Source organism: Paenibacillus sp. SAFN-054 (genome assembly GCF_051966755.1).
GTDB lineage: Bacteria > Bacillota > Bacilli > Paenibacillales > Paenibacillaceae > Paenibacillus_AQ.
On sequence record NZ_JBQCKS010000002.1, the window covers coordinates 115,344 to 173,014 of the forward strand.

The 57,671-nt window shown below is 47.7% G+C and carries 51 protein-coding genes and 1 tRNA gene (2 of these 52 cut by a window edge); 7 read left to right on the forward strand and 45 right to left on the reverse strand.

Annotated elements, in window-relative coordinates; genetic code table 11:
• On the reverse strand, nucleotides 1-1,312 hold the 5' portion of the coding sequence (gene uxaC, locus ACTHPM_RS11975) for a glucuronate isomerase (protein ID WP_440396135.1). It extends 95 nt beyond the left edge of the window; 1,312 of the gene's 1,407 nt are visible here — the first part of the coding sequence; the start codon lies at nucleotides 1,310-1,312; its stop codon lies beyond the left edge, outside the window.
• A 212-nt stretch (nucleotides 1,313-1,524) separates the two neighbouring features.
• On the opposite strand from uxaC, the gene ACTHPM_RS11980 reads away from it, so the two are divergent.
• Together ACTHPM_RS11980 and ACTHPM_RS11985 are read left to right on the forward strand one after the other, a co-directional pair.
• Entirely contained in the window at nucleotides 1,525-2,694 is a 1,170-nt protein-coding gene (locus ACTHPM_RS11980; protein ID WP_440396134.1) for an ROK family protein, read from the forward strand.
• Nucleotides 2,695-2,788: 94 nt separating this feature from the next.
• Nucleotides 2,789-3,676: a fructose bisphosphate aldolase gene (locus ACTHPM_RS11985; protein WP_440396133.1), complete on the forward strand. Its 888-nt coding sequence runs from the start codon at nucleotides 2,789-2,791 to the stop codon at nucleotides 3,674-3,676.
• Between the two features lie 152 nt (nucleotides 3,677-3,828).
• On the opposite strand, the gene ACTHPM_RS11990 is transcribed toward ACTHPM_RS11985, so the two are convergent.
• The 5 genes from ACTHPM_RS11990 to zwf all read right to left on the reverse strand — a co-directional run bounded on the left by ACTHPM_RS11990 (nucleotide 3,829) and on the right by zwf (nucleotide 11,428).
• A complete protein-coding gene (locus ACTHPM_RS11990) occupies nucleotides 3,829-4,743 on the reverse strand; it encodes an NAD(P)-dependent alcohol dehydrogenase (protein ID WP_440396132.1) in 915 nt (304 codons plus the stop codon).
• A 111-nt stretch (nucleotides 4,744-4,854) separates the two neighbouring features.
• Nucleotides 4,855-7,533, reverse strand: coding sequence for a LuxR C-terminal-related transcriptional regulator (locus ACTHPM_RS11995; protein ID WP_440396131.1), 2,679 nt, complete (start codon nucleotides 7,531-7,533; stop codon nucleotides 4,855-4,857).
• 171 nt (nucleotides 7,534-7,704) lie between these two features.
• Nucleotides 7,705-9,123 (reverse strand): NADP-dependent phosphogluconate dehydrogenase, encoded by a 1,419-nt coding sequence (gene gndA, locus ACTHPM_RS12000; RefSeq protein WP_440396130.1) that lies wholly within the window; start codon nucleotides 9,121-9,123, stop codon nucleotides 7,705-7,707.
• A gap of 32 nt (nucleotides 9,124-9,155) precedes the next feature.
• Nucleotides 9,156-9,821 carry a fructose-6-phosphate aldolase gene (gene fsa, locus ACTHPM_RS12005; protein WP_440396129.1) on the reverse strand — a complete coding sequence of 222 codons (666 nt, stop codon included), beginning with the start codon at nucleotides 9,819-9,821 and terminating at the stop codon, nucleotides 9,156-9,158.
• A gap of 65 nt (nucleotides 9,822-9,886) precedes the next feature.
• Nucleotides 9,887-11,428, reverse strand: a complete 1,542-nt coding sequence (zwf, locus tag ACTHPM_RS12010; protein WP_440421556.1) for a glucose-6-phosphate dehydrogenase — start codon at nucleotides 11,426-11,428, stop codon at nucleotides 9,887-9,889.
• 149 nt (nucleotides 11,429-11,577) lie between these two features.
• Here zwf and ACTHPM_RS12015 point away from each other — a divergent pair, with 149 nt between their 5' ends.
• Nucleotides 11,578-12,456, forward strand: a complete 879-nt coding sequence (locus ACTHPM_RS12015; protein WP_440396263.1) for a LysR family transcriptional regulator — start codon at nucleotides 11,578-11,580, stop codon at nucleotides 12,454-12,456.
• A gap of 55 nt (nucleotides 12,457-12,511) precedes the next feature.
• Here ACTHPM_RS12015 and ACTHPM_RS12020 read toward each other — a convergent pair whose 3' ends face one another.
• Both ACTHPM_RS12020 and ACTHPM_RS12025 read right to left on the reverse strand, forming a co-directional pair.
• A complete protein-coding gene (locus ACTHPM_RS12020; RefSeq protein WP_440396127.1) occupies nucleotides 12,512-13,594 on the reverse strand; it encodes a glycoside hydrolase family 172 protein in 1,083 nt (360 codons plus the stop codon).
• 50 nt (nucleotides 13,595-13,644) lie between these two features.
• On the reverse strand, nucleotides 13,645-15,393 hold the full coding sequence (locus tag ACTHPM_RS12025; protein ID WP_440396126.1) for a glycoside hydrolase family 2 protein: 1,749 nt from the start codon (nucleotides 15,391-15,393) through the stop codon (nucleotides 13,645-13,647).
• A 209-nt stretch (nucleotides 15,394-15,602) separates the two neighbouring features.
• On the opposite strand from ACTHPM_RS12025, the gene ACTHPM_RS12030 reads away from it, so the two are divergent.
• Nucleotides 15,603-16,520: an ArsR/SmtB family transcription factor gene (locus ACTHPM_RS12030; RefSeq protein ID WP_440396125.1), complete on the forward strand. Its 918-nt coding sequence runs from the start codon at nucleotides 15,603-15,605 to the stop codon at nucleotides 16,518-16,520.
• Nucleotides 16,521-16,616: 96 nt separating this feature from the next.
• Here ACTHPM_RS12030 and ACTHPM_RS12035 read toward each other — a convergent pair whose 3' ends face one another.
• Nucleotides 16,617-17,819, reverse strand: a complete 1,203-nt coding sequence (locus ACTHPM_RS12035) for an acyltransferase (RefSeq protein ID WP_440396124.1) — start codon at nucleotides 17,817-17,819, stop codon at nucleotides 16,617-16,619.
• Between the two features lie 181 nt (nucleotides 17,820-18,000).
• On the opposite strand from ACTHPM_RS12035, the gene ACTHPM_RS12040 reads away from it, so the two are divergent.
• Nucleotides 18,001-19,386 (forward strand): NCS2 family permease, encoded by a 1,386-nt coding sequence (locus tag ACTHPM_RS12040; RefSeq protein ID WP_440396123.1) that lies wholly within the window; start codon nucleotides 18,001-18,003, stop codon nucleotides 19,384-19,386.
• A 73-nt stretch (nucleotides 19,387-19,459) separates the two neighbouring features.
• Here the strand turns inward: ACTHPM_RS12040 and ACTHPM_RS12045 are convergent, their stop codons facing one another.
• The 30 genes from ACTHPM_RS12045 to ACTHPM_RS12190 form a co-directional block, all read right to left on the reverse strand.
• Nucleotides 19,460-20,326, reverse strand: coding sequence for a lysostaphin resistance A-like protein (locus tag ACTHPM_RS12045; RefSeq protein WP_440396122.1), 867 nt, complete (start codon nucleotides 20,324-20,326; stop codon nucleotides 19,460-19,462).
• A gap of 250 nt (nucleotides 20,327-20,576) precedes the next feature.
• Nucleotides 20,577-20,972: a PH domain-containing protein gene (locus ACTHPM_RS12050; protein WP_440396121.1), complete on the reverse strand. Its 396-nt coding sequence runs from the start codon at nucleotides 20,970-20,972 to the stop codon at nucleotides 20,577-20,579.
• Nucleotides 20,973-21,015: 43 nt separating this feature from the next.
• Nucleotides 21,016-21,582, reverse strand: coding sequence for a GNAT family N-acetyltransferase (locus ACTHPM_RS12055; RefSeq protein WP_440421558.1), 567 nt, complete (start codon nucleotides 21,580-21,582; stop codon nucleotides 21,016-21,018).
• 450 nt (nucleotides 21,583-22,032) lie between these two features.
• Entirely contained in the window at nucleotides 22,033-24,987 is a 2,955-nt protein-coding gene (locus ACTHPM_RS12060; protein WP_440396262.1) for an ATP-binding protein, read from the reverse strand.
• A 408-nt stretch (nucleotides 24,988-25,395) separates the two neighbouring features.
• Nucleotides 25,396-26,229 carry a carbohydrate ABC transporter permease gene (locus tag ACTHPM_RS12065; protein WP_440396119.1) on the reverse strand — a complete coding sequence of 278 codons (834 nt, stop codon included), beginning with the start codon at nucleotides 26,227-26,229 and terminating at the stop codon, nucleotides 25,396-25,398.
• A gap of 27 nt (nucleotides 26,230-26,256) precedes the next feature.
• Nucleotides 26,257-27,135: a carbohydrate ABC transporter permease gene (locus ACTHPM_RS12070; protein ID WP_440396261.1), complete on the reverse strand. Its 879-nt coding sequence runs from the start codon at nucleotides 27,133-27,135 to the stop codon at nucleotides 26,257-26,259.
• Nucleotides 27,136-27,347: 212 nt separating this feature from the next.
• Complete coding sequence (locus tag ACTHPM_RS12075; RefSeq protein WP_440396118.1) at nucleotides 27,348-28,655, reverse strand: ABC transporter substrate-binding protein; 1,308 nt, start codon at nucleotides 28,653-28,655, stop codon at nucleotides 27,348-27,350.
• A 155-nt stretch (nucleotides 28,656-28,810) separates the two neighbouring features.
• Entirely contained in the window at nucleotides 28,811-29,629 is an 819-nt protein-coding gene (locus ACTHPM_RS12080) for a response regulator transcription factor (protein ID WP_440396117.1), read from the reverse strand.
• A complete protein-coding gene (locus tag ACTHPM_RS12085) occupies nucleotides 29,607-31,292 on the reverse strand; it encodes a sensor histidine kinase (protein WP_440396116.1) in 1,686 nt (561 codons plus the stop codon). Before ACTHPM_RS12085 ends, ACTHPM_RS12080 begins: the two co-directional genes overlap by 23 nt.
• Before the next feature lie 637 nt (nucleotides 31,293-31,929).
• Complete coding sequence (locus ACTHPM_RS12090; RefSeq protein ID WP_440396115.1) at nucleotides 31,930-32,475, reverse strand: GNAT family N-acetyltransferase; 546 nt, start codon at nucleotides 32,473-32,475, stop codon at nucleotides 31,930-31,932.
• Between the two features lie 32 nt (nucleotides 32,476-32,507).
• The gene (locus ACTHPM_RS12095) at nucleotides 32,508-32,951 is read right to left on the reverse strand and encodes a hypothetical protein (protein WP_440396114.1); all 444 of its coding nucleotides are present in this window, start codon (nucleotides 32,949-32,951) and stop codon (nucleotides 32,508-32,510) included.
• Nucleotides 32,952-33,015: 64 nt separating this feature from the next.
• A complete protein-coding gene (locus ACTHPM_RS12100) occupies nucleotides 33,016-33,630 on the reverse strand; it encodes a hypothetical protein (RefSeq protein WP_440421560.1) in 615 nt (204 codons plus the stop codon).
• A 141-nt stretch (nucleotides 33,631-33,771) separates the two neighbouring features.
• A complete protein-coding gene (locus ACTHPM_RS12105) occupies nucleotides 33,772-34,224 on the reverse strand; it encodes a VOC family protein (protein WP_440396112.1) in 453 nt (150 codons plus the stop codon).
• Between the two features lie 189 nt (nucleotides 34,225-34,413).
• Nucleotides 34,414-35,121 (reverse strand): HAD family hydrolase, encoded by a 708-nt coding sequence (locus ACTHPM_RS12110; protein ID WP_440396111.1) that lies wholly within the window; start codon nucleotides 35,119-35,121, stop codon nucleotides 34,414-34,416.
• Between the two features lie 33 nt (nucleotides 35,122-35,154).
• A complete protein-coding gene (locus tag ACTHPM_RS12115; RefSeq protein ID WP_440396110.1) occupies nucleotides 35,155-35,580 on the reverse strand; it encodes an NUDIX hydrolase in 426 nt (141 codons plus the stop codon).
• Between the two features lie 153 nt (nucleotides 35,581-35,733).
• A complete protein-coding gene (locus ACTHPM_RS12120; protein WP_440396109.1) occupies nucleotides 35,734-36,213 on the reverse strand; it encodes a hypothetical protein in 480 nt (159 codons plus the stop codon).
• A gap of 98 nt (nucleotides 36,214-36,311) precedes the next feature.
• Nucleotides 36,312-36,755, reverse strand: a complete 444-nt coding sequence (locus tag ACTHPM_RS12125) for a GNAT family N-acetyltransferase (RefSeq protein ID WP_440396108.1) — start codon at nucleotides 36,753-36,755, stop codon at nucleotides 36,312-36,314.
• A 91-nt stretch (nucleotides 36,756-36,846) separates the two neighbouring features.
• Nucleotides 36,847-37,353 (reverse strand): DinB family protein, encoded by a 507-nt coding sequence (locus ACTHPM_RS12130; RefSeq protein WP_440396107.1) that lies wholly within the window; start codon nucleotides 37,351-37,353, stop codon nucleotides 36,847-36,849.
• Nucleotides 37,354-37,525: 172 nt separating this feature from the next.
• Nucleotides 37,526-38,038, reverse strand: a complete 513-nt coding sequence (locus ACTHPM_RS12135) for an NUDIX hydrolase (protein WP_440421562.1) — start codon at nucleotides 38,036-38,038, stop codon at nucleotides 37,526-37,528.
• A 93-nt stretch (nucleotides 38,039-38,131) separates the two neighbouring features.
• Nucleotides 38,132-38,503 carry a VOC family protein gene (locus ACTHPM_RS12140; protein ID WP_440396105.1) on the reverse strand — a complete coding sequence of 124 codons (372 nt, stop codon included), beginning with the start codon at nucleotides 38,501-38,503 and terminating at the stop codon, nucleotides 38,132-38,134.
• 89 nt (nucleotides 38,504-38,592) lie between these two features.
• On the reverse strand, nucleotides 38,593-39,246 hold the full coding sequence (locus tag ACTHPM_RS12145; protein WP_440396104.1) for a lysozyme inhibitor LprI family protein: 654 nt from the start codon (nucleotides 39,244-39,246) through the stop codon (nucleotides 38,593-38,595).
• An 844-nt stretch (nucleotides 39,247-40,090) separates the two neighbouring features.
• Nucleotides 40,091-40,567 carry an NUDIX hydrolase gene (locus ACTHPM_RS12150; protein WP_440396103.1) on the reverse strand — a complete coding sequence of 159 codons (477 nt, stop codon included), beginning with the start codon at nucleotides 40,565-40,567 and terminating at the stop codon, nucleotides 40,091-40,093.
• 78 nt (nucleotides 40,568-40,645) lie between these two features.
• The gene (locus ACTHPM_RS12155; protein ID WP_440396102.1) at nucleotides 40,646-41,266 is read right to left on the reverse strand and encodes a class I SAM-dependent methyltransferase; all 621 of its coding nucleotides are present in this window, start codon (nucleotides 41,264-41,266) and stop codon (nucleotides 40,646-40,648) included.
• A 349-nt stretch (nucleotides 41,267-41,615) separates the two neighbouring features.
• Nucleotides 41,616-42,125: a hypothetical protein gene (locus ACTHPM_RS12160; RefSeq protein WP_440396101.1), complete on the reverse strand. Its 510-nt coding sequence runs from the start codon at nucleotides 42,123-42,125 to the stop codon at nucleotides 41,616-41,618.
• 268 nt (nucleotides 42,126-42,393) lie between these two features.
• Complete coding sequence (locus tag ACTHPM_RS12165) at nucleotides 42,394-42,564, reverse strand: YHYH domain-containing protein (protein ID WP_440396100.1); 171 nt, start codon at nucleotides 42,562-42,564, stop codon at nucleotides 42,394-42,396.
• A gap of 307 nt (nucleotides 42,565-42,871) precedes the next feature.
• A complete protein-coding gene (locus ACTHPM_RS12170; protein ID WP_440396099.1) occupies nucleotides 42,872-43,135 on the reverse strand; it encodes a hypothetical protein in 264 nt (87 codons plus the stop codon).
• Nucleotides 43,136-43,432: 297 nt separating this feature from the next.
• Nucleotides 43,433-44,083 (reverse strand): YdcF family protein, encoded by a 651-nt coding sequence (locus ACTHPM_RS12175; protein ID WP_440396098.1) that lies wholly within the window; start codon nucleotides 44,081-44,083, stop codon nucleotides 43,433-43,435.
• Nucleotides 44,084-44,526: 443 nt separating this feature from the next.
• Nucleotides 44,527-44,802 carry a DUF7674 family protein gene (locus tag ACTHPM_RS12180; protein ID WP_440396097.1) on the reverse strand — a complete coding sequence of 92 codons (276 nt, stop codon included), beginning with the start codon at nucleotides 44,800-44,802 and terminating at the stop codon, nucleotides 44,527-44,529.
• Between the two features lie 232 nt (nucleotides 44,803-45,034).
• Nucleotides 45,035-45,574: a hypothetical protein gene (locus ACTHPM_RS12185; protein ID WP_440396096.1), complete on the reverse strand. Its 540-nt coding sequence runs from the start codon at nucleotides 45,572-45,574 to the stop codon at nucleotides 45,035-45,037.
• Between the two features lie 460 nt (nucleotides 45,575-46,034).
• Nucleotides 46,035-46,388, reverse strand: a complete 354-nt coding sequence (locus ACTHPM_RS12190) for a winged helix-turn-helix transcriptional regulator (RefSeq protein WP_440396095.1) — start codon at nucleotides 46,386-46,388, stop codon at nucleotides 46,035-46,037.
• A 105-nt stretch (nucleotides 46,389-46,493) separates the two neighbouring features.
• Here ACTHPM_RS12190 and ACTHPM_RS12195 point away from each other — a divergent pair, with 105 nt between their 5' ends.
• On the forward strand, nucleotides 46,494-46,877 hold the full coding sequence (locus tag ACTHPM_RS12195; RefSeq protein WP_440396094.1) for a RidA family protein: 384 nt from the start codon (nucleotides 46,494-46,496) through the stop codon (nucleotides 46,875-46,877).
• A gap of 320 nt (nucleotides 46,878-47,197) precedes the next feature.
• Here the strand turns inward: ACTHPM_RS12195 and ACTHPM_RS12200 are convergent, their stop codons facing one another.
• From ACTHPM_RS12200 to ACTHPM_RS12210, 3 genes are all read right to left on the reverse strand, one after another.
• A complete protein-coding gene (locus ACTHPM_RS12200) occupies nucleotides 47,198-47,866 on the reverse strand; it encodes a hypothetical protein (protein ID WP_440396093.1) in 669 nt (222 codons plus the stop codon).
• A gap of 372 nt (nucleotides 47,867-48,238) precedes the next feature.
• Nucleotides 48,239-53,143 (reverse strand): alpha-N-acetylglucosaminidase TIM-barrel domain-containing protein, encoded by a 4,905-nt coding sequence (locus ACTHPM_RS12205; RefSeq protein ID WP_440396092.1) that lies wholly within the window; start codon nucleotides 53,141-53,143, stop codon nucleotides 48,239-48,241.
• Between the two features lie 491 nt (nucleotides 53,144-53,634).
• Nucleotides 53,635-53,988, reverse strand: coding sequence for a winged helix-turn-helix transcriptional regulator (locus ACTHPM_RS12210; RefSeq protein WP_440396091.1), 354 nt, complete (start codon nucleotides 53,986-53,988; stop codon nucleotides 53,635-53,637).
• Nucleotides 53,989-54,117: 129 nt separating this feature from the next.
• Here ACTHPM_RS12210 and ACTHPM_RS12215 point away from each other — a divergent pair, with 129 nt between their 5' ends.
• Nucleotides 54,118-54,903, forward strand: coding sequence for an SDR family NAD(P)-dependent oxidoreductase (locus ACTHPM_RS12215; protein ID WP_440396090.1), 786 nt, complete (start codon nucleotides 54,118-54,120; stop codon nucleotides 54,901-54,903).
• 237 nt (nucleotides 54,904-55,140) lie between these two features.
• Here ACTHPM_RS12215 and ACTHPM_RS12220 read toward each other — a convergent pair.
• From ACTHPM_RS12220 to ACTHPM_RS12230, 3 genes are all read right to left on the reverse strand, one after another.
• Nucleotides 55,141-55,213, reverse strand: a tRNA-Ala gene (locus ACTHPM_RS12220).
• A 281-nt stretch (nucleotides 55,214-55,494) separates the two neighbouring features.
• On the reverse strand, nucleotides 55,495-56,862 hold the full coding sequence (locus ACTHPM_RS12225) for an ABC transporter substrate-binding protein (RefSeq protein ID WP_440396089.1): 1,368 nt from the start codon (nucleotides 56,860-56,862) through the stop codon (nucleotides 55,495-55,497).
• Between the two features lie 103 nt (nucleotides 56,863-56,965).
• Nucleotides 56,966-57,671, reverse strand: the 3' portion of a protein-coding gene (locus ACTHPM_RS12230) for a carbohydrate ABC transporter permease (protein WP_440396088.1). 116 nt of this gene lie beyond the right edge of the window; only the last 706 of its 822 coding nucleotides appear in the window; its start codon lies off the right edge, out of view; the stop codon is at nucleotides 56,966-56,968.

Consider the following 57,671-nt stretch of genomic DNA (forward strand, 5'->3'; position numbering starts at 1 on the left):
GCTCCGCCCACTCGCCGAGCATATTGCATAAAATACGGCGGAAATATTCATGGCGGGCATACGAGAGGAAGCTGCGCGAGTCCGTCAGCATGCCGATGAAATGACTCAGCAGGCCCACGTTCGCCAGATCCTTCATCTGCTTCTCCATGCCGTCGATATGATCGTTATACCACCAGCCGGAACCGAACTGGATTTTACCGGGAATACCTTCCTCATAGAAATTTCCCATCATGCCTGCGAGGACGGCATTATCTTTCGGATTCAGGTTGAACAAGACCGTTCTTGGCAGTGCATCCTCCTGATCCAGCGCATCGAGAAAACGGGCAAGACCCGGCGCCAGGTTCGTTTCTCCGACGGAATCGAAGCCGGTGTCCGTGCCGATCCGGTTCTTCATCTTGGTATTGGCGTTGCGGAGCGCTCCCATATGCAGCTGCATAACCCAGCCTTTACCGGCGTACATCTTACCCAGCTCTTGAAGCAGGAATGAGCGGTAGACTGCGATTTCGTCGCTGCTCAGCTGCTGTCCCCCAAGGCGTATGTTGAAAATCTCGGCGACTTCTTCTTTCGTAGCAAGAGCGAACTCCAGCTGCGGAATATCATGGTCAGATGCCCGGCAGCCGTGCTCGGCAAAATAATCCACGCGGCTTTGCAGCGCCAGCAAAAACGCATCCAATGTATCGATGTTCTTCCCGGTGAGCTCTCCCAACTTCCCGATCCATTCGGCGTAGGTAGGCCGTTCAATGAAAAGGGCGCCGTCCGGGCGGAATGTCGGGGCGATGGTCGCTTTGAAGGATTCATCCTTGCCCAGCTTCTCATGGTATTCCAGCGTGGACAGCGGATCGTCCGTCGTGCCGATGAATTGGACCCGGGCTCTCTCGATCAGCGATCTGGGCAGAAATTCCGGCTCCTGCAGCTTCCGGTTGCATTCCTCCCAAATTTCGGACGCCGTGTCCGGGCTTAACAATTTCTCGATGCCGAATACGGTTTTCAGTTCCAGATGCGTCCAGTGGTACAGCGGATTGCCCAGCAGATGCGGCATCGTTTCCGCCCATGCATTGAACTTATCCCGGTCATCCGCATCGCCCGTAATATACTGCTCGCCGATGCCATGCATGCGCATCACGCGCCATTTATAGTGATCCCCGCCCAGCCATAGCTGCGTAATGTTCCGGTATGGCTGGTTTTCCCACACCTCTTTGGGATCCAGGTGGCAGTGAAAATCAAAGATCGGAAGCTCAGCAGCCGCGTTCTTATACAATTGGACTGCCGTATCGGTGTTCAGCAGAAAGCCTTCATCCATAAAGCGTTTCATCATCCATACTCTCCTCTCAAAAGAGCCGTTTTTGTTTTGTAACCCTTTACAATTTTTAATTTGTTTATTAAACTAACTAATTATAAGGGTAATTTACCAACTGCCATCACTTTTGTCAATCGGTAATATTCAGCGGGACATCTGCCCTTTTACCTGCGCTAAAATGATATAATATTCGAATACGAAATTCGTTCGCTATTAGGAGGATATGAATGATTACGGGGGATGCCTCATACATAAAAAAAATCAACCGGGCTTTAATAATCCGGGAAATTCTGAAGGAAGGAATGATCTCAAGAGCAGACCTCTCGAAGATTACGGCCCTGACGAAAGCGACCATTTCAGCCCAGGTGGCCGACTTGCTGGGGGAAGAGCTGATTGTCGAGACCCAGCTCGAGCACAGCGCCGTCGGCCGCAAGCCCATCATGCTCTCCCTGAACGGCGAGGCGGGATACGCGCTTGGCATTGATCTGGATTATGGACAAGTCTCGTTCATGCTCTCCAACCTGTCCGGCATCCCGGTATCCACGGAAACTGTCCTGCTCGACTCGCAGGAGTATTCGGACATGGTGAACCTGCTTATTCAGCATATCACCGCCTATCAACAGAAATGCTCGGACAGCCGTTACGGCATGGTCGGCATCGTGATCGCCATTCACGGCCTCGTATCAACGGATGAGACGATCCAATATATCCCCCGCTACCAATGGGCGAACGTTAATTTGAAAGCAGATCTGGAGAAAGCCGTGGGCACCGCCATCCATCTGGAGAACAACGCGAACCTCAGCGCTTTTGCCGAAAGAACGTTCATTCACCACCAAACCGATAATCTGTTGTGCGCTACGCTCTATTCCGGCATCGGACTCGGCATGATGATGGACAACAAGTTTTTCCGGGGCCATGACGGATTCGCCGGTGAGATCGGCCATATGATCGTCGTACCCGGAGGCAAGCCGTGTGCATGCGGCAATCATGGCTGCTGGGAGAAATACGCCTCGGAGACCAGCGTGCTTGAACACTTGGCCGACAGAAAAGGGATGGAGCCTGTCACTTACGAACAGGTGCAGCAGTGGGTGGATGACAACGACGCCGATACGCTGGAAATCATGGAGGAGTTCATGTATTACCTGACGATCGGTTTGAATAACATCATCAATATGTATAATCCGGAAGTGGTCGTGATCGAAAGCGATCTGCTGCTCATGTACCCGGATTCCCTGTCCAAGATCCAGAGCGGGCTCCATTCCAGAATCAGCCATTACCGCGAGTTGACCCTGTCGAGCATGGGACATACCTCCTGCATCATGGGTGCCTGCGCGCTCGCCATATCCCGTTTCCTGAACGTGCCGGTGCTGAATTTGCGTTACGGGGATGAGGCCTAGACCGAAACTTCGGTTAAAGATCCGCAAAACATGGTGATATAATGAGAGGGTTCAAGATGTCATTTCAGTCCATTTCAAGGAAGGAGAAGCATTCATGAATACAACCCAGCTCAACCGTATTCGTACGGGAAAAGGTTTTATCGCGGCTTTGGATCAAAGCGGCGGCAGTACGCCTAAAGCTCTGCTGCAATACGGGGTTCAGGAGGACAGCTATTCCAGCGAAGAAGAAATGTACGGCGTGGTGCACGAAATGCGAACGCGCATTATCCAAAGCCCGGCATTCAGCTCCGAGCGCATTTTGGGCGCGATCCTGTTCGAGAACACGATGGACCGTACCATTGACGGGGAATTCACCGCCGATTATTTGTGGGAAAAGAAAGGGATCGTCCCTTTTCTGAAAGTGGATAAGGGGCTGGCCGAGCTTGAAGACGGGGTTCAGCTCATGAAGCCGATGCCGGATCTGGACGATCTGCTCAAGCGTGCGAACGAAAGGCATATTTTCGGAACGAAAATGCGCTCGGTCATTCATGAGGCCAATCCCGCCGGCATCCACAAGGTCGTGGAGCAGCAGTTTGCCGTCGGCAAACAAATCGCGGCGATGGGACTCGTGCCGATCATCGAGCCTGAAGTCGATATTCGCAGCACGGATAAGGAAGCTTCGGAGAAGCTCCTCAAAGAAGCCATTGCGGCTCAATTGTCGGCCCTGGAGCCGGGCGTTAACATCATGCTGAAGCTCTCCATCCCGACCGTCAACGATTTCTACAGCGATCTCATGCAGGATCCGCATGTGGTCCGCATCGTGGCCTTGTCGGGCGGCTACTCGCAAGCGGAAGCGAACGAGAAGCTTACGCAGAACCACGGCCTGATTGCCAGCTTCTCGCGGGCTTTATCGGAAGGACTGAGCGTCGCGCAAACGGATGAGGAATTCAATGCCATGCTGTCGGAATCCGTTCAAGCCATCTATGAGGCGTCGGTTCAATAAAATAACATTCCTGTTGCATGCAAACATACCAAGGACCCTCATGCTTGAATTAAGCGTGAGGGTCCTTTTTGCAGAGTGCATTATTTGGGAAAAGGATATCCTATATTCGTTAGAGAGCTTCTCCTCCCTACGCAGGAAATCGGTCAACTACTTTACCCAACGGTGATGACGACGGCTCCGACCTTGTGCCCCTGATCCACGTACCGGTGCGCTTCCGGGATTTCCTCCAACCGGTAACGGCGGCCGATGACCGGCTTAAAACGCTTTTCATCCAGCAATCTTCTCAGCAGCGCTAAGTCCTCCTTGCGCACATTCGCGACGCCCTGTCCATCAACGGTAATAAAGGTTCCGCATGCCGCCAGCGCTTCCCTGCATTTGGATTTGGAGATTTTGCCGACAGCATCAAAAATGATATCGTACTTCTCCCCGCTTTTCGTAAATTCCTCGGTCGTGTAATCCAGCACCCGGTCGGCACCGAGCGAACGGACCAATTCAACATTTGTCGGTCCGCACACGCCGGTCACTTCGGTTCCGTAGTATTTGGCAAGCTGGACCGCGGCGGTTCCCACCGCTCCGGAAGCCCCATAGATCAGCACCTTCTGCCCTTGCTTAATGCCTGCCTTCCGGAAAAAATGCAGCGCTGACGTTCCCCCGAATGAGAGAGCCGCACCTTCCTCGTAGGATGCATCATCCGGCAGCAGAACGGTATATCCGTCCTCGGGCAGGCTGATATATTCGGCATAAGCGCCAAAGGTCCGCATGCCCGTGAATGCGAATACCCGGTCGCCCGGCTTCAGCTGCTTCACGTTTTTTCCCGCCGATTCGACTTTACCCGCCAGCTCAACCCCGAGAATAGGCTTCCTTGGCTTTCTTAGACCTACAATAAGCCGCATCGGAATCCGGTAGATCAGTGGAGCTCTTAAGCCTCGGATTCTGCAGTCTCCTGAATTCACTGTTGTCGCCTCTATTTTTATGAGAACCTCATTGTCCCCGGGAACTGGCTTTGCAATCTCCTGCAGCATCAGCACATCCGGTGCTCCGTATTTCGTGCATATCATCGCTTTCATCGGCTTCCCCCACAACTGATTTTGCATAAAGTATAGCTTCAGAGCGGTGTGAACCTGAAGATACTAAAGTATGGTTTTGGTTCGAATTGGAAGGCGCTTATAAAAAAATGCCTACAGCAGCCCCAGCTTGCGGGCCAGAGCAACCGCTTCGGTACGCCGCTTGACCTGCAGCTTGTCGAATATGTTGCGGTTGTGCCCCTTCACCGTGCTTAGCGCCAGATACAGCCTTTCGCTAATCTCATGATTGGAAAGTCCTTGGGCAATCAGCCGCAAAATGTCAAGCTCACGTGCGCTGAGCGGTTCGATCAGAGACTCGGAAGGCTGCGCTTCGCGGCAATTTGGCTGTCCATCGTCACGCCGTTCCCCAAGCACAAATGTATCCAGCAGAAGATTCCGGTACGCCTCCACCTCAGCATGGACAACCGCATCCCGCAGCAGCTTTCGCATCGGCAGGCCCTCGTCCAGGAATATCCGAATCATGCCTGAAGGAAGAGCGGTGGCGAGTGCCTCGTCCAATAGCTGCGCAGCCTTGACCTTCTCTCCCGTTGCCTGCAGAGCCACTGCGCCTAGCACCAACAACTTCAGCCGCTCATCCTCCCAGCCCTTCTCCTCCGCCCGCTCCCTTAGTGCTGCCAGAATTTTGGCGGCTGCAGAAGGTTCCCCTTGTTCCATGAGTACGCGGGCTTGATCGGAATGCAGACCGTGGCTTTGCGCCAGCTCAAAGGCAGCATCCACCTTTCCCGTATGCAGCAGCACACGCACCCGCGCTTCGGCAATGGTAGGCAGCAGATTCAGGAAGCGCTGCTGACGCGCGGCATGTTCGGCTTGCGCCAAGAGAGCGCCCGCTTCGCTCACGCTCCCGCTCGCCAGCATGACCTTGGCAAGAAACACCTCTGCGTCAATCGCCCGGTCCAGATGTTCAAATTGCCGTGCCAAATAGACGGCCTGCCGACCATGCTCCTCTGCGGATGCCAAGTCATTCCACTCGTAACCGATCCTCGCCAGGCCTTTGTGTGCTTCGCAAGCTGCCGGCAGCGGCGGATTTCCTGCCAAATTCAGCACTTCCCGGTACGTATCCGCGGCGGCATACAGTTGGTTATTTGCGAGCTGCATATTCCCAATTCCCAGCAAAGACATGACCGAAATTATGAGATGACCGATTCTTTGGCTTTCCGATAGGGCATCCGCATAAGCTCGGCTTGCCGCGGCTCGGTCGCCCTGCAATTCGTATGCATAACCCAGCGTCCAGGTCGTCGCGGTACGGACCGGCAGGTTATCCGGATGCAAATAAGCCAAGGCTCGGTGCGACTCGGCCTTAATCGTCTCTGCCTCATGCCTGCTGACCGCAAGCGTCGCACGGATGGAAGCGATATGTCCGATCAGGTCCCGCTCCTTCTCGCTTTGTTCAGCGCCTTGAAGTGCCCGTTCGGCAGCGCGCAGCATCGGTTCAACGCCGCCGACCCGCCCGACCATCAGCAGAGCCGATGCATGCAGCACGCGAAGCGAAGGCCTTGAATCCAGCTCCTTGCCAGGCAAGCCTTCCAGCCAATTCAGGACAGGCGTTACGGCCCCGCGGAAAAGCAGCGGCATCCCCTTTCCTTCAATTAATTGCGCCGCCCGGTCTATCGCATCGGCAGACGCTGCATGCTGAAAAGCTTCCAGCTCCAGCCCATGGTGTTCAAACCACTCGCTGGCACGCAGATGCAGTTCGGCCACCCCCTCGCGACGTATCGGCTTTGAACCCCTCATGCCGTGGGTCAGCCGCTGCTGAAGCAGCTCGGCAAACAGGTGATGATAACGATACCAGCGCCGGTGCTCATCCAGGGGAACGATAAACAGATTTGCCCTCTCGAGGTGCTCCAATATTTCTTGCCCGGGGAACGAAGCGGCCTGCGCACTCAGGTTCTCGCCATGCACAACGGCATCGCAGAGCGGTCCGCACATCCGGCTCAGGATGGACGTCCGCAGCAAAAACTCCTGGATGTGCACCGGCTGCTGCCGCAGCACCTCCTCGACCAGATAATCCAGAACATAGCGGTGGCTTCCCGTGAAGGAATGAATGAAACCGTGCACGCTTGCGTGTCCCTGCATGGACAACGCCGCCAGCTGCAAACCGGCAATCCATCCCTCTGTTCGGTTTTGGAGCAGGACGATGTCCTCTCGCGACACGCTCAGCCCCATGACCCTGGACAAAAACGCCTCCGTTTCGGATAAGCTGAACTGCAAATCCGCCGTCCTTACTTCATTCAATTGATCGCGGACACGCAGCCGTGCCATAGGCAGAAGTGCGGGGTCCGCACGCGTTATCAAGACCAGATGGATATGGGGCGGCATGCGTTCGATCCATAAAGCCATGGCCTCGTGGATCGCCTTATTCTCGATTACATGGTAATCGTCAAGAACGAGCGTGAACGGGTCCGGCCTCTTGGAGATGGCTTCAAGCATGGACATCATCACCGTCTTGACTGAAGGAGGCGGATAGGCCTGCAGCAATCCGATCATGCCATCTTCCACTGGGACGCCAATCGTCCCCAAAGCTGCATGGAGATGTAACACAAAACGTGCACCCTCGTTGTCATCCGCATCCAGAGACAACCAGGCTGCCGGCCGTGCACTCTCTGACAGCCAGGCGCTGACAAGCGTCGTTTTACCGCTGCCCGCAGAAGCGGAAATGAGCGTCAGCTTGCGGTGAAGCCCCTCGTTCAGTCGCCCGGTTAGGCGCTTCCGGGGCACGATTGCTTCGCGGAGAGGCGGGATGAATAGTTTGGTGGTTAATAGGGGTTCCGACATCTGATCACCATTTTTCGTACCTCCCGTTTCGGCAGTTTAATATGTATGTTGTAGGTTCGACGGCCCGATTCCGTTTTCCTGTGATCTACCCACCAGATCGCCCCCTGCTGACATTCCAAATCAAAGAACGTCCGGACCCTTCGAGGCCCGGACGCTCTAATTTAGACTCCCTTATTCGGCGGATTCCATCCATTGATGATGGAACGTGCCTTCTTTATCCACACGCTGGAACGTATGCGCACCGAAATAGTCGCGCTGCGCTTGCAGCAGATTGGCCGGCAGGCGCTCCGTGCGGTAGCTGTCGAAGTAAGCCAGTGCGGACGCAAATGCCGGAACCGGAATGCCGCGCTGCATCGCGGTGGACACCACGTTTCTCCATGCTTCTTGATAGTTGTTTACGACCCAGCCAAAGTAATCGTCAAGCAGCAGGTTTTTCAGGCCCGGATCCTTGTCGTAGGCTTCCTTGATGTTCTGGAGGAAACGAGCACGGATGATGCAGCCCCCTCTAAAGATCATCGCGATGCTTCCAAAGTCCAGGTTCCAGCCATATTCCTCGGATGCCGCTCTGAGCTGGGCAAAGCCTTGTGCATACGAAGCGATTTTGCTTGCATAAAGCGCTTTGCGAACCGCTTCAACGAATGCTTTCGCTTCACCCTCATACGGCGTAACCTGCGGACCACTGAGAATCCGGCTGGCCTCTACGCGCTCTTCCTTCATCGCAGACAGGAAGCGGGCAAACACCGATTCCGTCACGATGGATAGCGGAACGCCAAGATCGAGGGAGCTTTGGCTTGTCCATTTGCCTGTTCCCTTCTGCCCTGCGGCATCGAGAATGACGTCCACCATCGGCTTGCCGGTGTCCGGATCGTTCTTCGCGAAAATATCCGCCGTAATTTCGATCAGGTAGCTGTCCAGCTCGCCGCGGTTCCATTCTGTGAAGATGGTATGCAGCTCTTCGGCACCCAGGTGCAGTACATCCTTCAGCAGGTGATAGGCTTCCCCGATCAGCTGCATGTCGCCGTATTCGATACCGTTATGTACCATTTTGACGTAATGGCCGGCACCGCCTTCCCCGATGTAAGTCGAGCAGGCATCCCCATTCACTTTGGCGGAAATGGCCGTCAGGATTGGTTCCACCAAATCATAGGCATCCTTTTGTCCGCCCGGCATAATGGCAGGGCCTTTAAGCGCTCCTTCTTCCCCGCCGGATACGCCGGCGCCGATAAAACGAAGGCCTTTGGCCTGAAGTTCCTTGTATCTGCGCTCGGTGTCCGGGAAATAGGCGTTTCCTCCGTCGATGAGGATATCCCCTTCCTCCAGGTGCGGCACCAGCTGTTCGATCAGCGCATCGGTCGGCTGACCGGCTTTGACCATCATCATGATTTTGCGCGGCGATTCGAGTGACTGAACGAATTCTTCGATGCTGTACGTGCCTACGACGTTTTTGCCTTCGGCCTCGGCCACGAGTTCCCGCGTTTTCTCCGGCGACCGGTTATACAATGCGACCGAGAATCCCTTGCTTTCCATGTTGAGTGCCAGATTTTTACCCATGACGGCGAGTCCGGCCACGCCGATTTGCTGCTTGCTCATCGTTTGTTTCTCCTCCCACATCTCTATGTGAATTACTTGATGCTGTTTTTCCAGTCGGCTGCAAATTTTTCAATGCCTTGATCGGTCAGCGGGTGTTTCGCGAGCTGCGCAATGACAGAGAACGGCACGGTTGCAATATGAGCCCCTGCCAACGCAACGCGAGTCACATGATCAGGGTGCCGAACCGATGCGGCAATGATTTGTGTATCCAGATGATGCGTGCGGAACAGCTGCGCGATTTTGTCCACCAAAAGAACCCCGTCCTCCGAAATGTCATCGAGGCGTCCGAGGAACGGCGAAACGTAGGTTGCACCGGCGCGGGCTGCGAGCAGGGCCTGGTTCACGGTGAAGACTAAGGTTACGTTCGTCTTGACCCCTTTGCGGGACAAGTAACGGCAGGCTTCCAGCCCGGCAAGGGTCATCGGCAGCTTGATCGTGATTTTGTCGTCATGATCGTTGATCTTGATCAGCTCGTTCGCTTGTGCGATCATCTCTTCCGCCGTTTCTGCATCCGGCGTCACTTCTGCGGACACCGATTCGACTTCCGGCACCGCCTGCAAAATCTCGGCGATGCGGTCTTCGAATTTCACGCCTTCTTTGGCAACCAGGGAGGGGTTAGTCGTAACCCCTGAAAGTACCCCGATTTTATATGCAGAATGAATATCCTTCAGATTCGCCGTATCAATAAAAAATTTCATGATCAAAACCCTCCTGTAAGTTTATTTCCTTCTGTTTTCGTGTGCCCAGAGCGCCGGACTGAACATCAGACGACCGAGGCCTCTTTCATCGGTTGTTCCTCCCCCAGATCCGATACTTCCAGTTCTGTCACGGGTTCAGCTGGTTCATCAAACCACCAATGGAATCCATCCTCGGCCAGCAGCGCTGCCGCAGCTTCCGGTCCGTGGGATCCGGCCGCATACGGATGCAGCGGCACTTCATTCGCGGCAAAGGCTTCGAGCACCGGCTGTACCCACTGCCAGGAAAGCTCGACTTCATCCCAATGCACGAAGAAGGTCGAATCGCCGTTCAGCGCGTCATGAATCAGCGTTTCATAAGCTTCGGGCGCTTCCGCTTTGTCCGGGAACATGTCGATGCGTACCGGCTTGAATTCCCCTTTGCTCTGCGGATCCTTTGTGTTCAGCTGCAGCGTGATGCCTTCGTCCGGACCGATCTCGATCACGAGCAGGTTCGGGACATAGGTGCGTTCCAAAGGAACATTCGAGCTGAGCGGAACCTTGAACTCGATGACGATTCGGGTATTCTTCGCTTTCAAGCGTTTGCCCGTCCGGATATAGAAAGGAACGCCCCGCCAGTGGTAATTATCGACATGCAGTTTGGCGGCGATAAAGGTATCGTTCATGGATCCTTCCGCGATGCCGGGTTCGGCGGCATACCCTTGAACCGGTTTGCCCTGGATTTGACCTGCCGTATATTGTCCCCGCACGATCCGCTCGTGAACGTTCTGACGGTGCAAAGGATCCAGCGTTTCGAGGATTTTTTTCTTCCTCATGCGGATGTCTTCCGCCGAAGCCATGTTATGCGGTGCATGGATGGTCAGCATCATGAGCAGCTGAAGCATATGGTTCTGGAACATGTCGCGGACGGCTCCGGCTTGGTCGTAATAGCCGGCACGCTCCTCCACGCCGACGGTTTCGTCCGCGGTGATCTGCACGTTGGCGATATATTTGTTCGTCCACAGCGCCTGAATGACCGGGTTCGCTTCCTTGAGCGACTCCAGCTGCTGAACCATCGATTTGCCGAGATAATGGTCAATCCGGTAAATCTCCTCTTCGTGGAACGCCTGGCTGAGCTGGCTGTTCAGTTCTCGCGCGGAAGCGAGGTCATGGCCGAAAGGCTTTTCGATCACGAGTCTCTTCCAGCCTGTTATGGCATCCAGGCCGCTTTGCCCGATTTGGGAGGCAATCACGCCGAAGAAATTCGGTGCCACGGACAGATAGAACAACCGGCTCGCTGTGCCAGCGATTCCTTGCTCCCAGCCTTCCAGCCGGTTCTTCAACCGCACGAAATCCTCGGTCCGGTCAATATTGAGATTGTTGTACCCGAACAGGCTCACAAAAGCCTGAAGGTTATCGTCTTCCTGTACCTCCATCCGGTAAAAGTCATGAAGGGATTGCTTGACGTGCGCCTGAAAAGTGGCGTCTGTAAACTCCTTGCGTCCGAGTCCGATGACGGAGAAAGACTCCGGCAGCTGATGATGAATATATAGATGATAGAGGGCAGGATAGATTTTGCGTTTGGCCAAATCTCCGGTTGCCCCAAATAATACAAATGATGTAGGGTTCACTCTCATTGCTCCTTCCTTCCGATTCGCCTGGCTCATCAAAATCGTTTTTGTCCAGCGAACGACTGGTATCTGTTTGTTGGATTTACTATAATACAAATATGAGCCATACATGTAATTAATATATTTTCGAGGAGATATAGACCGTGTCTATGACTAATAATTACGAACTATATAAAGTTTTCTATTGGGCCGCCAAAATGGGAAGTCTGACCCAGGCCGCCAAAGAGCTATACTTGACCCAGCCGAGCGTAAGCCACGCCATCAAGCAGTTGGAGGATAGGCTTGGCGTCACGCTTTTTTACCGTAATGCCAAAGGGGTTGAACTCACGCAGGAAGGAAAGGTGCTTTTCTCCTACATCGAGCAGTCGCAAATTCTCATTGCGTTGGCCGAGGAAAAAATGGTGGAGCTGAAGAAACTGGACAGCGGCGAACTCCGGATCGGCGGCAGTGATTCGTTGTTCAAGCATTACCTGCTTCCGTTCCTGGAGGAATACCATACCAAGTATCCGGGCATCAAGCTCCATCTGCATCACGGCACGACGCCCGAAGTGATTACGTACCTGAAGGAAGGCCGGATCGACCTTGGCGTTGTGCGGATGCCGATCGTGGATTCCCTGCTGGAGGTCTCGGAGAGCATTCAGCTTCAAGATTGCTTCGTCGCCGGTGAGCGTTACGCGGAGCTGAAGGGGCAGACGCTGACGATGGAGCAGCTGATGGAGTACCCGGTCGTTCTCTTCTCGCGCAACAGCCGGGTACGGATGGCCATTACGGAGTTATTCGAAAAATACGGGCATGAGCTGAAGCCGGATATCGAGGTAGGGAGCGTGGACCTTCTCATCGAATGTGCCCGCAGAGGCCTTGGCATTTCTTTCGTCACGCGCGAATTCGTGTCCAGAGAACTTAGGGAGGGATCCCTTTTCGAGATCAAGCTGGACATCGACATCCCGCCCTCCAAGGTCGGACTGATGACCATGCGCAACATGCCGATTTCCACCGCGGCCACGAAATTCATGGAGATGGTTCATTAAAAAAAAGCCGTTCCCTTCAGACAGGGAACGGCTTTAATCGTTTGCAGTTGCTTCCTTAAATGACTTCCCTTCCGTCGTTATCCGGCAGCAGGGGAAACGGTTCATGCGGTTCGGATTGATACCAAAATGCCGTGGAAGCAATATCGCTCTGCTGCGGCAGGTAACGATGCCCGGAACGCCAGCCGAGATCCTGAATCGTCACCTTAAAGTCCTGCCCGAAACGGATTGGATCCATCACATGCCAGCGGTACATTCCGAAGCGCTGCTGGCTTCGGTACAGTCCGTCCGGTTTGATGAGCTGATGCATCCCGAGATACGGGGTGGAATAGGTGGAATATTGACCTGACGGCTGCTCCCAGTTCCATGCCCCGCCAAAATAATCCTCTGTTCCTGTTCCGCAGATGGTCGGAAACTCCTGATCTCCGTCCAGGTAAAACTTGATTTCCCCTTCGCCCCACCAGCCGTTATTGTTTACCTGCCAGGCCAGATAAGTTCCGACGTAATGGCCTTTTCCCTTCACGTTATCGAGAAGGGTATGCACTTCCTGATACGGCACCGGATTGCTTCTTCGCCACTGCGCGTGAAAGTAGGCCATAGATTCCGGCACTTCGGTCAACGTGTAATTCACCTGGTAATACAAAACCGCTTTATCCGCCGATGTGTTCTCCATCGTTATTCTCGCTGCTTGGCGAAACGGCATGAGCCAATAGCTGTTCATGCCCCCGGCCGGATTGACGGCAACCGGAAAAGAATTGACGTTGCACCGCTCCTGCCAGCCGTTGCAGAAGAAATCGCCCACCGGCACCTCCACGGACGGCTGCTCCTCATCATCCCAGTAAAAACGAATAATCAGGCTGCGCCACACCGCCGGAGAGCAGGTCAGCCATATGTGCTGAATCGCCCCAGGTCCTTCGATCTCAGCCATCGTAAAGATCTCACCGGACCCGATCTCAACCGACGGCGATACTTTCCAGCCGATTCCCAGGTCACGGGCGCATTCAGCTCCCGTCCCTTCCGCTGCCATGCCGCCTTTGCCCTTGGCACCGGTGAAATTCTCCGGACTGATCGACCGGGTGCGGGCATCCGACAATATGGGCAAATTTCCAAGCCCCATGCCGAGTCCATTAAATCCGTTCATCTCCGTGCCCTCCTTTGCGCATGTACAATCACCCTTAGCTTTAATCGGACCTACTCTTCAATAGCGGCTTTGCGGGAATTGATGCGCCGGATGACAGCCGGATCAAACTTTGGTCTTCTGTCATAGGTGTACAGTCCGTTAACTTCCTGCTCTACGTCATACAGCTGGGTATAACAGAAACCGAACATCATCGGATGGTCCAGCAGAGTGCTGGTCAACCCGTCATAGCGTTTAATAAACGCTTCTTCGGATTCTGGACGGTCACCGTACCCCCACGATTTGTTGTCCTTCTGGTCCGGATTCCACCAAATGCCGCCGTACTCGCTTATAAAATAAGGCTGTCCGCCGTACGTCTGCCGGTCAGGGAAGGTGTTGTATACTTCCCCGCCGGTTTTCATCGGCTCGTATCTCTCCTTGAACGTCACCGGATTCTGATCGTAATCATGGAGATCGAAAATATCCGTTACGACATGGAAGTTGCCGCTGGTATCGATGACCGGGCGCGTCGGGTCGATCCGCTTCGTCATGTCGTACACGATCCGCAGCACTTCGTTATCCTGCTTGACGCCGTCATTGTCCCAGGTCTCGTTGAACGGGCACCAGCCGATAATGGCGGGGTGATTAAAGTCCCGCTCCACGCCTTCCATCCATTCAGGCAAAAAGCGCGACACGCTTTCGGTCGTCGTGATGTCTAGTCCCCAGTTGGCATGCTCGCCCCAGACAAGATAGCCGAGACGGTCGGCCCAGTACAGAAAACGGGGCTCGAACATTTTCTCATGGAGCCTGGCGCCATTAAACCCAAGGCCCATCGAAATCTCGATGTCCTTCCGGAGATCCTCATCGCTGGGAGCGGTGTACACGCCGTCCGGATAAAAGCCTTGATCCAGCACCAGGCGCTGGAATACGGACTTCTTATTGATCCGGAACGCCATGCCGTCCAGCCGTACCGTCCGCAGGCCGAAATATGAATCGACCTCATCGACGGCCTGATCCTGCTTATGCAGGGACAGCTTCAGGTCGTACAACCGCCCGCTGCCCGCCTCCCACAGATGAACCTCTGAGACTGGCAGGGTCAGCTTTACGCATGGACCTTGCACCTGAACCTTCACTTCCCCTACGTCCTTCCCTTCATAGGAAGCCGCAGCGGTCAGCGCGGCACCTGCAGCGTTCCCGCTAACCTTCACTTCCAGATGCACGCAGGCATTGTCCGGATCGGCCACCGCTTTCATGTCCGCAAGATAAGCCTCGGGCACCGGCTCCAGCCATACGGTCTGCCAGATCCCCGTGGTGCGCGTATAATCACAGCCATGCGAATCGAACCTTCCGCTCTGCTTGCCGCGAGGCTGCCGTCCCGACCTGGTGTCATCCACTGCATAGACGGTCACTGTGTTGGTGCCTTCCATAAGCTGCGCAGTAATATCAAAGCTGAATGGGGAGTATCCTCCACGGTGCGTTCCGACGGATGTGCCGTTCACCCACACTTCCGTCTCGTAATCAACCGCGCCAAAATGCAGCAGAACCCTTCCGCTCGTCCATGACGCAGGCACGGTAAATTCGCGTTTATACCAAACCGCGGCCATAAAGTCCTTATACTCCACGCCGGACAGCTTGCTTTCGGGACAGAACGGAACGGTGATCGTACCCGAAAGGTCATGTTCCGGCTGTGAATACCCTCGCTCCTTTCCGCTCTTGCCGTGGTCGATTTCAAACTGCCATGCACCATTCAAATTGACCCAGCGCTCGCGCATCCACTGGGGACGCGGATGCTCTGGACGGGGGATAGAAAGGTTCATTTCCATAGGACAAACTCCTTTTCTAAGTAATGGTTAGCGCATGTTTCAAGTCATACCTTCAGTTTAGTTAATAAGTAAGTTAATCATTAATCCATTAATTTTCAAATAGATATTAAAACAACCGGATTGTTTAGTCAATGATTTTCTTGTTTAATTAACTTAATGGTTATACAATATAAGTTATCTAACTCATTCCAACTAAAGGCAGGCTCGATATGGAAATCAAGGTAAGTCAGGAAAATCTATCAATATTCGTCGCGCTGGCATCCGAAACACGGATTCGGATGATTGAAATGCTCGGCAGGGAAAACCTCAACATCAAAGAGATGGCTCAAAGGTTAGACCTGTCCTCTGCAATTGTGACCAAACATGTCCAGCAGCTGGAGGATGCAGGAATTATCCAAACACAAATGACCGCAGGCAAACGCGGCATGCAGAAGCAGTGCTCCCTCCGTCTGGATGAGGCTCTGCTGTTATTCAAACCGGAAGAGTCCCGCCAGTTGAACGTACCGGATCAGGATGGATACGATGTGTCGATCCCTGTAGGCCAATACTCCGTGTACCAGGTGAAGCCTACATGCGGACTCGCCTCGGAATCCAAGCTGATCGGCATGCGGGACGACCCGCGTTATTTTGCCGAACCGGAGCATGTGAAAGCGCAGCACATCTGGTTTTCGAGCGGCTACGTGGAGTACCTTATTCCGAATTACGCAGCGGGCAAAAATATCATCAACAGCCTGCGGATCTCCCTGGAGATCGGCTCGGAAGCGCCGGGTTATGCTGAGGATTGGCCCTCGGACATTACGTTTCTGCTGAATGACGTTCCCGTGGGCATCTGGACCTCGCCGGGCGATTTCGGGGAAATACAAGGAAGGCTGACTCCTGCTTGGTGGGAGCTCGGCGGCACCCAGTACGGGCTGCTGAAGACGCTGTCCGTGACTTCGTCCGGCACCTATATGGACGGGGTCCGGCTGTCCGACGTGTCGATACAGGATATTCCGATTGCTCCGCGGGAAGAGATCCGGTTTCGCATTCTTTCCTCGGAGGATGCCAGAAATGTCGGCGGCGTAAGCCTTTTCGGCAGGCATTTCGGCAACTACGAGCAGGACATTCAGGTGAGAGTCAACTACTAAATGAACAGCTCATGCAGCCAAGGACATCCCCATAAATACAGCAAAAGCCATCCTCTCAACCATTCGAGAGGATGGCTTTTCATTATCGATGAACGATCAGGCATGGATTTGCGGCTGTGGAGACGCTTCTCTCTTCTGCACACGCTTCGGCCCGGAACCGAATACGATCCACGACCAAGGGATATATCTGTAAGCCACGTAAACGATCAGCCATGAAGCTCCCAAAGCGACAGCCCAGGCCCCCGCCGTCCTGGCCGCGTACTCGAACGTGCCTCCATGTGCCGGGAATTTACGGTATACATACAGCAGAGCCGGGTGCACAAGGTATATGCCGAAGGAGCAAGCTCCCATGGACGTCAAGGCGGCGGCCAGCCATTTCCAGGTATGACGGTACAGTATGTAGGATGCCTGCATCAGAACGATACAGCTGAGAAGCGAGTGGAAATTCCACATGAACTCGAACCATAAGGGGTGAATTCTGCTGCCACCGACGTTCACCCAATAATACAGGTTGACGTGCAGGATGCCCGCGGCCAGCCAGACAGCCCACAGTGCAATCCACAGAATGCCTTTCACCGTTCTGAAGCCTGAGCGGGTCACGACCAGCCAAGCCTTCAGCTTGTCATAGGATGCTGCGACCAGCGCACCAAGCAAGAAGAAGGACATGTACGAGAAAATAAGGCTTCCCTTCGGCAGCAGCAGCCTAAGCCCGACACGATGCACGCCCGGTTCAGGCCAGTGAAAACCGAATTCGTACAGGTAGACGTGAAGCCACTGGATCGCGAGGCCAATGAGAACAGCGTAAGGCAAAGCGGTTGGCTTTTTCTGAAACCACCACAGGAACAGCGGAAACGCAAGGTACAGCTGCAGCATGATAATCATGTAATACAGGTGATAGTGTGCCTTTCCGGTTAACAGCTTCATTCCGAATTCCTGAAGGATCTCTCCCGCCGGAAGTCCCATTTTACCGTTCAAGTATACATCCAATCCAAAGTAGCCTAGTGAGATCAGCAGATACGGGAGCAAGATATACAGCAACCGCTTCGTATAAAAGCTTCTCAGCATCGATTTGCCGAGAGGCTTGTCCAGATAATTATAAAAGAGCACGAACGCGCTCAAAAATATAAATACCGGCACGGCGAATTTGCTGAACATGTTGATGAACAAATACAGGTAGTAGCCCTGCGTTCCTTCTGTTTTGGCCAGCGTTTCCGAGGTTGCATGGATGACAACGACGGCCATGATCGCGAGCGAACGAAAAATGTCCAGCTCGAGGATGCGTTCTTTTGGACGAAGCATTGAAAATCTCTCCCGTTACGACAGATTTATTCGCTGCTGTATGATCTGGCTGTCATTTTATTAACCCAATTCATATAAAAAATACTATATTTTCTCTATTATGGCTACACCAATATCACACACTCATTTTTCATTGATGACTCTTCTTCAAATATGTTACAATCAAGCACATGTCGGCTTCATGCCGACCACAGGCAAAGGGATGGGTGAGGGGCTACTATGGAAAGCAGGTTATCGATTGGTCCACCGGAAAAAACAATCACCTTCGCAGGCAAAGGAACAAATCTCGCCTGATTCGGCTTCTCCAGGCGCCGCAGGCATGTGGCGTCGGGAGCTGATGGCAGGAACGGTTTCCTTTTTTGCGATCGTATATATTATTATCGTCAATTCATCGATTCTGGCAGATGCCGGAATCCCGCAGGAAGCAGGGATTATCGCCACGATTCTCGCTTCGGCAGCAGGCTGCTTCGTGATGGCTCTATGGGGCAAATCGCCCCTGATTATTGCGCCCGGCATGGGAATCAATGCCATGTTCACGTATACGCTTGTTCAAGGCATGGGAATGACGTGGCAGCAGGCACTGGCCGTCAGCATGATGTCGGGCCTTTGCTTCTTGGCGATCAGCATGACTTCTCTCGTTGAGAAGGTGAGAACGGCCATTCCCGCATCGCTTCAGGAAGCCATCTCGGTCGGGATCGGCCTGATGCTGGTCCTTATCGGCTTGCAGAAGGGCGGCGTGATCGTATCGGACCCTTCTTCGGTCATTGCCGTGAAATCGTTCGCCGATCCAAGTGTCATCGTGACACTTGTCACGCTGGCCATCACGTGCATCCTGTATATGCGGAAGGTTCCGGGAAACCTGCTGCTCGCCATTGTTGCGGGTACGCTTCTGGCCTATGCGTTCGGGGCAGTGCCAGGCAAGGCGGCTGGCGTCGAAGGCTCCTCCTGGTCCGCATATGGAGAAGTTTTCGGCCATTTATCCGTGAAAGGCGCCTCGATCACGACGATGATCGTCGCCGTCTTCTCGCTGACGCTCGTGATCGTGTTCGAGAACGTCGGACTCATCAACGCACAGCTGAACATGAGCGGGAAGCCCGAGCGCTTCAAACGTGCCATCCAGGCCACTTCGTTCTCCGTCTTTCTCAGCGCTCTTTTCGGCACCAGTCCGACGGTCTCAACGGTAGAAGCGGCCGCAGGCATTTCAGCGGGCGGCAAGACGGGAGTGACCTCAGCCGTGACGGGCACGTTGTTTTTGGTCTCGCTCATTGCGATGCCGATCATTACGCTCGTTCCGGATCAGGCGGTCGCGCCGATCCTCATCTTTATCGGCGGCTTGATGATGCCCGCCGTGAGCAACATTTCCTTCAAGCGGCTCGAAGAAGCCTTTCCCGCGTTCTTCATCATCGCGTTCATTCCGCTTATGCACAGCATTGTGGACGGGATCGCGATCGGATTCGTCAGCTATGCGCTGTTCCATGCCGCGGTTGGCAAGTGGAGCGAAGTGAAGCCTCTCTTCTATGTCATTTCGCTGCTGTTCGTGATTTATTTCGTGCTGCAGGCTTTTTAAGCTATATGCACGTTAAACCAGCGTCTCCATCCGGAGGCGCTGGTTTTTTAATTTAGCTACTTTTTTAATTTAGCTACTTTGTAGAGCGCTCGCCTTTTTTTGCCAACATAAGCATGGGAACAGAGAGAAGCAAGCTAATGATGACGGTGACTACGGATGCCTCGATACCGAAACTGCCGCCCGTTAGAAGGGATGAACCGGTTACTTGGACAGAGAAAAGACCCGAAGACGGATGCCCGGAGACGGGTATGCCGAGCAGTCCTACTACTGCATTCCATACGAAATGAATGCCAATGACTAACCATAGACTTCTGCGCCAAAGAAAAGCAGCACCAAGAAGCACACCCGCTTCGATGGCAATGGCGGCAGCACTCCAAATTGTCGCTCCCGGATTTCCAAGGTGTGCAATTCCAAAGAATAGGGATGTGATCATAAGCGCAAATCGGCTCCCTATCATTTTTTCAATGGCTTGAAAAGCAATTCCCCGAAAAATCAGTTCTTCAACAACTGCTGCTCCTAGGGCTGTGGAGATTGTCGGCCAAATCACATCACCGGCGCTCCCTGGCAACCATTTAAAGGAGTACCCGCCCAGGATAACAATAAGCAAGGTGGATATGACAATAAAAATAAAACCGATTAGCGCGCCCAAGGACACCCTGTTCACAGCATTCTTAATGGAGAGCTCCGGAACGCGCCGGTGAGCCAACCATTTCATGGTCAGTACATACAGAGCGATGGCCGCAATGCTCTTCGTGATGGCCAGCATGATGGATTCAAACCCGGTTGCATTTTGGATGAATCGGCTAAGCAGCCCATCTGCCAGAATCAGGATCAGGGCTCCAACAACCATCCAGACCAACGGATATTGAATCCAAGCATACATCCACGATTTTCTTTCCCTTTGCGGGACCTCATTTTTTTGAGGCTCAATATTTCCCATTCTATGATCTCTCCTTGTTATCGTTCTAATGATCTTAGTTTATCTCCGGAAAGTCATAAGGTTGAAGTGCTGTTTGGTCATAACAAGGTCATATGACAATAAAAAGCTGACCGCATTTTCATGCAGTCAGCCCGTTAAAATCCACTTCTTTATATGATGTCAAAATAATGATTTACGATGCGGGGTATTTCAGCTTGATCTTTCTAGTTGCCTCCACCCCACTCAATACGGGCATGTTGATATCCTCTAATTAGAAATTCTCCTGATGGACCGAACCCAGAATACTGGCCGCTGTACGCAGTGAATTATTCTCTGCCAGTTTGGTCACTATGCTGTCGATCTGATCATAAACCTCGCGTGGATGTTTGATCGACTCCAGAACTTTGATGGGCGTATCGACATCGGCAACGTTCAAATGGATCGAACCACAGCCGAATACGCGCTGCCAAAACGGCAGTACCATGCTTTTATCCAGCACTTTGTAAAAATCCAACTCGTCTTCGACGACGTTAAAGAACCCTTTTCTCGTTACCAATCTTTTTTCGTATACAAAATATTTCGTGAAGGAAATCGGCAGGCCGAATATCGTACATTTTCTTCCTGACCAGACTAATGCTCCCCTCGTTGCAGATCCTTGACTAGACACTCATCCTGCCTCCCATGCGATACATATGGATATTTCATTATTATTACGTTGATGATCCGGTTATGTTTCGCTGAAGCACCGTTTCCATTAAGGCCCAGCCTTCCATGCAATCAGGTGTCGTAATCAGCGGTTCAAAACCATAATTCAAGTACATGTTGACCGCCCGGTAACTTGTGGTCTGCGTCGTTAAATAGGCCCGCCGGTGATATTGAGCCAAGAGCTCCATGGCTGCAGTGAGTAAAGGCTTGGAGAGCTTCTTCCCTTGATATTCCGGACGGATGGCTACCCAATGGATCCTCCCTCTTGTTTCATCATCCTGGAGTGAGCCGTACCAGGCGGTAGTCGTACCTATCGCTTCACCGTGCTCGTTCTCGATAAACAAGCATCTCGTCACCATCTCCTCTGCATAGGCACCAAATTCTTTGTCAAAATGCTTCAGTGCGGCTTCCTCGTCCCCAAACTCGCCGACGCTTGCTTCGATCTGAGCCCAAATCCGTTCGTCGCCCGGCTGAAAATTCCTTACTCGATGGGAAGAAGGTAACGCATATGATGGAATGCGGTGCAGATCCGGACGTACCATCGTTAAAGGTATGCTTTTCAAATGTTTCATCTCCTGCGCATTTTTTCGGGTAGAACTTCAACAATCCTATCTTTTTACTATACTCTGAAACAGACTCAGTATATAATACTAATAATTAAGCGCTTACAAGGAGGGTTCTTATGTACTTTTGCATTAAATGTAACGAGATTCATCATTCTTCACCAGAGGTCATTTTTTGTAGCGGATTTAAGAGCTCGGCGGATCAGGTATACCGTGTTGGACTTTGCTTCCATTCACCAAGCTGCGAAACCCATTCGGTTCAGTCAGCCAGCAGTAAAAAAATGAAGACTCTCAAGTAAATGAACTAACGACTTTCCCTTGCTTCCCCCTTCCATCCCTACGAGTACCCCTAGTAAATCAAACCAATTCGGGTTTGACGCCGGGAGAGTCCCGGCGCCGCAAAAGCCTGAATACGATGTCATAATATCGATCTCGACCCGAGCCCCGAGCAAAGAAACACTAGAAGTGAACAATAAAACTTACCGTTGTCCCTTTTCCTAACGTGCTTGTTATCTGAAGTCCGGTTCCGAAATGCCGTTTTAATCGCTGATCCGTATTGATTAAACCTACACCAGAGCGATGTTGTGATTTTCTCTCTAATATTCCTTTCAATTCAGCTTCCTTCATTCCCACTCCATCATCTTTTACCGCTATCTCTGCATATGTATGATGGACGCATATCTGAATATGTATGTTTCCTCCACGAGCGCGTTTCATAATACCATGCCTTATCGCGTTTTCAACCAGAGGCTGGATGGAGAGAAACGGAATTTGCAGTTCCCCGCAGTCATCCACTTCCCAAACGACCTGCAGCCGCTCTTCGAACCGAACCTGTTCAATATAGAGATATGAGCGCACCAGACTGAGCTCCTCTTCGATCGGAACCCGTCCATCCATATCCAGGAATCTAAATTTATTTCTCAGGAAATGACTGAATTCATCCAGCAAATCACGCATCTTGTCCAAATCGACGTCGCTTAAAGCCATGACAGAATTCAGGGCATTGAATATGAAGTGAGGCTGAATTTGCGCTTGCAGCCATGACGCTTCCAATCGCAATTGTTCCCGGACCGTCTGTTTAATGGTCGTTAGCGCCTCGATCCGCGATCTGATTTCCAGTGCTTCCACCGGTTTGGTCACGTAGTCGTTTGCTCCCGCCATAAAGCCGCTTTGGATATCCTTCGGCTCGCTTCTCGCGGTAATGAGCAGTACAGGAAGCTCGGTAAGATCGAACTTCTGGCGAATCCTCCGGGTTAACTCATATCCCGACATTCGTGGCATCATCACATCGGAGATGACTAGATCCCACGCTTTGGCATCCAGCATAGCTAATGCCTCTTTACCACTTGTTACCTTGGTCAGATCATACTCATCCGGTGGCAGTATGGCTTCAAGTACTTGGAGGTTGACCGGATCATCATCCACAATTAACAGGAGAGGGCGGTCTCGACTCCCTTGCATAGGCACCGTTTCTTGGAATGTTGACGGAATATTGCTGAAGATCGGCATAGATAAGGGATCGGATAATGGAGGAACACCTTGATCTTCCTCCTCATGCAAACCCGCAAGTCTTAATGAAAATGTGAATTTGGAGCCTTTTCCAGGAATAGAGGATACCTCTAATGTACCCCGCTGAAGTTCAACTAGCTGTTTGCTTATACTTAAACCTAACCCAAAGCCGCCTTCAACCATGGTTTCACTCGAGCTGGCCTGCTCATATGGAAGGAATATGCGCTTCATCATATGTTCATCCATGCCAATCCCCGTATCGGCAATCACGATATAAGCCCTTCCCTCATCCGTAAAAGCTTGAATCGAAATCGTTCCTTCGTATGTATATTTAACGGCATTGTGAAGTAAATTGAACACAATTTGTATCACCCGGTTCTCATCGGCAAGGACATACGGAAAATGATCAGGAATCAGATTTACAATTTGGACGGACTTCACTTCTGCAGTAATCTGAAGCATATCGATAACACCTGTCACAATTGGCTGAATGGATATCGCTTTTTCCTGTAAACGCGGATTGCCTTCCCGCAGACTCATCATATCCATCATATCCGTTAATAACAGGGTTAGACGGCGTCCTACCGATTGAATCGTTTCTAGCTCTTTAACACTCCTGTCCTTAAGCAAATGCCGTTCCCGCTCCAGCACCGCTTGTGACATGTTAAGAATGCTATGAAGCGGATTTTTGAATTCATGAGACGTATTGGCCAGAAATTGATCTTTATGGTCATTCATTCTTTGCAGGGAGGCGGCAAGCTCCTTGGTATTGGCATGCATGTTAAAAAAGCCCTTAAACCATAACGTGGCCAGGCATCCCATTGAAATGATCAAATCAAATGGATAGTGGGCAACACTAAGTGCATTTTCACGCAAGATCAAGGTCCAAATGAAATGATGGAGAAGCGCAATCATAGAAACAAGCAGGAACAGATGGCTTCTGATGCCCTTGGTGATGGTACGGACAATGGATGTAATGGTGATTACAGCCGTTATGAACCCCAGTAGAAAGTAAACCGGGAAGAGCATGATCACCTGATGCGGTGCTAAAAATAACGTAATGCCAGCCGTCCCTAATACCATGATCCTATAAATAGGATACACCTGGCTCCAATAGAGGAGGTCCCGATGATTTGTGCATTCTACCAATGCATAGCATCCAACCAAGAGTGCGATATTGGAAAGCCGAAAATCCCACTGGCTACCGATGTAAATCAGTTGATGAAATAACTTCTCATCCGTACTCAAAAGATTCGAAAGCGTGACGCACAGAGTGAGTAAAGAAAAATAGAGCAGCCTCTTTTCCTGATTTCCTAGCAGAAACAAAATAAGTGCATATACAGAGTGCACCAGAAATATGACGGCTCCGAGCGCCTGCATAGAAACAGAGAGTTTCATATCCTTCGCGATGGTTTCCTCTGACCCCAATTTAATGGATCGAGCGATCCCGCCGCCCCGACTATCTACATAATTTGCCGCCTGAATCACGAGGTCAATCACCCCGTTATTGTCAGCAGTGAAGCTGGCTGAATAGGGTAGGTTCTTCGCTGTATAAGCTTCCTTCGTTTCGGCGACTCGGCCAGACTTAGCAAGCAATCGACCATTGATATATAATTCGGATGCGGTACGCACGCTGGGTACGCGAATACTGTAATTGATGTCTTTCTCCGGATTCACAAGAATACGCAAGTGATACGACGCATACCCGTATAGAGCTGCTTCTTCACTTTGCCCATGCAAAGCTTCACCCCATCCTCCCGGGACGGAAACCAGCTTAGGTTCCGCTTTGCCTGCTCCGTTCTGCTCGCTACCATCAAGCAACCATCGGGAGGGATAAAGCTCCCACTGCCCATCAAGCAACATCATACCGCCTTCTTCCGCATTCCAATCACGCAAATCTAGCACTCCACTCTTGATGTGCGCCTTGCTCTGATCGGGTAACACCTCGATCCACAATATACGAAGACTGGATAGGACCAGTATCAGTAACCCTATAAACAATATAATGTGTGGTCTTTTTAATGAATGATCAGGTGAATTTTTGGCCAACTCCTGTTCCTCTCTCCTTTTCCTAACCCGTTCTCTATCAATTCCTTAACTTGCCCAACCGTCCTTCTGATCCTTCCTTCTGATCCTTCCTTCGGTAGAGAAAGGCCTTCACGAGATCATTCTGACAAATTCTTCTGTATCACATTTTATTGGTTCTATAACAAGATGTAAATCATCTTCGTCCCTGGAACGATGGAATGATGACTGTACAATAAAAACAGCCTGGCCAATGCAATCTGACCACGCTGCTGCTTATGACTATAGCTAACCTTTGATTCCGGATAGTGTTACGCCCTCTATGATATATCGCTGACCGATGACATACACGATAAGTACCGGAATGAGCGCGATGGCTGCGCCCGCCATCATAAGCGTCCAGTCCGTGGAATACATACCGCGGTACAGGTTCAGCATCATCGGCACGGTGAATTTTTCGGGAGAGTTCAGGAATATGAGCGGATAGAAAAAGCTGTTCCACATGCCGAGGAACGTGAATATGCCGAGCGCCGACAAAGCCGGTTTCACGAGGGGCAGCATAATTCGCGCGTAAATGGTCCAGCGGTTGGCACCGTCCACGATGGCCGCCTCCTCCATCTCCTTCGGAATGCCTCTGAAAAACTGGCGCAGCAGGAATACGCCAAAGGCGTTAAACAACGCGGCGGGCACAATGATCGACAAGTGCGAGTCCAGCCAGCCAATGCTTTTCATCATCAAATACAGGGGAATGATCGTCACCTGTCCCGGCACCATCATCGTAGCCAGAAACAGCATGAAGAGAGACTCCCGGAAAGGAAACCGGATCTTGGCAAACGCGTAGGCCGCCATCGAACAGGTGAACAGCTGGGAGACAACGACAATCACGTTGATGTAAAAGCTGTTGAAATACGCCCGCCCGAAGGGCAGCGCCGTTAACGAGGTCTTGAAATTGGACCACACGAACGGATCGGGAATCCATTTCGGCGGCACGATAAACACTTGTGACAGATCCTTAAGCGAGCTGAGCAGCATCCATACAAACGGAAGCGCCATAATGCACGCGCCAAGCAGCAATATCATATGAAGCAGGACGGTGGACAATCGTAGTCCTCTGGTCTGCATGCGGTTCTCCTCCTTTTCCAGTCGATTCTAGTCTTCGTAATGAACCCAGCGTTTGGATATTTTCATCTGGAACAGCGTCAAGGCCAAGATCATGATGAACAGAATGACAGCCGTGGCCGTGCTTTTGCCGAACGTAAAGTCTATGAACGCCGTATCATAAATGTGGAACACGATCGTATAGCTGGCTTTCGCTGGCCCGCCGGAGGTCATGACGAACGACTGATCGAACACCTGAAACGAACCGATGATCGTCATAATCGTCACGAAAAAGGTGGTCGGAGATAACAGCGGAACGGTTATATTCACAAACTGCTGCCATTTGCTGGCGCCGTCAATTTGAGCCGCTTCATAATAGCTGGCGGATATGCCCTGCAGTCCGGCCAGGAACAATACCATATTCCCGCCAAGCCCCATCCAGATGCTGAGCATGGCGATTGATGGCATGACAAAGCGCGTGTCGGTCAGCCAGCGGGGGCCATTGATCCCGAACCATTCCTTCAAATACAGGTTGATCAAACCGAAATCCGCGTTAAACAGCCACATGAATACAACGGCAACCGCTACGGACATCGTAATGTTTGGCATAAAATATATGAGCCTGTAGATCAGCTTGCCCTTGACCCGGTTCAGACCTACCGCGATGAGCATCGCCAGGATGATCCCTGTAGGGACGGTGAGTACCGTATAATACAGCGTATTGACGACGGCTATCCTGAAATCCTCATCCCTGAACGTGTTGATGAAGTTATCCAGCCCGACAAACTGCTTCTGCCCCATCCCGTCCCACTTCATCATGCTGAGTACAAAAGCCGAAATCAGGGGAATGAGGGAGAACAGCAGCAGTCCGACCAATTGGGGGAAAATAAAAACATAGCCCCAGATGCCATCCGCCGTCTTGCTCGTCATCGCTGTCTTCTGCTTGTTGTCCGGCTGCAAGGCCGGCGGCGCAGGAGCCGCTCCTTCAGCTGTCAGATTATGCATGAATATCCACCTTCCTCTTATGAATTCCGATCCGGGCGCCGCTAGGAGCATAGAAAGGAGGAAGGGACGCCGAGCAGCTCGCGCTCCTTCCTTCCCGGATTTTCGCTATTTCCCTTTGTCGCTAGTTACCTTTGTTGTTATTTACCTTGTTTGAAATCGTCGATTTTCTTGTTGGCCATGTCCTGAATATCTTTGAGTGTGGTATCCAGTTGTCCATTCTTGAGCCACAGCGCCTCGAACTTGGATGTAATGTCCGTACTTAATCCTGGAATTCCGGATTCGAACGGGGTCAGCGCATAACCCACCTCGCGGGCATCGAGGAACAGCTGCGCATGCTCAGGCAGGTTGCCCTCCAGTACAACGTCATCCACGCCCTGGACGGACGGCACCGCATTGCCGCCGCCTTGCAGACGGAACTTCTGGCCTTCCTTGTTCAAAAACTCGGAGAAGAAGGTGTAGGCAGCGTCTTTCTGCTTCGATGCGTTATTCATGACCAGATATGCCGTCGAGATGCCGGCCGGTTCAATTTTGTTCCCCGTGTTCGTCGGCCAGGTTACCACATCGTACTCCAGGCTGGAATTTTTCTTGAACAACGGCAAATACCAGCGTCCAGCCCCCACGAACCCGACTTGATTGGACATGAACATGGCGTCACCGCCTTGCCCCTTCGGCAGCGTCCCTGCAAATGTAATATTCTTCTTCTTCACGTTATCGTACAGGAATTGGAACGCTTCCTTTGCCTTCGGATCATCATAGCCAATGAACTTGCCGCTATCGTCGTAAACTTTGCCGCCGTTGGATGTTACCCAGCTGTAATAGCTGTTCCAGCCGTTATCCAGCACGTACCCGTACTTTTTCGAGTCGTTAATTTTTTGGACCATATCTTGAAATGCTTCCCAGGTCCACTGCCCCTTTGCCTGTAGATCGCCCGGCATCTCTGTGATTCCCGCGTCATTCAGCACCTTCTTGTTGTACCACAGCACCATCGGATTGCAGTCGACCGGCACACCATAAATTTTGTCGTCACGCTTCGCCGCGCCCCACAGTCCCTCAAAATAGTCGTCCTTGCTAATGATGCTGTCTGCTGCGTCCATTCTCGGCGTGATCTCCTCGATGCTTTTATTTTCAATCAGTTTCACGATGAAGGCATCGCCTGCATAAAACAAGTCAGGGGCGGTTCCTCCCGTCAGCTGCGTCAATATTTTCTGATCGTATTCCCCCGGAATCGGGATCAGCTCCGCTTCAATGTCTGGATGCCTTGCGTTGAAATCCTTCGTAAACTCCTGATGGCGGGTCAGCTCTCCAGGGTTCCCCCAGGTCGCCCATTTAATTTTGACCTTCTCACCTTTACCTTGGCTGTCTCCCGTGTCGCCCGATCCGCATGCCTGGAGCACACTGGACATGACCAATACCATCACAAGCAAGGACCATCTGAGCTTCTTCATTTCTAACTCCCCCATTCAAAGAGTAATCATATGCGATCACCTTATAGTGAAAACGCTTACGTGTATTATAGAACGGTGTCCTCCTCCTTTTGAACGGCATGATTTCCGAAATCGTGTCTTGTTTTCCTATTGTTTTGGGTTTCGGTGCTTCGCAATCATCTGCGGGGCATTCCCTGGAATTCTGCAGGCGTCAGTCCAACGACTTTCTTGAACTGCTTGCTGAAATGCTTGCAGTCATTAAAGCCAGACAGCTCTGCGACTTCGTATACTTTCATTGTGGGATTCTGCAGAAGCTCCTTGGCCCGGTTCACCCGCAGTGATATCAAGTAATCAATGAAATTGTGGCCGGTAACCCGCTTGAACATTTCACTGAAATAATTGCGGCTGACGCACACGCTGTCGGCAACCTGCTGCAGAGAGATCGACTCTGTAAAGTGCTCCGAGATATATTCAACCGCCTGCTGCACGATCCGCTGGTGAAGCGATTTATCCGGGGGCGGGCAATCCACAGGGGTGGGCAGCGGCATCACAGCAATCGCCGGATCCGTCATGTCTTTACCCTTGTACAGCTCCAAAATACGCTGCTCTTCCTTCTCCCTCTGCAGCTTCTGGCGCATTTCATACAGTACATTTTTAAGCGATTCCGCACTCAGCATCGGTTTCAAAATGTAGTCAAAGGCACCCAGCCGAATTCCCTCGCGGACATATTCGAAATCGCTGTGGCAGCTGAGCAGGAGCACTTTGACCCAAGGGCACAGCTCCCTCGTTCTGCGCGCCAGCTCGAGCCCATCCATCACCGGCATCGCAATATCGGTAATCAGGATGTCGATTTCCTTGCTTTCGACCCATTTCATCGCCCGCTGGCCGTTGGAGGCCTCTCCCACAAGCTCAAAGCCGTTTACTTCCCAATCAAAAGTAGATCGTATCCCCATTCTCGCGATGGCTTCGTCGTCAACCAACAGCACTTTGTACATCCTGATCCCCCTTCAATTTTGAAAAAGTAATCGTGACCTCCGTCCCCTGCATGAGCTCGCTGGTCACGCTGACCCCGTATCCGCTGCCATAATACAGCCGAATCGTCTGATGCACATGACGCAGCCCGATATTGGTCATCCCCCGGCTATGATGCGGCCGCTCATCAGCAAAAATTTGGGCAAGCCGCTCCTCGCTCATGCCTACACCGTCATCGGCGATGCAGATGATTATCTCCTCTCCCTCCTGCCGCGCACGTATCTGAATCGTGCCCGGTTCATCCTTCGGGGCGATGCCGTGGAAAACCGCATTCTCAACAATCGGCTGCAGCAGCATGCGCGGAATCGGAATTTGCTTCAGCTCATCGGGACAATCCATAAGCAGTGTGATGGCATTGTCATACCGGTACCCTTGAATAACCATGTATTTCTGCAGCAGGTCCAGCTCCTCTCCTAATGGGATGAAGACACCGCTGCGTCCCATACTGACCTCAAGCAGCTGAACGAGCGACGTGACAGCTTGGTCGACATCATTCGTGCGGTTCAGCTTCGCCAGCCAGCGGATCGAATTCAACGTGTTGTACAGAAAGTGCGGATTGATCTGGTACCGAAGCGCCCGGATTTCGGCCTTCTTCTTCTCGGATTCTTCCTTGGCAATCCGCTCGATGAGCAGCTCGATCTGTTCAATCATCTTATTGAAGCTGCGCCCAAGCTGACCGATTTCATTGCATCCGACATTGCGGCTGCGGATGGTCAAGTCGCCGGCTTCCCCTTTACGCATTAAGCGGCTTAAGTTAACGAGAGGATTTCCGATTCTACGCGTTACGTAATAGCCCATACCGATCGCCAGCACGACGGAGCACAGGGTGATCAACACCGTCAGGTTGCGGATGCTGGCTGAATCGGCCGTCATCTCCTCGAGCGGCACGACGCCGACAACGCGCAAGCCTGTGTCTAGCTGTTCGGGAATGATCAACGTGTTCCGGCTGCCCTCGCGCAGCTGCATTTTCCGGTCTGGCAGCCGCAGCTTCGATGTTTGACCATACTCGCCCGGATCCGGGTGGTAGAAATACTGATTCTGTTCGTTGACGACATATACGTAACCCGAGTCGCCGAATCGAACGCGGTTCAGCTCATTGATCAGCTTATTCCCCATCAACTCCACAAACATGACGCCGATGATTTCACCCGTCTCCCAGCTTCGGATCGCTCTTCCGAGACCAAATACCGGGAATCCCATCCCCGTCTTCTTCAAGTAGGAGGTGTCGGAGAGCCCGAACCATACGGCATTTCCGTTAGCCTTCAAAATGGCTTTGTACCAGTCGGAATCCCACTGCGTCGGAATCGACATGAGTGAGTCTGCACTGAGGACCGAATTTTTGCCCTTGACGTCAAAAATATAAATATCAAGAATTTCCGGCGAATTGATCATGATCGAGGTCAGCATATCTTTGCCATCCTTGACCTTGAGCGTCGTTTCATAGGCGTTATCACCCTGTCTCTGTTCCAAAATATTGTGGACGATCTTGCTATTCAGTACCATCATGGAGGAGTCGTCCAGTTTCTTGAAGAACATGTTCAGCTTATCGCTGACCTGCACAATCGTTAGCGCGGCCACTTTGCTGACCTGCTCTTCAACGATCAGGGACGATTTGTGGTAGGACAAGAACCCTCCAATAAGGACAGGAAGAGTCATCCCGAAGAAAAAAAAGAGGAACAGCTGCACGACAATCGAGTGCAAGGGGGGAAAGCGAGTGATAAACCAGGATCTCATGCTACGAATCACCCTCTTTTTCTAAAAAATGTTAATTTCGTATTGTTATTGTATATACGAATCATTGGGCTTCAAAGAGATGTTGCGTAAATTCCGAACAAAGTACGAAAGATCAGAAGAAAAGAAACCAAAGACATTTCGACTTGAGAGCCGGACCGACCACAAGGGCGTCGTATTTCCCGCGCGGATCCCGGTTCCTTTGGCACATGGCTAGTCTGACGCTAAGGTCCTGTGTATCATCGACTAACATCACCTCGATTTCTCCGTGGTATCCCCTGTTGTACTCCATGATGGGGTCGTTGACTCAATAAGGAATTCTCAAGTTCCGACAATCCCCCCGACCTGGAGATATGGGTGTATTGCACAGTTGTAAGTTCGTCGACATGGCCGTTTCTCCTTGTTGAGCAATCTGGTCCAAGTCATGGGAAGGGATGGGATTCTTAAGACTGAACGACAAAAAGCCGACTACCCCATGATGAGTGTAATCGGCTTTAATATTGTAATTAACTGTGTTCAAATTCGAAGGATTCTACTCCGTTCTCCATTCATCTGCTTTCAAACCATAGATTATTCTATCCAGAAATCTTCCATTGATATATTCGTAATCCCTTAATACTCCTTCACGTGTGAACCCTAACTTCTGAGGAATTGCACGGCTCTTTGTATTTTCTGTAGCAACTCCTACTTCAATCTTATTGAATTTAAGCTCATCAAAAGCATAATTGATTAGCACTTTCATAGATTGAGTCACTACTCCTTTTCCTTCATATTCCTTGCCTAACCAATATCCAATTTCAGTTTTCTTATTCTCTTGATCCAAATATAAGTAACCAATAGAACCCGCCAGCTGATCCCCGATCCATATTCCTAACCAGTAACCTTCATCCTTCGCATATCTTATGCGTGTTCTTTCAATAAAGGTCTTTGAATCCTCGACTTTTGCAGTAATACGGGGAAACTTCAGCCACTCACCGATATGATCCCTATTTTTGTTAATCAATGCATATAATTTATCTGCATCCTTGATCTCCAGTAACGATAAAAAAGAAGAATCATCTAATTGGTGTTTAAACATTGTGTACTCCCCCCTCTATTATGAGTATCGCTTCACTTTTCCCTTGAGAATTGCAGATATCCCTTCACCTCATCCTTCTCAAATCCTTCACAACCAGATACGGTGAAAATAATACGATTCGTTCCTATCTCTTTTTTCATCTCTTTACATACATATGTAATCTTCTTTCTCTCCGCACTATTACCGTCTCTTGTTGTATCAACTGTAAACCGAATTGTTGAACCGTTAGAGCTCACATCATAAATGATTGGACCACTATCCATTGTCGGGGATACTAGCATTAAATTATCGCCTTTTTGCTCTTGGAACCTTTCATACAGTAGATTCATTCTTTTGTAATCCAGCTTATTAAAATTTGTTAATACCCCTCTTTGGATATACTTCTTATCATTGTCTGCATTCAAACGAATGAAATAATAGAGACCAATGAAGAGGACAACAATAACCAACAAGAGAAACCAGGTCAATTTTTTCATTCACAGTCCTCAATAAATAAGATCTTTCAGCACTTCTATTCCTGTCTCAAGAACCCATGCAAATTCATTCATTGAATTGTTCCTTTAGTTCTTTTACCGTTACATGAATAAAGTTCTCAATCTTAGCGGGTTTAAAATACACTGGGCTTATTTGAGGTTCATGATTCTGATCCCGAAGCCAATTCACTTTAATGTCTCTATACTGGATTACCTCAAGTTGCGTCACCAATGGAGAAATTGTAAATCCATCTGCCTTTTGAATTAACATCAGTAATTTATCCGCATTCCTCATTGATCTTAAAAGTTCAAATTCGATTTGGCTAACTTCCTGATTATAAATCTCTCGGATCTCATTGCCGGTATATTCCTTCTCAAAGTCCGCATATGCCGTTTCCGTCCATCTCAGATCCGTATATATGTGCGAAAAATAGCCTAGTACAAAGTCCTTCCATTCAGGATCCTGTCGCTTCAACCAATATTCCTGATACTTCTTCAGTATTAATTCCTTCGTTGGTAATCGACCGTTATGTACGAAATGTGTTACGCCTTTTTCTTCCCTGGTTATTTGCCCCCTAACATGAATTGCATCTGGAGCGATGCTTCCTAATAGAAGATTGGATGTTGGAGCTTGATTAAATAGACCTTCCGAAATTGCAAAATGGACCATAGGCCATGGCAATGTAATTCCCCCCCATTGTAGATGATAAAATCATATACCTCTTACCGAAATTTCAGTTAACGTTACCTATAATTACGACGCAACCCGGCCCGGCCTTCCATTTCTATCTTAATCCGGGTCATAATATAAATCGTCACCTACTTACTTATTACCGAGTTGTTCCGCCAGACCGATTAGAAGTCCCTCGATTCCTCGAATGTAGCAGAGCCGATACGAGTCCCCGTACTGAACCACTTCGCCAACGAGCTGAGCACCCAACTTAGTGAGTCTGGTTACCATTTCGTCAATGTCTTGAACTGTAAACATGACGCGTAGATAACCGAGGGAGTTTACAGGGGCAGTCCGGTGATCTGATATAGCAGATGGGGTAAGGAATCTCGAAAGTTCAAGCCGGCTGTGCCCATCCGGGGTAACCATCATAGCAATCTCTACGCACTGAGAACCTAGTCCGGTTACGCGTCCAGCCCACTCACCTTCAACAGTGGTTCGCCCTTCAAGGGTCAAGCCAATCTCCTCGAAGAAAGAGATAGCGTCATCAAGGGATTCTACAACGATGCCGACATTGTCCATCCTTAGTAATTTGTTTTCTGACATAACTTTATCTCCCCATGTTCAAATTTACGACCTGATCATCTTTCTGTTTTTTTGAATTATATTCGCCCTCAATCCCAATAGTTAAAGTAAGAGTACATGGAATCCCTTTGTTTGTATTCCTATTTGGTAGGTATAGAAGTTTTTAATGTGTGTGGGAAGCTCTGTTTCTATAAACCTTCCGTTTGTCACCTAATTGCATTTACTTTCCACTATGTTTATAACTTCTTTGAGAACTTCACAATTAAACTTTGCTCTTGAATCCACATTTCTCACTAAAATGGATTTCATCCCCACTTTCTCCGCACCATATATATCAGCTTCCAAATTGTCTCCTACCATCCATACATCATTTGGATATTTTGCTTGTTCTAGAGCTATCCTAAATATCTCTTTATTCGGCTTTTCATATCCTACAAGTGCTGAATTGATTATTAGATCAACATGCTTTGTTAATCCTAAGAAATCCAATATATTCTCTAGCTCAGGAACATGATTTGAAATAACTCCATGCTTCCATCCTAAAACTTTAAGAGCTAATAAGGTTTCTTTGGTATCATCAAATAGTGCCCATCTCTTCAAATCCAGAAATATATTTCTCGTTTCGTGAGCAAGTTTGATTGCGGTTTCTTCTCCTATCCCATAATGAATAAAACCAGCCATAAATCTCTCAATGATTGGCTGCCACCATTCATCTGCATTTCTAAATGCATGGGATCGTTCTGGGTTATGCCAAGGGAATCCAGAGATCAGAAATTCCCGAAAATCTGATGCTATAAGCTGGGTACGTGGATCATGCCTTTTAAGAGCTTCTACCATCGATGCTCCCCACATTCCATCGGGACGATAACCTAATGTACCATCAAAATCCCAAAAGATTACCTTGTTTGGCGTCATCATTGAACAGATCCCCAATTCAAATTAACATCACTCTCATATATTCTTCTCATCCGTAAATTCAACATAAAATGGTTGCTCTTCTGTTCTTAAACAATACTCAATTCTCTTTCTGAAATCCTTCCAACTGACCATCTCTAATGCTTTTTCAACTGGAAAGAAGCCGGAATCCAAACTTTCTGTTGTCTGTATTAATTCTCCACCTATAGGCCTTGCCAAAAATAAAGTGTTGCAAATTGAATTTCCAACATTCTGAAAGATCCCACAGAATCTAATGATTTCTATGTCGATTCCTGATTCTTCTTTTGTTTCTCTTATTGCAGCTTGACTTAATGATTCTCCAATCTCCACCTGGCCTCCGGGCATCTCCCAGCCCCTTCTTGGACCTTTTATGAGTAACAATTCGTCTTTATCATTTATTACAATTGCTGCTGCAGAAACAATATGTTTCGGAGGATTCATTTGTTTTCAGCCTCTTCTTTTTTTAGTTTTTAATTTTCAGTTCAATTGGTTTTTATTCCCTTCTAAGTCGTATAGGAACAAAACCCACCTCTGGCCTCAGCCTTTGGGTGGGTTTTTACTTTCTCTTGTTGTTATTATTGATGTATGTTAACATCAGTGTTCTTTCAATATTTTTTTAATTAAATCAATTTTTTCATTATCCTTTTTATTTCTTGTATTTACTCTATATCCATCTTTTACCGATCGGCTGTATACCAAGAGATATTGATTAAGATTTAAAAGTCTGTATTTTATGCCCTCATAATCACGGGATTCAATTTCGTTAATAGGAATTGCAGCATAATCCTCTAAATCTTCGATATCAGAGAACCCAAGTTTATGGTGTCCATTACTGAACTCATGCTCATTAATATCAATTAATTTGTATCCTAGTCCTTCAATTTCGCTCCTAAGGTTTTCCCATTTCTCTTGAATAAATTCTAAAGGAATTAATAAATCAATATCTTTAGGATTAAGAGATTTTCTCGTTAAAATTTCCAGCCCAAGTGATCCGTAGAGCAAAGGACTTATTTCAAATTTCTCGTTTAAACACTTGGCAACAACTAAAAATTCCTCAAATAATGGTGGGGTCATGTTCTACTCCTATGTCTTAAAGATTTGATGTCTTCATGGTTTTAGTGTTTTCTGATAACGGTGTTGTATCTACGAACCCGAGAATCACTTTCAGATTCTTATGATTTAAATTTCATGTTTGTATAGTATGTTTTAAACCCAAGTTCTTCCCAAAATCTTCTTCCAGTCGGATTACTTTCTAACACATCAATAGATATAGTTGAATCTTGAAATAACTCGTTTCTTAATAAATCTATTCCTTGTTTTCCTAATCCTCTTCTTCGATATTGCCTACTGATATAATACTGTCTTATATAGAAGGTTTTGTTCTTCCTGGTGCTTACGTCCTCTCTTTCCTGATATAAAGCATACCCTACAACATGATCACCCAAGACAAGTAAACTTGCCTTCCAATCATTATCCAGAAAATCTTTCATTCTGTTGTTCAATTCATTTATTGTCATTTGGTTATCGCTTTTTTCGTCTTCAATCAGCTCTTTATTCATTTGGCTTAAAATATGCACATCCCATAATTGCGCAGGTATTATCCTCAAGGTTTCCATTTTTCAATACCTCGTCACCTTATATAAAATAATTGCTTTAGTCTGTTGTATCTACGATACAGAGAGGCTTAAGGTGCAATAAGCAACAGCCTTACTTTAATCCCTCTTTTATTTCATTGATTTGTTTAACATGTCTTTGTTCATGTAAGTAAAGTGTTCTCACCCAATCAATTAATAGCATTTCTTTAAAGACTGGGTGTATATAATGTCTTCTACTCAGTACGGATGGGTCTTCTATTGTATTTAATAGTTCATATAACTTCTCTCTCGAATTTTTTAGTTTTTCAATAATCTCATTATATTCGATGATTTCATCCGTTGGTTTCGCTATGTCAGGAGCTGTAATCTTTTTACTTCTATCAAGGAGAAATTCTAATGAAATTTCCTTTATTGACGAATCCTCTTTGCTTTTTAATCCTTTTCTTATTGCTACGACAAATAATTCTTCCGTCTTTATTAGGTGTTGACATATCTGACCAATACTCCAACGGTCTGAATCTTCCTTGATGTTTAATTGATTTCGATTCAATCCTTGAAGAGTTCCTAGTAATTCATCCCTTGTTTCTTTCAAATTGTGATTGATTTCTTGAAAATCCATCGTTAAACTCCCTTTCTTTCGTTTTTTTGCGGATATTTCCAATAACATTCCCGTGTTCACGAACTCGAGGGGCTAAGGCGCGAATGGGCCGGATCCAACGGAATTAGCTGTGAGCTGAACATGCTTCTCATCTTGCGGACCAAGGGTATAACCCGCAAGCATAGATACGTTGTTATGTGCTGATTCTGCCTTCGTCGATGTGTTTTCCAAACCGATGTTTTAAATAATATATTAGCCCAGCACGATCAACATTCGAAAACTGTCGAGGATCTTCTAGCATTAGTTTATGAATCTCTTCAACAGACTCCCATCTAATATTAGTCGTTTCATCTCCTGCCTCTAAGAGGCTACCCTCAACTTTACATATAAAATACATTCCTATGGAATCAACGGGTCCTTTCGTGGTTTGATAAACACAATAAGGTTCTAGACACTCAACCTCGAAATCAGGATTAATTCCACGTGTATCCATTCGCTTATTACTATTTTCTATCTCGATAACTGTCAATCCAGTTTCTTCATATACTTCTCTTTTCAATCCATCGAATATCGGTTCATACAGTTCTAACCTTCCACCAGGTAATTCTAATGATGCCTCATTCTTTTTATTCCTGGTTTGAATGATGATTTCTTTCGTTTTGTTTCCTTCACGCTCAATAAATGCTCTTGCATTTACATAGAACATCAACGATTCACCTATCTTATTATGTTTTTGATTTTTGTTCGTGAATTGCAGTAGTTCCACATAACGTTACTGTATATTCACGCACCCTCACCTTCAGAACCCGATAGGATCCGGCCGATAGTTCTTAATTTCAATTCGATTTCCTTCAGGATCTATAATCACACCAATGGTTCCCCAGTTGAATTCATGCACTTCAATCGATATTTCTCTATTCTCAAGTTCGTTTATCGTTTCTTTAAAATCATCCACTTCCATTCTTATAACAGTTGGATTCTGAGATCGATTCTTTTCTGTATAACTTGAAACTCCATTGCCCTCAATCATTAAGTAACCACTACCAAAATCTAATTTTGTTAATCCTTCTTTTCTTTCTCTAATCCTAAGTCCAAGTTTATCTGTATAAAAATTTACGTTTTTATCGTAATCCTCTAAAAATAATATAAATCCAGTTTCTTTAATATTCATTTGGGGTCAGCTCCATTTTCTTTAATATTTTTTTATTTATGGCTCTGTCAAGCTGAATCTGCATCCCACTTAATATCAAATCTCCAACTCTATTTTTCACTTTGGTATAAAAACTCAACTTCACCATCTAGCAAATATCGATATTCAAATAACTGCATTGTTCTTTCCCTAATTCTCTCCCGTATAACCGTGCCTAGGCTTACTGATCCTTGTGATCCAAGGTAACCATTATTAATAAATGTCTTCTCTACAAATTTTGTTTCCCTTAAGTGATACTGTAACCATTCTTTCTGCGATTCAATTAGTGCTTCTCTTGGTTCTCTATCCAACTTAGAAAGAAGCTTTTTATATACTTGATTCAACTCTTCATAACAAATATCTGTATATTTGCTTCCCAAAGCCCCCCATTCCAATGTTGTAATAATCTCTTTGGAATTTTGAAATTTATTAAATTCCACTTCATAATCATGATCTATAGGATTTCGAAGCATTTCATCATAAAATTCTCCTTTCAAATCATAGTTCCCAATGCTCATGGATAACACATCATTGTTAGAAGGATCTGATCGACCTTCAGTTATTTCCTTCGATCCTGTTCCATTACCTGTACTCACTACATCAGGAGGCAGTTCAGAATTCATTATTGGTTTAGTTTCGCTGTTCAAAGTAGTCGATTGACTAATATTTTGGCAAGATGAAAACACTATCGTAATAAAAAATAATAAGAGTATCTTACCTTTCATAAATAATCTCCTTAAATATTATCTTTAATAATTACCGTTAATGGCGTATAACGTTCTTGTGTTCACGACGCCGATCCCCTGGGATCTCCCATCCTCCTCGCTTCTTATTACTTATTATGATGAATTGATCATTGAATTTAGTGATCAATACTGCAAACTTTATTGAATCATGATCTATTTTATGTAGTTCAAACCATTGGCTCATTCTTTGCTCTTCCTCACTTGTAGTTAATGTTTTAGCGGGGATTTCTTATAACGTTCTTGTATCTACGAACCCGAGAGGATCAAGCCCCAACAGGGGCGGCCGCGACGGATAGCTTCTTAGGGGTGTTCGCCTAGATCATATTCCTCGAAATGCCTCGGGTGAACCAAGGATCGACTTCAGATGATTCGCCGCGTGAATATAATGTTATATAAAGTATTGTCTTCTCGACTTAACGTTCAAAAACCTTCTTAGTTCTTTCAGGCAAACTTCATAAAGCCCCCACACAATTCCAACCTTCCAATCAAAACTATTACACCAACTAATTTATCGTCTACATAATTTCTTGAATGTTCTAAGGTAACATCAATAATCTAATACTCTTTCTCTCACCATTACTTAGAACTCATCTACTCTTTAACAATAATAAAGCATCAACTAAAAGGACACTGACTTCAGTTCAGTGTCCTTTCTCTTCCTCTATAATTCATTTCATAGATTATTTTCTATCAATACGTCAAATAAGTTCCTTTATAATATTCCCCATGTGGATGAAATTCAGACTGAGAGAGTCCCCTTAGACAATACTTTCAAATTGCTGAAGCTTACCTATTCATCATATCGATGGGAGCAACTAGGATTCTATTGATGGTTTATAAAATGTTTAATATGATTCTTATCTTTTAACTTCAATAATTCTGTCTTCAATATTTCTGGATACACATGTAGATGATTTAACTGATCTAAAGGAATCCATCTAAATATTAGTTTTCCTCCGTCTTCAATTCCAATAAATTCTTCATCTTTTTTTGCAAGTTCATGCCCCTGGGGAAAATCAATTAAGTAATAAAATCCAATCTCATGGTATTGCTTGCCATCATATTCAAAGAAATCCTCATTCACAAAAAGTAGTTCTTTCATTTGAACTTCAATATCAAGTTCTTCTTTAATTTCTCTAATAATTGTTTGATCTGTTGATTCATTAAACTCAACTCTCCCTCCAGGGAGATTCCAAAAATCATCCTTTAGAGTCGTATGTAACAATATTCGATTATTATGAATTGCAATGCCAGCTACTCTAAAATTGAATTTATTATTATTTCTTTCAAAAGTGATCATCGTACACCTTCTTATTCGATTATTGAGTTCTTCATTAGTTGCTCGCCTGATTCATCATCTTGAAAATCCCTCTAAGCATCAATGAATTTTAGCAATTATTATTTTCCTATACATTCCATTCATCATAACTGGTGAATCTTCTTCTACTTTTAAACTCTTATTATTTTTTGGAACTATTTCTTCAAAACTTCGACCAATATCAGTCCCTAACGCGCTAATAATTGGTCTTAAAATCACCTTTGGTAATGAAAGCTTTTTATTTTTAGGAGCAAATTTATCAAATATAATTATTTTTCCTTCGTGCTTTAAAACTCTCGAAATTTCTTGAAAACATTTATTAGCATTTGGTACAACTGAAAGTATTAGACTTGCAACTACATAGTCGAATAATTCGTCTTCAAAAGCCATATCTTGAGCATCCATTTCTAAAAATTTAATCGTAGAATTCTTGAACTTTGTTTTTGCCTTTCCAAGCATATCAGGTGAATAATCAATAGCAGTTATATCTAAGTCAGAATAATTGATTAGCTCTAAGTCAGCACCCGTTCCTACACCGACAAATAATATTTTTTGTTCTCCACTAAATGGTATGGATTGGAGTACTTGTTTCCGGGCACTTAAGAAGATACCCGAATTAAAAAACTTATCATAAATCGGAGAACCGATTTTATATATAACTTTATTCCAAGAATTATTCAAACCCCAACACTCCCAATTCAATAGTTATTCTATAAATCAATCACACACCCTAATTTTCATCCCCCTTAAATATTTCACCATAGATTCCTTTTATTTTCATTGAACTATTGTGCCCTTTAGGTGAATACCTTTTGACTAATGGATTATTGAGGGTTTTTATGTGTTCGCTGATTTCCGATAACGTCCTTGTGTTCACGAACCTGAGAGGCTTAAGGCGCAACGCGCCGTGTCGAAGACTTAGCCTCGCAAGGTTATTCGCCTGCGCTACTTCCAGCTTTATAGCCTCGGGCGAATCAAGGGGGATTGTCCCCCGCAGCGTGAACACTATGTTAGCCGATGTACCCTCTTCTCAGAAAATACCTTCATCCCATAATATTAAGTCTTTAATTCTAATTTCAATATAATCATTGATTATAAGTTCCTTAATATCTATCTCATCACTGTCAAAGGTAAACTCAGTGTTCCATATGTTTAAAACAGCAACTTCATCATCATCACTTATAAAACTAATTTTCCCTCTTAGATTAAAACTCTCATCTTCACTATTGTACTCAATACTAGGTGTTGTATTTTCAGTTTTCACGTATGTTAGTATTGTTTCATATGAAATTTCAACAAAATAGTCCTTGTTAAATATTATTTCCTCAGCTTTACAATTATAGGGCACAAAATATGCTGTACCTTCAAATTTAGAGTGTTTAAATCTTATCCAAAATCCATAGATCACTTTGTTAGTTGCATGACTTATTTGTTTCCTATTATCCAGGTTGATATCAGTAATTTGAATAATCATTGGCTTCCTCTTTATTAATAGGTTTAGGGTATTTCTGCTAACGTTGTTGTATTCACGACGTCCCATCACCTTAAGCCCCTCCAGGGGCGCCCGCGATGCGGTTAGGCGGTGCGGATGTGTCCGACTGTTTATGCTTCCCTGCAGCTGAGTTGCCTCACCGAATTTACATCAAAGCTGCTGCCGGACCGAGGGGCGACGGAGTCATCCCGATGCGTGAATATGTTGTTAAAATTCCACCCACTTCATTGAATAACTTAAATATCATTATTATTCTTTGTAAAATTAAACCCAGCCTTTAATTACTTTAGCTGGGTTTTTATTCATACTATTGTTTTTATTTCTTCTTTTTGTGATAGTGATATCCTGTGCAAAGTCCTTTTTGTTTAGATTTTGCTGAGCAATTGTGTCCACCATTTTTATCAGTCCGCCCTGAATGAGCATAAGCAGAAGATGAAGTCCCAACTAAAACTGCCAAAGCAACGAGAATCACAAATAACTTTTTCATTTATTCACCCTGAATATACCCTATGCTTTAGGGCTTATTAAATTCTCTATTATTCTACATCAAATTCCATATTTAGGGTATAGAGATTTTCAAGCACTAGGGGGTTTCATCTAACGTTCCCTCATTTCTGACGTCCAAGCGGCTTAAGGCACAAAGTACCGGGTCGTCAGACTTAGCCGATTGAATGTGTCGCTAGGTTCTACTTCTCTGACTTACATCTTGGCGACCAAGGAGCGTAAGTGACGCGGCGTAAATACAGTGTTAGACGATTCTTCCGGCCTCATCGAGTTAATTAAATAGTAGCCCTTTATAGTCCCTTATTATGTTTTAAGTCTTGTATCGTTCTAAAAGCGTACTTCAAACAATTTAAATGATTTAATTCAATTCCCATCTTATTTTTAAAGGTATCGTAAATTATCTTTGCTAATTCAATTTCTGTAGTCGTTAAATTAATTCTTTTACTTATCTCTTTTATTTCTATGTCATATTCATTACTCGGAGCACCTCCAGCTAGTAGTCCAACTGGATCCCATCCGTTAATGATAACTGCTACTATACCTTCTGTTTTCAATAGACCTCTCCGTTCTTTCTATTTAATTATTCTCTGTAATTTTAGGATTCCATTTTTCAACTCGGGTTCTGTTTGTCGATTGCTTGATTTTGTATATAGCTTTCGGAAGTTTCGCCTAACGTTGTTGTATTCACGACGTCCCACCACCTTAAGCCCAAAGGGCGGCCGCGATGCGGTTAGGTGGTGCGGATGTGTCCGGCTGATTTACTTCTCTGAAATTCCTCGGGCGGACCGAGGGCCGCATGGCCCGAAGCGTGAATATGGTGTTATAGGTTATCAGCGTCCTCTTCGAATTACTTACAGAGCATTCAATGTCTTCATTACTTCGTCTTCTAGCCCTTCAATTTTCTCTACAAGGGGCAACACATGGCCGATGGCTCCAAGATAATTTATTCTTAAAAATTCTCCCCAAACCCTTGATCTGCCCTTAGTAGAATTCATCCAATTGGCTCTTGAAAAGACATCATTGTTATATATCGTGTCAAATCCAAAAGGGATATACGAAATTGAGCAATCAATATTTTGTTTTAATGTTCTGACTTGTCTTCCAGCAGCGTGGTTCTTGCAAACAACGAGCATTGAAGAAACAGTGGTAAAATCAAAAACTTCTTTTGAGAACAAGACATTTTCCAATGTATTTCCAGATCGGTTTTCAAAAGTTATATTATCTTTGGAAATCCCTGCTTTGAGTAACTCGGATATTATTACATCTGCTTCTGGAGTATTGGGATCTGGCCACTCTGGATGTTTAACACCTGTAGGACTTACTCCACCAGTAACTATTAAATGCTGACCAAATCCTGACCGATATGCTTCTATAGCTTTCTCCCAATGACCTGGATGAGTTCCGGCAAAAATAAAAATTGCATCACAGCGAGTAGGTTCTATGTATTCTGAAAATGTTATTTCTGTTAGACGTTCAATTTGATGCTTGGTTATTAGGTACAACAGGATCTTTCGGGATTAATGGTTTCTGCATAGGTCTACCTCCAATTAAGAGATTTTAATGCATTACGCTGATTTCCTATAACGTTCTTGTATTCACGACGTCCCACCGACTTAAGGCGACGAAGTCGCCGGGCGCGATGCGCTTAGTCGGTGCGGATGTGTCCGGCTGAATCTGCTTCCCTGCTGCTGAATTACTTCTTCGAATCTTCTTCTAACTTCTGCCGGACCGAGGGCCGAATGGCCCGATGCATGAATATGGTGTTAGCTGATGTCACGGACGTCTTGAACTACTTTCAGGGTCTTTTAATCCTTTAATGGTCCTCCGACATATTTTGTCTTTCCAGTCAAGAAATCATTTAATTTTCTCCACCAAGCTCTTGTATTTGGTTTAAAATATAGTTCAAATTTGTTTTTATCTATGGGATGATTTTCCAGTTCGTGAATTAGACCACTTCTAAAATACCAATAGTCGCAAATTCTTTAACAAACTCATCTCCATGGATATATAGTTGTTCAACTACATTAAATATTTTTTCAAGCTCTTCCGATTTTCCATTTTTGTGAAGTTCATTCATGTGCTCTATGAAGTCAGAAATGTCTACATACATCAGCCTTTCTTCTCCTGGTTTATAATTTTCTGCAATGTACTTATCGAATCTTGGTTTGTAAGATGGACAGGCTTCAATAAACATGTCCATAACTTTATTTTTTTCTATCATCTAGAGAAATTCACCGCTCTTATTGTTTTATAGTTATTCTCAGTGATTTCTGCTAACGTTCTGGTATTCACGAACCCTCACTGGCTTAAGGGGCGTAAGCCCCGGGTCCGACGGACTTAGCCAGTGCAGAGTTGTCTGCTGATTCCGCTTCCCCGAAATGCCTCTCGCAGACCAAGGGCCTTCAGGCCCGCAGCGTGAATACGGTGTTAGGCGGAGTCTTCGGCCCACAGTCCTACTTACATATGTACTTATTAATTACTTCATCATTCCAGATTTGTACTTCTATGTATCTTTCCGGCCCATTCTTTCCTTCCTTGTTCCATTCTTGTGGTAATCCATATTTATTCAGCATTTCATTTATTTCAGATAAAGTATATACTTGTCCTCGATATTCTTTTCCGTCTTTATACCTCATTGTCGGAAACAAATCCCCATATGTAAAGCTTATACTATCCTCGTTAAATTCAGTTATAGGTATTTTGATTTGTTTTCCGTTCTTATACCATTCTTTTATCCATTCACACGCTCCCAATGTCATATAATGGGGATACATACTCGTTGGTTTACCGCCTTTATAAGTAAATAACTCTCTTGCTTTATTCTCCAATTCTCTCCGAATCCTTATGTAATCCAGTGATCGCTTGCTTGCAAAAGTGTCCCCTATTTCCCTTAATTTTTGTAAAATGTCTTCTGCTTCATAGAGCTCTAAGGAAGATAAATTCTTAAATGGTCCTTGATCCTCTTCATAATAATGATACAGGTCTATTATCATAAGTCGTTCATCCTTTGATGAGTTTTTCCATTTTTCGAAGATTTCGCCTAACTCCCATTCTGCGAATGTCGCAAATACGCCCTCTTATACCATCTTCACGAATTCGTATAATTCCTTATATAAGCATATATCACGAATTAGTCATCCTTATTTTACCATTGATTAACTCAGTTCCACAGTGTTTCCTTCTCAATATATAGAAATTACCTAGAACACTGAACAACACTTTTTTTGATATAATGTTGGCCTATGTAATCTCCTAAATAAACCTAAACCCATCGGTATCGTCTCCCCTAATATACATCTCTATTGATACCGAAAATTACACAACTGCCGAGCCCTTGGCTTAGGACCAACCATTCGACTTATCACCCGTACTTCATTGTTTCACCGCACATAAAAAGCCCCGATTCCTTCGCTTCAGAAGGAGCACCAGGGCTTCATGGATTACATAATTCATTCAAAGATCAGTCTTAATTTTTTGGTTTTTCGCCCCCCACTCACACAGCCCTTCCATAATGGGTAAAAGAGTTTCTGCCTTATCTGTAAGACTATACTCAACTTTCGGCGGAACTTGAGGGTACTCTTTTCGATTCACCATTCCATCCGCTTCTAATTCTTTAAGTTGTGAACTTAACGTTTTGAACGTAATTGCCCCGATCTGTCTCTTCATATCGTTAAAGCGAACCGGTTGGTTTTCTGCCAGGAGGTACAAAATAACCATTTTCCATTTGCCACCTATAACTGACAATGCGTACCCAAAAGGCGTGTCCTGAATATGTTTAACTTTGCCTTTATATTCAGCCATACTCATATTTAACTATTCTTTCTGATAGTACCTATCCATAAAGTGCGTACTATATTTTTATTTGCGCTCATTCTATACTAACCTTACTTTGAAGTAAAGGAGATTAAAATAATGACGAATGTCAAAACGTACAATCACGATCTTTGGGATCACGGCATCACTCAAGGCTACAGCGTCAACGGCACCATCTACATTTCGGGGCAATTCTCCCATGATATGGAGGGCACGTTCGTCGGCGAGGACGATATCGAGGCACAGACCCGGCAGACGCTGGAGAATCTCGATCGCGTGCTGGCGGGATTCGGTGTCACGAAGTCGAACCTTGCCTATGTGGAGATTTATCTGACTAATCCACAAGAGCATTTTGAGCCGTCCAACCGGTTGTTCAAGGAATACATGGGGCAACACCGGCCTGCTGGCAGCTGCATCGGCGTAACCTACCTGGCGTCTCCTAAGCAACTGATCGAAATCAGCGCCGTCGCTCACACGAACTAACTCGGTAACTCGTCGGTTGAGTTTTAATAGATGCTCCTTATCGCCCGCTGCGGAAGGACTTAAGCAAAACCTAAATGTACTCGCAAACATCACTCTTACCCATTTATATTCATTAAATGATCTGAAGAAGCAGATGTAAGTGAATCCAATCAACGAGCTGCTTCATCACCAAATACACCCACGCACATTATGGCTGCGTGAGTGTATTTTAGGTGACAGCAAGTATCGCGGCATACGTACCGAATTTGAGCCGTTAGCTCCCTCATCTAATCGTATTTTTTTGAATGGGAACAGCACGGTGTAATAGTTACGGGTTACCGCTATGAATCTCTTTCAACCGTAGATAGGGAAACAAGAACCGGTCCGGCGAAATCGGAAGATTCCTCCCCTTTGGGACTATGCAGGCGGAACAGAAATGCATCCCCCGCTTTTGATGTCCAAACCATATAATCGCTTATGCCTTTCGCTCCGGAAGCTTGTAGGTATAGCTTCGCGTAACCCAAAGGATGTTCAACCAACTCGCCGCTATAATCGGACACCTTACCGGCCCCGCTCAACTCTTCCTTGCCCTTGGCCTCAAGCTGAGCCAAATCATAATCGGCAGGAAGCGGTTCAATGTCCACGTAATAATCCGGGTTGCCGCTTAACGATAATCGGCCCTTAGCTGGGTCAAACGCAAATTTCTCAAAGACATACAAGGAGAATCCCTCGCCTTCGTGCAGAACCGCCTTTAGTGACTGATTCCCCTCCGCCGTCAACATCTCAAAGCTCTTGGTCTCCGGGCGGGCGGATGGTTCCGGTGGCTTCTGCTCAGATGGAGCAGGCGTAACCGGTTCAGCTTCAGGGGCTGCTGTTTCCGGGGCAGGAGCTGCTGTTTCCGGCACAGTTGTTGGTGCAGTTGAAGGCTCCTTTGATCCTGCACAAGCGGAAAGCATGAATACGAGGGCGACAATCGGGATGCTTACCAAAAGGGGATACCTATGATTCAATGTGATCGCTCCTTTCGAAATTAGCCTTACGGGTTTGCTATACAACAAGTGCACAGCAATACATGATCCAGCAATCCAACATTCCACTCCTATTTTATGTGTATGATATTTTATTACCCGTACGGAGAACGTACACTCTCTTCCATTTTTATTCATAGCCCTTCAGCATTGCCCCTTCTGGTTAACACAAGCTTCCTCTCAGGATTATTGGCTTTTCCCCCAAGGGTGTATAAATCATCAATAGGTCAACAACTCGTCCCGAGTTCAAAACAAAAAAGACCGCCCTTCAGCAGGTACGCGGTCTACAGTTACAGTTACTGTTTGAACCTTAGATTTTTACTTAAAGCTCCATATTTTATCGCTTGAAAATCATCATGATATGCTCGTCATTAGCGCTGCAATGGCTGCGAGGTCCGCAATGTCGATTTTACCGTCCCTGTTCATATCCGCTGCCTTCGCTTTCTGCCAGTCACGACTTGCTTCCGTGAAACCATAATAGGCTGCTGCAACAGCCAGATCGCCGATGCTTATCTTGCCGTCATGATTCAGATCTCCCGTCAATCCACCCACTGTAACCTGAATGTTAAGGGAGGACGGAGCTGCCGTTTCTTCGTCGCCTATCCGATCCCCAAGCAGAGCCTTCGAAATTGAAATGCTACCTGACGAAGGTTGTGACACGTTGTTAGCTTGAAAAGTTACTTCAAATATTGGCGCATCCCCGGTCACCGCATAGTCCTGACCTTGGCTTGCAGCAATCAGCCTCAACTTGCCCGGGATATCGCTCACAGTCTCCAGAAGGTTGAAGCCTTCTATCAACGATTGAACAGAAACGTACTCAAAAACATTCGAATCGTAGTTGATCGCGATGTCCTGTGCGAATATGTCTTTTGTCAGATGACTTAGTCCATAATCAATATGGAATTGTTGTCCGGCCGGTACGGAAGGATCGCCTTGTAGTGTAGTCACAGGTGCTCTCGGCGTTTCCGGCTCGACGGTAATGAGACTTGCTGCCGTGTGACCCCCATCTACGCTCGTCGCGGTTATGGTAGCCGTACCCGCCTGGAAACCCGTCACCGTAGCATGGCCGTCCTTAACTGTCACTTTGGCTATGCTCTCATCGCTGCTTGACCAGGTCACGGATTTATCCGTTGCGCCTGAAGGTGTTACCGTTGCTGTTAATTCCACCGATTCTCCTGTTTTCAAGGTGATGGCAGTCTGATCGATTTGAACACCAGTAACGGGCACGCGTAGCGGGTGTCCAAACACAAGAAGCTCTTGAAACGCCGTCCAGTTCTGCCCAGGCGCCTGATCGAATGTGATTCGCACATGCCTTCCCTGTGCACTAAAATGGTGGGATTGCACCTGGCTAGTGTCGGTATTGTCCATCTTATCCACCACCGTGATCCAAGAGGATTTATCCTTAGAGACCTCAATCTTATACTTCCATAGCACTTGCTTCTCAAAATGAATTTCGCTGCCTGACAGATCGTAATTATCTCCCAAGTCGACTGCCCACCAATTGCCGGCGCTTCCACCGTTTGCAATCCACATACTGGACGAATCGCCATCATTGCCCTTGGATGAAGGGCTGGAGGAGCTGCTGGCGGTTGAAGGCTTATTCAGCGCTAGATTCGCAGGCCGGGGCAGAACCGTCACCTGACTTGTCGCTTTGAAATCTCCGTCCACACTCGTTACCGTAATTTTGGCTTGCCCCGCTTTTAACCCCGTGACAACGGCTTTGCCTCCACCGGACGCCTGCACTTTCGCTATAGCATCACTGCTGCTTGACCATGTCACATTCCTGTTCCAAGCATCCAGCGGAAGCACCGATGCGGTTAATTCCGAAGTTTCACCCTCTATCAACGTCATCGTTGCTTGGTCCAGTTGTACCCCCGTCGCAAAAGGTCCTGTTTCTACAACCTTAATCTCCGTAGTCGCTTTGAATCCTCCGTCCACCGTTGTCGCGGTGATGATTGCTGTGCCTTTTCCTTTAGCGGTAACCATGCCATCGCTGTCAAGGGTAGCGACATTCGGATGATTTGACGTCCACACAACCGCTTTGTTGCTGGCATGGTTTGGTGCGACCGTGGCGATTAACTTCTCCGTTTTGTTCGTATCCAGGTTAAGCGTCAGTTGCGGTTTCCCCATCGTAATGCCGGTTACCGGTATGCCTTTGGTGTTAATCGAGAAACCATTAAACTCCACGAGTCCGTTGATGCGGGAGGACACATTGACTGCGCTCATAAACAGACCTACATCCTGCTGCTCTGCACTGCTCGGTACATTGGCCGTGCCTACGGTCGTCCAGGTCGTTCCATCCGAGCTGCATGATCCTGTGAACTTCGAGCCGGCACGATCAAGCTTAATGTACGCAGGGGCCGCAAATCCCGCCTTGGATGAGACGGACTCGAACATCCCGTCACCGTTCGCGTCCCATGATAACACGCAGCCGTTGCTTGGCGTAACCGCAATATTCACATATCCGCCCGAGCCATTTGCTGTTAAATCGTTTCTCACGATAATGCCGGCCCTTGCCCAGCCCCACGTATTATCCTGATGGTCAACACGTGTCGTCACGGAGGCATCCCCGGTTAATGCTTGTTTCTGATAAATCGCTCCGAAACCGTTCGTGCCGCCCCACAAATCTTCCCCGCCGCCATAAATTCCGAACTGATCTCCAGACTGCCCGAACTGCGCATTGTTAAAAGAGACTGTTTTATAAGGTGATTGTACTCCTTTGGAAACCAATAGGCGGAGCTTACCCGTCATTTTCTCCATTTGATCTCCCCTACGGTACGTTGACTCCACGGACAATGCTTGAAGAAGATGGTCCAGGTTTGTCAGATCGGAAGTAGCGGTCACTTCAAATTTTACCGTGAACGATTCTCCCGGCTGGATCTGCTCGATCGTCGTTGGTGTCTGAGCCTTCACTGTAAATGAAGAATTCGGTGCAACGGAAACCGCCACTTCTTTTGCAGACGTAAAGCTGTAGTCATTCTTCAGGGTTGCCGTGATCGCTGCCGGTGTTCCGGGAGTGATCACCGCTTTATCTGCGGTAACGGTCATTCCTAATGGGGATGAGCTGCTGATCTCATTCATTACTTTTTGAGCCACTTGATAAATGTCACCTTGCGGCTCGGTTGCATAACGGTTTTGTTGTCTCGCCCATGCTTCCCCCACAGCGTACCAATCTATCTGCTGTTCCGGCCGGCCCTCTGAAAGAGCCGCCTTTAACTCATCGAAATACATGCTCCATCGGGAATAATAATAGTCTCCTACCAAACCGGCCCATTCCCGGTTCGCATAATCATGAAGGCCGCCTGAGGTCGAGCCCGAACGGTCTCCCCAAACGGTAAGAATCGAACGTACATCGTACTCCAGCCTAGCCCTTTCGGCTGCGCTGGACGCCATTGACTTTGCACTTTCCAATCTGGGTCCAAGTAAAGTCTGAGAATTCGTTGCCACGACTTCATCAAGAAGCTTCATCCATTGCAGCCAGGTACCCGTGAGCTTATTGAACGTCTCCAGATCTCGCGCGTCGTAGGCTGCCTTAATCTGAGGCAGCAGGGTCCGGCTCCGGTTGGACAAGACCTGACGGGTAACATCCATCAGATCATACCGGAACGCGTCATTATTCCGAAGTTCCGGTTTCACACCAAGCAAATCAGGTAAAGCTTGATCGAAAGCAAGGCCATCGTACCGCATACTCGTAGGGGACCAGGCAGCAGAAGTATTTGCGGTAAGGCTAGGCTGCGCTCCAAATAAACCATCCTGCGATTCACTCCAACCGTTCGCGGGAGTCTGATATGCCGTCTGGCGAAGGGTCTGCCATGCAGCTTGCGCGTGCTGATCCGTAGCGCCATAGCGTCTTTCCGCCCAAGTATCGAACCACTTCTCTAAGTCAACCGGACCTTTCTGCCACGCGATTTCAGTGAAAAAATCAAAAGCAACCGGATTATTCTCACTCCCCTCCGGCATCAAGGCAATTCCGGACAGCTTGCTGCCCGATTTCGCCTTCCACTTCCAGTAACTTGTATTCCATTCAGCCACGTTAGCCCCCATCGTCGTATGACCGCCAAAATTCCAGATCGAGCCGTATGCATACGGGACATTCACCCAAGATTGTTCCCGGTTTAAATTGGCATAGCGGTCTGATAATCCGTCAAGAATGAGCATCTTTGATTGATCAAGAGATGACAACAGTGCTGAAGAAGGATTGTTCTGCCATCCGAGAATCGCCCATATGGCACCTGGATGTGCAGCCTGAAGTGCTGTTTCAACAGCTTTAGCTGCCGTGCCGACCGGGACATCTCCCGCACTCCCGCCTTCATGCAGAAGATCCATCTTAAACATCGTTGTGGTACCAAATCGCTCCACCTGATTACGGTAGAAGGATTCGGCAACTTGCGGGAATAGTGCGCTCCGCGGGTCAAGCCAATCGGGGCGGTTAAAGCCCACCCAGTTTCCTTGGGGAATGATGCGCGCTCCGGGATTCTTATCTGTAAACTTTGCAGGTACGGTGCCGAAATAGCCGGGGAATACAGGCGTCATCCCGAGTTCACGCATATGATCCGCAATTTTTTTGCCCAATAGGGCTCGCTCATTAATCAAGTTCTCCGTGACCGGCCCCGTAAAACAGCACATGTTTTGCAGCAGCCACCACGGCTGATGACTTGGCTGCGGAATCCAATCGTTCATTTCCTGAGCGGTATATCCGAACTCCTGAAAAATGTCATAGTAGACAGCCTCTTGGCCTACGGTCACCAATACCTCATTGATTCCGTTAAGCGCCAATACGTCTATCATTCGCTCCCAGTCCTGCCAGTTCCGATAGGCACCGGTATAGCCGTCATCCGTATCGTTCAACGCGAAACGATGAGGAACATTGGCCTTCTGAGCCATTTCCTGTTTCGGTAACGGGAGCTGCTCGGGGAGATTTAACTGATCCCCGTTCCAGTTGATATTCGCCTTGGCGACATATTTTAAATACCAGTTGAATCCTGTCAGAAGGACAGCCGGGCTGGTCCCCGATATCTCAACCAAGCCATCCTTGCTTGTAATCCTGAAATTCTCTCCTTCTTCACCTAGAGGTACAGCTATAAATCGCACCTGATCATAGTGATTCGGAACTAACCGTTTCAGCACATCAACGGCGGGCTTCGTGTCGAATGCTGCAGGTTCGGCCCGGGCTGTTGACAGGATTGGTGAATTCACTACTGTTCCTAAGATCGTAACCAGCGAAAAAACCAAGCATGCAAGTAAAATCACTTTTTTCATAAACTCACCTCTTTCAGGGTTTTTATTATGTGTCCGTGTAGGTCAGTAGGTTGAATCTGAATCTGTGCATCCCCGATCCCCCATAAAAATACGGCGTGCGAAAACGCATTGTCTGAGTATAAGAACAGGGCTCTCCCAATTTAAAGTTACATTTCGCGAAAGCGCTTAACCATGATCATCTTTGAAGCAAGTATGATATTTATTGTGCTGGATAACACAAAAAAAGCCCTTGTTGGAACTCTATCAAGGGCCTGAGGCTATAATGTTGTTAAGGCTGTCATTCATTAGCCAGTGGATTGTAGAGATTAATTTCCGTCTTGCCCATTCATTTTTTCTCCTAAGTTTTTAATCATGCCTGATGACATGAACAAACAAAAAAACCCTTGATTTCTCAAAGGTTTCCAACTCACACCATCAAGGTGACGAGTGAAATAGTGGCCACGTTGGAATGAATGATTTCTTAAACTGCGACAGACCGATTATGGGGCGTGTTACCGGAGTGAACTGACCTCAGTTACCTTACAATGCTCAATATACTCACTTCCCCAGTCCGTTAGCCCAATAATTGTTGGAAAAAGCTTTTTCCCCAGATCCGTTAAAGAATATTCCACCTTTGGCGGAACTTGATTATAAACCTCACGGTGAATAAGTTGAAAGTGTTCCAGCTGCTTTAGTTGTTTAGTCAGCGACGCATGCGTTAAGCCGTCAAATTTCCGTAACAGTTCGTTAAAACGTACTGGTCCATCCATTAAATGAAAAATGATCATGAGAGAATATTTACCGGACAAGACTTTCTGAGCTGCATTAAACGAACAGGCTAGGTCAGCACTTGTTATTCCATTCATGGATATTCACCTCTTCTTATAGTATACCATTTGATCGTAACGATACGAAAATATCGTACTATTCATATCTATCATAATCCAATAGTATTGATTATGCATCAAATATATCTTATAAGGAGCGAGGATCATATGTCGACGAATACAGGAAAATTCAGCGGTAAAATTGCTTTGGTTACAGGGGCAAGTCGGGGGATAGGGGCTGAAACAGCCAAAAAATTAGCCGCTGGCGGAGCAGAATTTATAGGCGTTCATTACGCCAGTAATAGGGATGCTGCTCTAAAAGTTGTTGAAGAGATTAAGGCGCTGGGCACAAAGGCTGTGGCTCTGGAAGCAGAATTAACCACGGGTATTTCCGGTGTAAATAAGCTTTGGACTGCATTTGAAGATGCTGTTCGTTCGGAAATTGGGTCTGTGCAATTGGACATCTTAATCAATAACGCAGGTATTGCACCGGGGTTGCCTTTTGAAGAAACGTCCATTGAAACATTTGATGACGTCATGAATGTTAACTTTAAAGCTCCATACCTTCTAACTCAAGCAGCTAGCCCGTATATACGGAACGGTGGACGAATCATTAACATTTCTACGGGGTATACTCGGGTTGCCAGCCCAAATGCTGCCATTTATGCGGCTTCCAAGGGAGCCCTTGAGACATTTACTTTGGCATTAGCTCCACATTTTGCATCAAAGGGTATTACTGTAAATGCAGTAAGGCCTGGAGTTACGGATACGGATATGAACAAGGAATGGCTCGCCGACCCAGAAGCTCGTGCTGCAGCAGCTTCAATACTGCCCGTTTTCGGAAGACCGGGCACCACGGATGACGTTGCTGATGTCGTTGCGTTCGTAGCATCTGAGGAAGCCAGATGGATTACGGGGCAATTCATGGATGCCTCTGGAGGAACTAGGCTTTAATAGCCAACGCTCGAATCCTCACTTCATTATCCATTGTGGTCATATTATTAAAGGCTTTATGCGCATATCTACTTCAATTATTTTACATTAATAACATTAATTTATATAAAATATCGCAGGAGAAAGTACCGGAACGGTATATTTCATCGCAGTCCATCCCCAATCCTTAAGTTTTTGATCATGCCTGATGACAAGAACAAAACAAAAAACCCTTGATTTCTCAAGGGTTTTCTTCTATGGAGCCTAGGGGGATCGAACCCCTGACCTCATCGCTGCCAGCGATGCGCTCTCCCAGCTGAGCTAAGGCCCCGTATTATGTATCTCTCTTTCAAAAAGAGCACTCCTATAATATAGCATAGGGAGTAAGCTCATGCAATACTTTTTTCGGAAAAATTCAATCCTACTTATGCTTCTTCAACGACCGCACCCGCTCTTGGAGCTGTTCGATCTCCGCTTTCAGCAACCGATAAGAGGAATGGATGGAATGTCCGATAAATACAAGGATGGCATAGCCAGACCCTCCTCCGTTAACGCAATAGCCGTTGAAAAACCGGTTCACCCGGCTCTCAACGGCCCTTTTGCCCTTACAGATTACTTCACCGTCCGGTTATACTCCTGAATCTTGGACGTAATCTCCTTGGCTGCGTCATCCAGCGCCGCCTTCGGTTCTTTTTTGTTGTTCAGCACTTCTTCGATCGCGGCTTCCACGATTTGTCTGGCTTCCGGGAAGACGCCCATGACCGCGCCCTGCGTCGCCTTGTTCAGCTTGGTGCCGTGCAGCTGGTCGATGGCGGTCTGGAACTGCGGGAACTTCTTGAGGTTTTCCTTCACGCTGTCCTGCTCATAAGCCTTCGTCGTGATCGGGAAGTACCCTGTGTTGATATGCCAGAACGCCTGCTGCTCCGGCGAGGTCACGAACTTCATGAACTCCCATGCCGCCTTCTGCTCTTCATCCGGTCGGCTATTCATCATCCACAGGCTTGCGCCGCCGACGATGACGCCTCCATCCTTCGCATCCGCCGGTTTCGGCAGGAAGCCCGTACCGACCTCGAACTTGCCGGACGTGCCGTCCACCAAACCTTTGAGCGCCGCGGTGGAATCGAGGATCATCGCTACTTGACCGGCGGAGAACGCTTTTTTGGAATCATCCGTTTTCCGGCCCAGGTTGTTGGCTGCCTTCGTGTCGATCAGATCCTTCCACCAGGTCAACACTTTGACACCGGCATCGGAATTGACGAGCGATTCGGTCGCCAAGCTGTCCCGTCCGTTGCCGTTATTGACGTACTCCGCACCCTGGTTCGCGAATAACTGCTCCATGAACCAGCCATAAATGGCGAAGTTGGCGCCGACGGCTTTGCCTGTCTTAGAAATTTTGTCCGCCGCCGTCTTGAGCTCCTCGAACGTCTTCGGCGGGCTTTCCGGATCGAGTCCGGCCTCCTTGAACAAATCCTTATTGTAATACAGGATCGGATTGGAGGTGTTGAACGGCATGGAGTACAGCTTGTTATCAAATGTGTAATATCCGCTGATATTCGGCTCCAGCTGGCTAATATCCCACTTGTCCTGGTCGATGAATGTCTGCATCGGGGTGATCATCTTCGAATCGATCATGAAACGGCTGCCGATCTCGTACATCTGCACCATCGTCGGACCTTCGTTCGTCCCCATCGAAGCCTTCAGCTTGCTGAGCAGATCGTCGTACGTGCCTTGATAAACGGCTTCGACCTGAACCTTGTCCTGCGACTTATTGAAGTTGTCGACCAATTGGTCCACGACCTTTGTGGTGGCACCGCCCATCGCATGCCAGAACACCACTTTCTGCGCGGCGCTCTTGGTTTCGGTACCGCTTGGCTTCGGTTCGCTCGCCTTCGGCTCATCCTCGCCCATGTTCACGCTGCAGGCCGCCATGAGCACCATCATGACCGCCAGCATCAGACTTACCAGTCTCTTTTTCCCCATAGTGTGCTTGATTCCTCCCCTTTTATGAGCTGCTACATATTCCTGTTTCTGCATATTCATCTATGATAAGCCCAGGCCCTGAAGCCGCGGCCGATCAACGCCATTAACCCTTGACGGCCCCGGCCGCAATGCCGCGCACCAGCTGCTTCACACCGAAAGCGAGCAGAATGAACGAAGGCAGCAGCACCAGCGTCACGCCCGCCAGAATCAGGTTCCACGACATCACCTCGGCATGCTGCAGCATCGCGACCCCGATTTGGACCGTTCGCATGGAGGCACGGTTCGTAATCAGCAGCGGCCACAGATAATGGTTCCAGTGCGTCAGAAACACATACACCGCAAGCGTGGCAAGCGCAGGACGCGAGAGCGGCAGAACGATGGAGAAATAATTTCGCAAATGTCCGCAGCCGTCGATTTTCCCCGCGTCGAACAGCTCATGAGGCAGCTGCAGAAAAAACTGCCGGAGCAGAAACACCCCAAAGGCACCCGCCATAAAAGGGACGATCAGTCCCTGGTAGCTGTCCATCCAGCCCCAGCTTTTAATGAGCAGATAATTCGGGATGATCGTCACTTCCCACGGAATCATCATCGTCGACAGGTACAGTGCGAACAGCGCCCCTTTTCCCTTGAACTTCAGGAATGAAAAGGCATACGCCGCAAGGCTTGAGGTTACGACCTGACTGATCATGATCGCGGCGGACACGATAAAGCTGTTCAGGATAAACCGCACGATCGGAAAGCCGGCTATCGCTTCCTGGAAGTTATTCAGATAGAAGTGCTTCGGAAACAGCGGAGGTGGAAAGTTGGAA

Excerpts from the sequence above, each read along its gene's own strand:
- ACTHPM_RS12115 (WP_440396110.1), bottom strand. The coding sequence starts at position 35,580 with ATGAATCCTCCGAAACATATTGTTTCTGCAGCAGCAATTGTAATAAAT.
- ACTHPM_RS12095 (WP_440396114.1), bottom strand. The coding sequence starts at position 32,951 with ATGAAAAAATTGACCTGGTTTCTCTTGTTGGTTATTGTTGTCCTCTTC.
- ACTHPM_RS12180 (WP_440396097.1), bottom strand. The coding sequence starts at position 44,802 with ATGATAGAAAAAAATAAAGTTATGGACATGTTTATTGAAGCCTGTCCA.
- ACTHPM_RS12105 (WP_440396112.1), bottom strand. The coding sequence starts at position 34,224 with ATGTCAGAAAACAAATTACTAAGGATGGACAATGTCGGCATCGTTGTA.
- ACTHPM_RS12015 (WP_440396263.1), top strand. The coding sequence starts at position 11,578 with ATGACTAATAATTACGAACTATATAAAGTTTTCTATTGGGCCGCCAAA.
- ACTHPM_RS11990 (WP_440396132.1), bottom strand. The coding sequence starts at position 4,743 with ATGAAAGCGATGATATGCACGAAATACGGAGCACCGGATGTGCTGATG.
- ACTHPM_RS12035 (WP_440396124.1), bottom strand. The coding sequence starts at position 17,819 with ATGCTTCGTCCAAAAGAACGCATCCTCGAGCTGGACATTTTTCGTTCG.
- ACTHPM_RS11980 (WP_440396134.1), top strand. The coding sequence starts at position 1,525 with ATGATTACGGGGGATGCCTCATACATAAAAAAAATCAACCGGGCTTTA.
- ACTHPM_RS12165 (WP_440396100.1), bottom strand. The coding sequence starts at position 42,564 with ATGAAAAAGTTATTTGTGATTCTCGTTGCTTTGGCAGTTTTAGTTGGG.
- ACTHPM_RS12150 (WP_440396103.1), bottom strand. The coding sequence starts at position 40,567 with ATGATCACTTTTGAAAGAAATAATAATAAATTCAATTTTAGAGTAGCT.
- ACTHPM_RS12040 (WP_440396123.1), top strand. The coding sequence starts at position 18,001 with ATGCCGACCACAGGCAAAGGGATGGGTGAGGGGCTACTATGGAAAGCA.
- ACTHPM_RS12160 (WP_440396101.1), bottom strand. The coding sequence starts at position 42,125 with ATGGGACGTCGTGAATACAACAACGTTAGCAGAAATACCCTAAACCTA.
- ACTHPM_RS12070 (WP_440396261.1), bottom strand. The coding sequence starts at position 27,135 with ATGACGAGCAAGACGGCGGATGGCATCTGGGGCTATGTTTTTATTTTC.
- ACTHPM_RS12125 (WP_440396108.1), bottom strand. The coding sequence starts at position 36,755 with ATGGAAACCTTGAGGATAATACCTGCGCAATTATGGGATGTGCATATT.
- ACTHPM_RS12020 (WP_440396127.1), bottom strand. The coding sequence starts at position 13,594 with ATGAACGGATTTAATGGACTCGGCATGGGGCTTGGAAATTTGCCCATA.
- ACTHPM_RS12145 (WP_440396104.1), bottom strand. The coding sequence starts at position 39,246 with ATGAAAGGTAAGATACTCTTATTATTTTTTATTACGATAGTGTTTTCA.
- ACTHPM_RS12025 (WP_440396126.1), bottom strand. The coding sequence starts at position 15,393 with ATGGAAATGAACCTTTCTATCCCCCGTCCAGAGCATCCGCGTCCCCAG.
- ACTHPM_RS12075 (WP_440396118.1), bottom strand. The coding sequence starts at position 28,655 with ATGAAGAAGCTCAGATGGTCCTTGCTTGTGATGGTATTGGTCATGTCC.
- ACTHPM_RS12205 (WP_440396092.1), bottom strand. The coding sequence starts at position 53,143 with ATGAAAAAAGTGATTTTACTTGCATGCTTGGTTTTTTCGCTGGTTACG.
- ACTHPM_RS12135 (WP_440421562.1), bottom strand. The coding sequence starts at position 38,038 with ATGTTCTATGTAAATGCAAGAGCATTTATTGAGCGTGAAGGAAACAAA.
- ACTHPM_RS12090 (WP_440396115.1), bottom strand. The coding sequence starts at position 32,475 with ATGTTTAAACACCAATTAGATGATTCTTCTTTTTTATCGTTACTGGAG.
- gndA (WP_440396130.1), bottom strand. The coding sequence starts at position 9,123 with ATGAGCAAGCAGCAAATCGGCGTGGCCGGACTCGCCGTCATGGGTAAA.
- ACTHPM_RS11995 (WP_440396131.1), bottom strand. The coding sequence starts at position 7,533 with ATGTCGGAACCCCTATTAACCACCAAACTATTCATCCCGCCTCTCCGC.
- ACTHPM_RS12225 (WP_440396089.1), bottom strand. The coding sequence starts at position 56,862 with ATGGGGAAAAAGAGACTGGTAAGTCTGATGCTGGCGGTCATGATGGTG.
- ACTHPM_RS12055 (WP_440421558.1), bottom strand. The coding sequence starts at position 21,582 with ATGAAACATTTGAAAAGCATACCTTTAACGATGGTACGTCCGGATCTG.
- ACTHPM_RS12190 (WP_440396095.1), bottom strand. The coding sequence starts at position 46,388 with ATGAGTATGGCTGAATATAAAGGCAAAGTTAAACATATTCAGGACACG.
- ACTHPM_RS12140 (WP_440396105.1), bottom strand. The coding sequence starts at position 38,503 with ATGAATATTAAAGAAACTGGATTTATATTATTTTTAGAGGATTACGAT.
- ACTHPM_RS12065 (WP_440396119.1), bottom strand. The coding sequence starts at position 26,229 with ATGCAGACCAGAGGACTACGATTGTCCACCGTCCTGCTTCATATGATA.
- ACTHPM_RS12215 (WP_440396090.1), top strand. The coding sequence starts at position 54,118 with ATGTCGACGAATACAGGAAAATTCAGCGGTAAAATTGCTTTGGTTACA.
- ACTHPM_RS11985 (WP_440396133.1), top strand. The coding sequence starts at position 2,789 with ATGAATACAACCCAGCTCAACCGTATTCGTACGGGAAAAGGTTTTATC.
- ACTHPM_RS12120 (WP_440396109.1), bottom strand. The coding sequence starts at position 36,213 with ATGACCCCACCATTATTTGAGGAATTTTTAGTTGTTGCCAAGTGTTTA.
- ACTHPM_RS12045 (WP_440396122.1), bottom strand. The coding sequence starts at position 20,326 with ATGGGAAATATTGAGCCTCAAAAAAATGAGGTCCCGCAAAGGGAAAGA.
- ACTHPM_RS12030 (WP_440396125.1), top strand. The coding sequence starts at position 15,603 with ATGGAAATCAAGGTAAGTCAGGAAAATCTATCAATATTCGTCGCGCTG.
- ACTHPM_RS12210 (WP_440396091.1), bottom strand. The coding sequence starts at position 53,988 with ATGAATGGAATAACAAGTGCTGACCTAGCCTGTTCGTTTAATGCAGCT.
- fsa (WP_440396129.1), bottom strand. The coding sequence starts at position 9,821 with ATGAAATTTTTTATTGATACGGCGAATCTGAAGGATATTCATTCTGCA.
- ACTHPM_RS12185 (WP_440396096.1), bottom strand. The coding sequence starts at position 45,574 with ATGATAATAGACCTGTATCATTATTATGAAGAGGATCAAGGACCATTT.
- ACTHPM_RS12080 (WP_440396117.1), bottom strand. The coding sequence starts at position 29,629 with ATGTACAAAGTGCTGTTGGTTGACGACGAAGCCATCGCGAGAATGGGG.
- ACTHPM_RS12130 (WP_440396107.1), bottom strand. The coding sequence starts at position 37,353 with ATGGATTTTCAAGAAATCAATCACAATTTGAAAGAAACAAGGGATGAA.
- ACTHPM_RS12110 (WP_440396111.1), bottom strand. The coding sequence starts at position 35,121 with ATGATGACGCCAAACAAGGTAATCTTTTGGGATTTTGATGGTACATTA.
- ACTHPM_RS12195 (WP_440396094.1), top strand. The coding sequence starts at position 46,494 with ATGACGAATGTCAAAACGTACAATCACGATCTTTGGGATCACGGCATC.